At 74.0% G+C, this 43,166-nt stretch carries 41 protein-coding genes and 2 tRNA genes; 24 read left to right on the top strand and 19 right to left on the bottom strand.

What is annotated here, in order from left to right:
• Positions 1 to 139: 139 nt before the first annotated feature.
• Both ABTW95_RS31635 and ABTW95_RS31630 read right to left on the bottom strand, forming a co-directional pair.
• A complete protein-coding gene (locus ABTW95_RS31635; RefSeq protein ID WP_396445792.1) occupies positions 140 to 2,539 on the bottom strand; it encodes a glycoside hydrolase family 65 protein in 2,400 nt (799 codons plus the stop codon).
• The gene (locus ABTW95_RS31630; RefSeq protein WP_396445793.1) at positions 2,536 to 3,309 is read right to left on the bottom strand and encodes an HAD family hydrolase; all 774 of its coding nucleotides are present in this window, start codon (positions 3,307 to 3,309) and stop codon (positions 2,536 to 2,538) included. Before ABTW95_RS31630 ends, ABTW95_RS31635 begins: the two co-directional genes overlap by 4 nt.
• Positions 3,310 to 3,450: 141 nt before the next feature.
• On the opposite strand from ABTW95_RS31630, the gene gnd reads away from it, so the two are divergent.
• Together gnd and ABTW95_RS31620 are read left to right on the top strand one after the other, a co-directional pair.
• Positions 3,451 to 4,875 (top strand): NADP-dependent phosphogluconate dehydrogenase, encoded by a 1,425-nt coding sequence (gnd, locus tag ABTW95_RS31625; protein ID WP_500228237.1) that lies wholly within the window; start codon positions 3,451 to 3,453, stop codon positions 4,873 to 4,875.
• Between the two features lie 213 nt (positions 4,876 to 5,088).
• On the top strand, positions 5,089 to 5,343 hold the full coding sequence (locus ABTW95_RS31620) for a hypothetical protein (RefSeq protein WP_500228236.1): 255 nt from the start codon (positions 5,089 to 5,091) through the stop codon (positions 5,341 to 5,343).
• Between the two features lie 110 nt (positions 5,344 to 5,453).
• Here ABTW95_RS31620 and ABTW95_RS31615 read toward each other — a convergent pair whose 3' ends face one another.
• Positions 5,454 to 5,636 (bottom strand): hypothetical protein, encoded by a 183-nt coding sequence (locus ABTW95_RS31615; RefSeq protein WP_500228235.1) that lies wholly within the window; start codon positions 5,634 to 5,636, stop codon positions 5,454 to 5,456.
• A 94-nt stretch (positions 5,637 to 5,730) separates the two neighbouring features.
• Between ABTW95_RS31615 and ABTW95_RS31610 the strand changes: the two genes are divergently transcribed.
• The 5 genes from ABTW95_RS31610 (at position 5,731) to ABTW95_RS31590 (ending at position 11,317) form a co-directional block, all read left to right on the top strand.
• Positions 5,731 to 6,327, top strand: coding sequence for an HD domain-containing protein (locus ABTW95_RS31610; RefSeq protein WP_500228234.1), 597 nt, complete (start codon positions 5,731 to 5,733; stop codon positions 6,325 to 6,327).
• Positions 6,328 to 6,375: 48 nt separating this feature from the next.
• The gene (locus ABTW95_RS31605; protein ID WP_500228233.1) at positions 6,376 to 8,883 is read left to right on the top strand and encodes a DEAD/DEAH box helicase; all 2,508 of its coding nucleotides are present in this window, start codon (positions 6,376 to 6,378) and stop codon (positions 8,881 to 8,883) included.
• Positions 8,884 to 8,895: 12 nt separating this feature from the next.
• Complete coding sequence (locus tag ABTW95_RS31600; protein ID WP_500228232.1) at positions 8,896 to 9,717, top strand: carbon-nitrogen hydrolase family protein; 822 nt, start codon at positions 8,896 to 8,898, stop codon at positions 9,715 to 9,717.
• A gap of 115 nt (positions 9,718 to 9,832) precedes the next feature.
• Positions 9,833 to 10,675, top strand: coding sequence for an LLM class flavin-dependent oxidoreductase (locus ABTW95_RS31595; protein WP_500228231.1), 843 nt, complete (start codon positions 9,833 to 9,835; stop codon positions 10,673 to 10,675).
• 99 nt (positions 10,676 to 10,774) lie between these two features.
• Complete coding sequence (locus tag ABTW95_RS31590; RefSeq protein WP_500228230.1) at positions 10,775 to 11,317, top strand: hypothetical protein; 543 nt, start codon at positions 10,775 to 10,777, stop codon at positions 11,315 to 11,317.
• On the opposite strand, the gene ABTW95_RS31585 is transcribed toward ABTW95_RS31590, so the two are convergent.
• From ABTW95_RS31585 to ABTW95_RS31570, 4 genes are read right to left on the bottom strand one after another with little or no spacing between them, the layout of a single operon-like run.
• On the bottom strand, positions 11,318 to 11,875 hold the full coding sequence (locus tag ABTW95_RS31585; RefSeq protein WP_396445803.1) for a Clp protease N-terminal domain-containing protein: 558 nt from the start codon (positions 11,873 to 11,875) through the stop codon (positions 11,318 to 11,320). It lies immediately after the preceding gene.
• 2 nt (positions 11,876 to 11,877) lie between these two features.
• The gene (locus tag ABTW95_RS31580) at positions 11,878 to 12,111 is read right to left on the bottom strand and encodes a helix-turn-helix domain-containing protein (protein ID WP_067794089.1); all 234 of its coding nucleotides are present in this window, start codon (positions 12,109 to 12,111) and stop codon (positions 11,878 to 11,880) included.
• A 58-nt stretch (positions 12,112 to 12,169) separates the two neighbouring features.
• The gene (locus ABTW95_RS31575) at positions 12,170 to 13,189 is read right to left on the bottom strand and encodes a hemolysin family protein (RefSeq protein WP_500228229.1); all 1,020 of its coding nucleotides are present in this window, start codon (positions 13,187 to 13,189) and stop codon (positions 12,170 to 12,172) included.
• Positions 13,186 to 14,520, bottom strand: coding sequence for a hemolysin family protein (locus ABTW95_RS31570; protein WP_500228228.1), 1,335 nt, complete (start codon positions 14,518 to 14,520; stop codon positions 13,186 to 13,188). The genes ABTW95_RS31575 and ABTW95_RS31570 overlap by 4 nt, the downstream gene beginning before the upstream one ends.
• Before the next feature lie 170 nt (positions 14,521 to 14,690).
• Here ABTW95_RS31570 and ABTW95_RS31565 point away from each other — a divergent pair, with 170 nt between their 5' ends.
• Positions 14,691 to 15,725 (top strand): hypothetical protein, encoded by a 1,035-nt coding sequence (locus ABTW95_RS31565; protein WP_500228227.1) that lies wholly within the window; start codon positions 14,691 to 14,693, stop codon positions 15,723 to 15,725.
• Here the strand turns inward: ABTW95_RS31565 and ABTW95_RS31560 are convergent.
• The 4 genes from ABTW95_RS31560 to ABTW95_RS31545 form a co-directional block, all read right to left on the bottom strand.
• A complete protein-coding gene (locus ABTW95_RS31560; RefSeq protein WP_500228226.1) occupies positions 15,703 to 17,571 on the bottom strand; it encodes a CASTOR/POLLUX-related putative ion channel in 1,869 nt (622 codons plus the stop codon). The genes ABTW95_RS31565 and ABTW95_RS31560 overlap by 23 nt on opposite strands.
• A 235-nt stretch (positions 17,572 to 17,806) precedes the next feature.
• Entirely contained in the window at positions 17,807 to 18,136 is a 330-nt protein-coding gene (locus ABTW95_RS31555; protein WP_396445810.1) for a histone-like nucleoid-structuring protein Lsr2, read from the bottom strand.
• Between the two features lie 13 nt (positions 18,137 to 18,149).
• A complete protein-coding gene (locus ABTW95_RS31550) occupies positions 18,150 to 18,509 on the bottom strand; it encodes a histone-like nucleoid-structuring protein Lsr2 (protein ID WP_396445811.1) in 360 nt (119 codons plus the stop codon).
• An 86-nt stretch (positions 18,510 to 18,595) separates the two neighbouring features.
• Entirely contained in the window at positions 18,596 to 19,846 is a 1,251-nt protein-coding gene (locus tag ABTW95_RS31545) for a PucR family transcriptional regulator (RefSeq protein ID WP_396445812.1), read from the bottom strand.
• 758 nt (positions 19,847 to 20,604) lie between these two features.
• Here ABTW95_RS31545 and ABTW95_RS31540 point away from each other — a divergent pair.
• The 8 genes from ABTW95_RS31540 (at position 20,605) to ABTW95_RS31505 (ending at position 29,609) form a co-directional block, all read left to right on the top strand.
• A complete protein-coding gene (locus ABTW95_RS31540) occupies positions 20,605 to 21,405 on the top strand; it encodes an AfsA-related hotdog domain-containing protein (RefSeq protein WP_500228225.1) in 801 nt (266 codons plus the stop codon).
• A 5-nt stretch (positions 21,406 to 21,410) separates the two neighbouring features.
• The gene (locus ABTW95_RS31535) at positions 21,411 to 22,043 is read left to right on the top strand and encodes a methyltransferase family protein (protein ID WP_500228224.1); all 633 of its coding nucleotides are present in this window, start codon (positions 21,411 to 21,413) and stop codon (positions 22,041 to 22,043) included.
• Between the two features lie 2 nt (positions 22,044 to 22,045).
• On the top strand, positions 22,046 to 24,736 hold the full coding sequence (locus tag ABTW95_RS31530; protein WP_500228223.1) for a PEP/pyruvate-binding domain-containing protein: 2,691 nt from the start codon (positions 22,046 to 22,048) through the stop codon (positions 24,734 to 24,736).
• A 64-nt stretch (positions 24,737 to 24,800) separates the two neighbouring features.
• On the top strand, positions 24,801 to 25,838 hold the full coding sequence (locus tag ABTW95_RS31525; protein ID WP_396445816.1) for a polyprenyl synthetase family protein: 1,038 nt from the start codon (positions 24,801 to 24,803) through the stop codon (positions 25,836 to 25,838).
• 12 nt (positions 25,839 to 25,850) lie between these two features.
• Positions 25,851 to 27,053, top strand: coding sequence for a PucR family transcriptional regulator (locus tag ABTW95_RS31520; protein ID WP_500228222.1), 1,203 nt, complete (start codon positions 25,851 to 25,853; stop codon positions 27,051 to 27,053).
• Positions 27,054 to 27,062: 9 nt separating this feature from the next.
• Positions 27,063 to 28,235 (top strand): cytochrome P450, encoded by a 1,173-nt coding sequence (locus ABTW95_RS31515; protein ID WP_500228221.1) that lies wholly within the window; start codon positions 27,063 to 27,065, stop codon positions 28,233 to 28,235.
• On the top strand, positions 28,232 to 29,164 hold the full coding sequence (locus ABTW95_RS31510; protein ID WP_500228220.1) for a hypothetical protein: 933 nt from the start codon (positions 28,232 to 28,234) through the stop codon (positions 29,162 to 29,164). Before ABTW95_RS31515 ends, ABTW95_RS31510 begins: the two co-directional genes overlap by 4 nt.
• A 40-nt stretch (positions 29,165 to 29,204) precedes the next feature.
• Positions 29,205 to 29,609 carry a nuclear transport factor 2 family protein gene (locus ABTW95_RS31505; RefSeq protein ID WP_500228219.1) on the top strand — a complete coding sequence of 135 codons (405 nt, stop codon included), beginning with the start codon at positions 29,205 to 29,207 and terminating at the stop codon, positions 29,607 to 29,609.
• Positions 29,610 to 29,617: 8 nt separating this feature from the next.
• On the opposite strand, the gene ABTW95_RS31500 is transcribed toward ABTW95_RS31505, so the two are convergent.
• Positions 29,618 to 30,004: a nuclear transport factor 2 family protein gene (locus tag ABTW95_RS31500; protein ID WP_396445821.1), complete on the bottom strand. Its 387-nt coding sequence runs from the start codon at positions 30,002 to 30,004 to the stop codon at positions 29,618 to 29,620.
• Positions 30,005 to 30,138: 134 nt separating this feature from the next.
• Entirely contained in the window at positions 30,139 to 31,326 is a 1,188-nt protein-coding gene (locus ABTW95_RS31495; RefSeq protein WP_396445822.1) for a zinc-dependent alcohol dehydrogenase, read from the bottom strand.
• Between the two features lie 142 nt (positions 31,327 to 31,468).
• Here ABTW95_RS31495 and ABTW95_RS31490 point away from each other — a divergent pair, with 142 nt between their 5' ends.
• Both ABTW95_RS31490 and ctaD read left to right on the top strand, forming a co-directional pair.
• A complete protein-coding gene (locus tag ABTW95_RS31490) occupies positions 31,469 to 32,485 on the top strand; it encodes a Ppx/GppA phosphatase family protein (RefSeq protein ID WP_500228218.1) in 1,017 nt (338 codons plus the stop codon).
• 118 nt (positions 32,486 to 32,603) lie between these two features.
• Positions 32,604 to 34,289, top strand: a complete 1,686-nt coding sequence (gene ctaD, locus ABTW95_RS31485) for an aa3-type cytochrome oxidase subunit I (RefSeq protein WP_396445824.1) — start codon at positions 32,604 to 32,606, stop codon at positions 34,287 to 34,289.
• Positions 34,290 to 34,298: 9 nt separating this feature from the next.
• Here the strand turns inward: ctaD and qcrB are convergent, their stop codons facing one another.
• The 4 genes from qcrB to ABTW95_RS31465 form a co-directional block, all read right to left on the bottom strand.
• Complete coding sequence (qcrB, locus tag ABTW95_RS31480; RefSeq protein ID WP_396453863.1) at positions 34,299 to 35,945, bottom strand: cytochrome bc1 complex cytochrome b subunit; 1,647 nt, start codon at positions 35,943 to 35,945, stop codon at positions 34,299 to 34,301.
• A gap of 67 nt (positions 35,946 to 36,012) precedes the next feature.
• Positions 36,013 to 37,098: a PrsW family glutamic-type intramembrane protease gene (locus ABTW95_RS31475; protein WP_500228217.1), complete on the bottom strand. Its 1,086-nt coding sequence runs from the start codon at positions 37,096 to 37,098 to the stop codon at positions 36,013 to 36,015.
• On the bottom strand, positions 37,095 to 37,658 hold the full coding sequence (locus tag ABTW95_RS31470; RefSeq protein ID WP_500228216.1) for a hypothetical protein: 564 nt from the start codon (positions 37,656 to 37,658) through the stop codon (positions 37,095 to 37,097). Before ABTW95_RS31470 ends, ABTW95_RS31475 begins: the two co-directional genes overlap by 4 nt.
• 73 nt (positions 37,659 to 37,731) lie before the next feature.
• On the bottom strand, positions 37,732 to 38,535 hold the full coding sequence (locus ABTW95_RS31465; RefSeq protein ID WP_500228215.1) for a pentapeptide repeat-containing protein: 804 nt from the start codon (positions 38,533 to 38,535) through the stop codon (positions 37,732 to 37,734).
• An 83-nt stretch (positions 38,536 to 38,618) separates the two neighbouring features.
• Here ABTW95_RS31465 and ABTW95_RS31460 point away from each other — a divergent pair, with 83 nt between their 5' ends.
• The 4 genes from ABTW95_RS31460 (at position 38,619) to ABTW95_RS31445 (ending at position 39,955) form a co-directional block, all read left to right on the top strand.
• The gene (locus ABTW95_RS31460; RefSeq protein WP_500228214.1) at positions 38,619 to 39,425 is read left to right on the top strand and encodes a putative protein N(5)-glutamine methyltransferase; all 807 of its coding nucleotides are present in this window, start codon (positions 38,619 to 38,621) and stop codon (positions 39,423 to 39,425) included.
• Positions 39,426 to 39,478: 53 nt separating this feature from the next.
• Positions 39,479 to 39,601, top strand: coding sequence for an LPFR motif small protein (locus ABTW95_RS31455; RefSeq protein ID WP_396445829.1), 123 nt, complete (start codon positions 39,479 to 39,481; stop codon positions 39,599 to 39,601).
• 119 nt (positions 39,602 to 39,720) lie between these two features.
• Positions 39,721 to 39,793, top strand: a tRNA-Ala gene (locus tag ABTW95_RS31450).
• Between the two features lie 88 nt (positions 39,794 to 39,881).
• Positions 39,882 to 39,955 (top strand) — tRNA-Gln (locus ABTW95_RS31445).
• Between the two features lie 5 nt (positions 39,956 to 39,960).
• On the opposite strand, the gene ABTW95_RS31440 is transcribed toward ABTW95_RS31445, so the two are convergent.
• Entirely contained in the window at positions 39,961 to 41,094 is a 1,134-nt protein-coding gene (locus ABTW95_RS31440; RefSeq protein ID WP_500228213.1) for an L-talarate/galactarate dehydratase, read from the bottom strand.
• A gap of 1 nt (position 41,095) precedes the next feature.
• Positions 41,096 to 42,010 carry a 5-dehydro-4-deoxyglucarate dehydratase gene (gene kdgD, locus ABTW95_RS31435; RefSeq protein WP_396453868.1) on the bottom strand — a complete coding sequence of 305 codons (915 nt, stop codon included), beginning with the start codon at positions 42,008 to 42,010 and terminating at the stop codon, positions 41,096 to 41,098.
• Between the two features lie 75 nt (positions 42,011 to 42,085).
• Here kdgD and ABTW95_RS31430 point away from each other — a divergent pair, with 75 nt between their 5' ends.
• A complete protein-coding gene (locus ABTW95_RS31430) occupies positions 42,086 to 42,961 on the top strand; it encodes a LysR substrate-binding domain-containing protein (protein WP_396445832.1) in 876 nt (291 codons plus the stop codon).
• 94 nt (positions 42,962 to 43,055) lie between these two features.
• The coding region (locus ABTW95_RS31425; RefSeq protein WP_364554070.1) for an acyl-CoA dehydrogenase family protein at positions 43,056 to 43,166 on the top strand (111 nt) is incomplete at its 3' end.

The following is a 43,166-nucleotide window of genomic DNA, read 5'->3' as shown; positions in this document are numbered from 1 at the left end:
CGCCGTGGTGCACCCCGTCCGGACCGCGCTGGCCGCCGGGGTGACGACGATGGTGCTGACGAACGCGGCGGGCGAGGGGGCCGCCGCCTGCGCGGACGCCTGCGCCCCGGCGGACTGACCGGCCGCCGCCTCCCGGCCGCTACCTCCGGCGGGGCGGGCGGATGTGCGGCTCGAAGCGGCGCGGCGCCGGTTCCCGGCCGGCGGGCTGGGTCGGCGCCGGGCGCGGCTGGACCGGCTCGATCGGCAGCTCCACCGGCTCCTCCCCGAGCGTGAACTCCTCGCCGTGGTGCCACAGCTTGAGGCCCGGCCCGTCCAGCAGCTCGTAGCGCGCCTCCTCGGCGGTCACCCCGACCTTGATCAGGTTGCCCCGGTAGCGCATCCGGAACGCCAGCCGGCTGATGCCGCCCGGAAGCCGCGGCGCGAACCTCAGCTCGCCCCTGCGGGCCCGCATCCCGCCGAACCCGGCGACCAGCCCGCTCCACGCCCCCGCCATCGACGCGATGTGCAGTCCGTCGCGGGTGTTGTGGTTCAGGTCGTGCAGGTCCATCAGCGCGGTCTCGCCCAGGTAGTCGTGCGCCAGGTCGAGCTGGCCGACCTCGGCCGCGACGACCGCCTGCGTCTGCGCCGAAAGCGAGGAGTCCCGGACGGTGAGCCCCTCGTAGTAGGCGAAGTCGCGCTCCTTCTGCTCCTCGGTGAACGCCTCGCCGCACAGGTGCAGCGCCAGGACCAGGTCGGCCTGCTTGACGACCTGCTTCCGGTAGAGGTCGAAGTAGGGGAAGTTCAGCAGCAGGGGGTAGTGGTCGGGCTTGGTCGCCGAGAAGTCCCAGCGGGCGTGGTTGGTGAAGCTCTCGCTCTGCGGGTGGACGCCGAGCCGGTCGTCGTAGGGGATCAGCATCGCCGCCGCCGCGTCCCGCCACGACGCGGCCTCCTCGGCGTTCACCCGGAGCCGGTCGGCGACGTCCGGGTGCCGCATCGCCATCTCGGCGGCCTCCTGCAGGTTCCGGCGCGCCATGAGGTTGGTGTAGACGTTGTTGTCCACGATCGCGCTGTACTCGTCCGGGCCGGTGACGCCGTCGATGCGGAACACGCCCCCGACGTCGTGGTGGCCGAGGCTCCGCCACAGCCGCGCGGTCTGCACCAGGATCTCCAGGCCGATCTCCCGCTCGAACTGCTCGTCCTGCGTGGCGTCGACGTACCGGACGATGGCGTCCGCGATGTCGGCGTTGATGTGGAACGCCGCGGTCCCCGCCGGCCAGTAGCCCGAGCATTCCTGGCCGCGGATCGTCCGCCAGGGGAACGCGGCGCCGTGCAGGCCGAGCTGCCGGGCGCGCTCGCACGCCAGCGGCAGCGTCATGTGCCGCCAGGCCAGCGCGTCCGCCGCCGCGCCGGGGGAGGTGTAGGTCAGCACGGGCAGCACGAAGGTCTCGGTGTCCCAGAACGTGTGCCCGTCGTAGCCGGGCCCCGTCAGCCCCTTGGCGGGGATCATGCGGCGCTCCGCGCGCGCGCCCGCCTGCAGGACGTGGAACAGCCCGAACCGGACCGCCTGCTGGATCTCCGCGTCGCCCTCGACCTCGACGTCCGCGCCCTCCCAGAACTCGTCCAGGTACGCGCGCTGCTCGGCCAGCAGGCCGTCCCAGCCGGTCTGCCGCGCGCCCGCCAGCGCCCCGACCACCTGGTCGTGCAGCGCGGGCCGGGACCGCCGGCTCGACCACCCGTACGCGATGTACTTGACGATGCGGAGCCGCTGCCCCGGCTCCAGCCGCGTCGCGACCGTCAGCCGCCCGACGTCCGGGGAGCTCTCCGTCTCCACCCGCATCGACTCGGGGCCGTCGATGTCGTGGGACATCCCGGCGGCCATCCGCAGCCCGCTGTGCCGCGTCCGGTGCAGCAGCAGCACCTTGGTGCCGTTGGCGAAGTGCTCCTCGCTGACGAGGGGGCTCTCCAGGACCGCCGACGAGCGCGGGTCCTTGCCGCCGCCGGGCAGCGCCTCGTTGGCGACCAGCTCGGACTGGGCGACCACGCGCACCGCCTCGCCCACCGGCTCGACCTCGTAGCAGATCGCCGCGACGGCCCGCTGGGTCAGCGACACCAGCCGCACCGACGTCACCTTGATCGTCTTGTCGGCGGGGGAGGTCCACTCGACGTGCCGGGTCAGCGTGCCCGCCTGCATGTCCAGGACCCGCTCGTGGTGGTGGACCCGGCCGTAGCGCACGTCGAGCGGCTCGTCGTCCACCAGGAGCCGGATCACCTTGCCGTTGGTGACGTTGATGACCGTCTGCCCCGACTCGGGGTAGCCGTAGGCGGTCTCGGCGTGCGGCAGCGGGCGCAGCTCGAAGAACGAGTTGAGGTACGTGCCCGGCATCCCGTGCGGCTCCCCCTCGTCGAGGTTCGCCCGCATGCCGAGGTGCCCGTTGGACAGCGCGAACACCGATTCGCTCTGCGCCAGCCGGTCGAGCCGCAGCTCCGGCTCCCGGACGCACCAGGGCTCCACGGTGAACACCGGCCGTTCCGCGGCGCTCTCCCTCTCCCGCCGGTTCACGCGTCCTCCAGCAGTTCGGACAGGTCGTCGACCACCACGTCGGCGCCGTGCTCGGCGAGCGCCTTCCCGTGCGCCTCGCCCACCCGGTTCACGCCCACCACGTACGCGAACCCGCCGGCGCGGCCCGCCTGGACGCCGGCCAGTGCGTCCTCGAACACCACCGCCTTGTCCGCCGGGACGCCCAGCTCCCGCGCGCCCTCCAGGAACATGTCCGGGGCCGGCTTGCCGGGCAGGTGCCGCTCGGCCGCGACGACGCCGTCCACCCGCGCGTCGAACAGGTCGGTGATGCCGGTCGTCCGCAGGACCTGGACGGTGTTGGCGCTCGACGACACGACCGCCGTCCGCAGCCCCGCCCGGCGCGCCGCGCGGACGTAGTCGATGGAGCCGTCGAACGTCTCCACGCCCTTCTCCTCGATGAGCTTCAGCACCAGCGCGTTCTTCCGGTTGCCGAGCCCGCGGATCGTCTCCTTCTCCGGCGGGTCGTCCGGGTCGCCCTCGGGCAGCGAGATGCCGCGCGACTCCAGGAACGAGCGCGTCCCGTCCTCGCGCTTCCTGCCGTCGACGTACCGGCCGTAGTCGGCCACGGGATCGAACTCGGCGAAGGGCTCACCCGTCCGCTCGGAACGTTCCCGCAGGTATCCGTCGAACATCTCCTTCCACGCCGCCGCGTGGACGGACGCCGTCCGGGTCAGCACCCCGTCGAGATCGAAGAGACACGCCGCCGCCTCGTCCGGCAGTCCCAGCATCCGCACCCCCTGGAATGACACCATCGATGTGAGAGTTGACGATGATCAGTCGCCGCGCGGCCCTTTCCCGCAACGAGCGCGGACGCAGCGCCCGCGCTCGAACGAGGGGATCATGCCCCGCGTACAACCCCTTGGTCAGGGTCGCACACGAGGAGGAGTGAGCCAATGGAGAAGGCGAGAATAGGCGTCACGGGGCTGGCGGTGATGGGCCGGAACCTCGCCCGCAACCTCGCCCGGCACGGGCACCCCGTCGCCGTCCACAACCGCACCGCGGCCCGGACCAAGGCGCTGGTGGAGGAGTTCGGGGACGAGGGCGCGTTCCTGCCGGCCGAGACGCCGGAGCAGTTCGTCGCGTCCCTGGAGCGCCCGCGGCGCCTGGTCATCATGGTGAAGGCGGGCGCCCCGACCGACGCCGTCATCGACGAGTTCGCCCCGCTGCTGGAGCCCGGCGACATGATCGTGGACGGCGGCAACGCCAACTTCCTCGACACCCGCCGCCGCGAGGCCGCCCTCCGCGAGCGCGGCCTGCACTTCGTCGGCACCGGCATCTCGGGCGGCGAGGAGGGGGCCCTGCACGGCCCGAGCATCATGCCCGGCGGCTCCGCGGAGTCCTACGCGGCCCTCGGCCCGCTCCTGGAGGACATCTCCGCCAAGGTCGACGGGACGCCCTGCTGCACCCACGTCGGCCCCGACGGCGCCGGCCACTTCGTGAAGATGGTGCACAACGGCATCGAGTACGCCGACATGCAGCTGATCGCCGAGTCCTACGACCTGCTCCGGCACGCCGCCGGCCTCGCGCCCGCCGAGATCGCCGAAGTCTTCCGCACCTGGAACACCGGCCGCCTCGGGTCCTACCTCATCGAGATCACCGCCGAGGTCCTCGCGCACACCGACGCCGCCACCGGCAAGCCGTTCGTGGACGTCGTCCTCGACCAGGCCGAGCAGAAGGGCACCGGCCGCTGGACCGTCCAGACCGCCCTCGACCTGGGCGTCCCCGTCGGCGGCATCGCCGAGGCCGTCTTCGCCCGCGCGGTCTCGGGCCACGCGGCCCTGCGCGAGGCGTCCCGGAACCTGCCGGGCCCGTCCCGCGGCGCCGCCGCCGACTCGTCCTTGCCCGACGCCGTCGAGAAGGCCCTCTACGCGTCCAAGATCGTCGCCTACGCGCAGGGCTTCCACGAGATCCAGGCGGGCAGCGCCGAGTACGGCTGGAACATCGACCTCGGCGCGATGGCGGCGATCTGGCGCGGCGGCTGCATCATCCGCGCCCGCTTCCTGGACCGCATCCGCGCCGCCTACGAGGCCGACCCGCAGACGCCGACCCTGCTCACCGACGCCCACTTCGCCGAAGCCGTCGGCGACGCCCAGGACGCCTGGCGCGAGGTCGTGGCCACCGCCGCCCGCCTGGGCATCCCGGCCCCCGGCTTCTCCACGGCCCTCGCCTACTACGACTCCCTGCGCGCCGACCGCCTGCCCGCCGCGCTGACCCAGGGCCAGCGCGACTATTTCGGCGCGCACACCTACCGCCGCGTGGACCGGAAAGGCTCGTTCCACACCCTCTGGGCCGGTGACCAGACCGAAGTGACCACCTGAGACCCACCCCCGCCCAACTCCACCGGGAGGGGTTCCGCCTCCACCTTCCCCTAGGGAGGACCCAAGGGAAGGCGACTGGAGAACGGGGTGATCCGCAGGTGGTCCCTTGTGGCTAAGTGTGATCGAATGGCGACCGAGAGTCCTCGGGGTGTGTCAGGTTGAGGCGTCGCACTCCCGCGGCACAGGACCAGAAGGAGAGGTAGCATGCCCGTCATGTCGCCCAAGCCCCTCGAACAGGTCACCCTCGCCGACCTGGCCACCAAGGACGACCTCAAGGACTTCGTCACCAAGGACGAGTTCGCCTCGTTCAGGCAGGAGGTCCGCCAGGAGTTCCGCGCCGTCCGCCAGGAGTTGGGCTCGGCGGTGAACCTGATCATGGGCGAGCTGGGCAAGATGGCCGCCCGCCAGGAGGAGATGGCCGGGACCCTGGCCCGCCTGGTCGCCAGGTCCGAGGGCGTGACGCCGTAGCGGCCGCGCCGATGGGGACATGAAGCCGAAAGGGACATGAAGATGCCCCCCGGGGGCGCCCCCGGGGGGGGCATCGCCGTGTCCGGGGCCGCGCGCGGCGGCGCCGTGGCTCACGGCTCGTCCGGCTCCTCCTCCACCCCGGCGATCGGGTCGCCGCCCCGCGTCCCCGCGGCGGCGTCCGACTCATATCCCTCATCGGCGCTCTCGGTCCCCGGCACGACCCGCTCGTGAGCCTGCTCCTCCTGCCCCGAACTCGCCCCGGGTCCCCGGTCCGCCGGATCGTTCTTCGCCATCTGGCCGTCCCTTCCAGGTTCCTCTGGTCGTCCAGCCCTTTCTTGCCGGACGGGCGCCGCCTAACCCGGACGGCGGCGGCTCTAGGCTTTCCGGATGCGCATTCCGCGGGACGAGGAGATCCGGGCGCTGCACGAGCGGCAGGCGCCGGGGCGGGAGGCGTTCGAACTGGTCTGGACGCACTGCGTGATCGTGTGCCGGGTCGCCGAGCAGATCATGCGGCGGGCCGGGGCCGGGGTGGACGCGGACCTGGTGCGGGCCGGGTGCCTGCTGCACGACGTGGGGGTCTACCGGCTGTACGACGCGACCGGAAGGTTCGATCACGCGCGATATGTGCGGCATGGGGTGCTCGGGCACGAGCTCCTCGCGGCCGAGGGGTTCCCGGAGGCGCTCTGCCGGTTCTGTTCCTGCCATACCGGTATGGGGCTGACCCGGGACGACATCGTGCGGCAGGGGCTCCCCGTGCCTCCCGGCGACTACGTGGCCGAGAGCCCCGAGGAGCGGCTGGTCATGTACGCGGACAAGTTCCACAGCAAGACCAATCCGCCCACGTTCGTGTCCGCCGACACGTATGCCGTCCATGTGCGGCGCTTCGGCGAGGACAAGGCCGCGGCCTTCGCCGAGATGCGCGAGGCGTTCGGTGAACCCGACCTCAAGCCTCTGGCGGCCGAGTACGGGCACCCTCTGGTGTGATCCCCTTCGGTGGCACGGGCGGTCGGGACGAGGGGGCAGGATGGAGGGGTGAGTCTTATCGATGAGCTTCCCTCCGGAAACGACGCCGACGCCGATTCGCTGTTCGAGGGGTTCGAGCGGTGGGTGTCGCAGCGCGGGATCACGTTGTACCCCGCGCAGGAGGAGGCGCTCATCGAGGTGGTGTCGGGCGCGAACGTGATCCTCTCGACGCCCACCGGGTCGGGGAAGAGCCTGGTGGCGGCCGGGGCGCTGTTCGCGGCGCTCGGCAGGGACCAGGTCGCGTTCTACACGGCGCCGATCAAGGCGCTGGTGTCGGAGAAGTTCTTCGACATGTGCGAGATGTTCGGGCGGGACAACGTCGGGATGATGACCGGCGACGCCAGCGTCAACTCGGACGCGCCGATCATCTGCTGCACCGCCGAGGTGCTCGCCAACATCGCGCTCCGGGACGGCGCCGAGGCCGACATCGGCGTCGTGGTGATGGACGAGTTCCACTTCTACGCCGAGCCCGAGCGGGGGTGGGCGTGGCAGATACCGCTGCTGGAGCTGCCGCAGGCGCAGTTCCTGCTGATGTCGGCGACGCTCGGGGACGTCTCGTTCTTCCAGAAGGACCTCACGCGGCGGACGGGGCGCCCGACGGCGCTGGTGACGTCGGCGGAGCGGCCCGTCCCGCTGATCTACGACTACCGGGTGACGCCGCTGCACGAGACGATCGAGGAGCTGCTGGCCGAGCAGAAGGCGCCGGTCTACCTGGTGCACTTCACGCAGGCGGCGGCGATCGAGCGCGCCCAGGCGCTGATGAGCATCAACGTGTGCACCAAGGCGGAGAAGGCCCGGATCGCGGAGCTGATCGGCAACTTCCGGTTCACGACGAAGTTCGGGCGCAACCTCTCCCGGTTCGTGCGGCACGGGATCGGCGTGCACCACGCGGGGATGCTGCCCAAGTACCGGCGGCTGGTGGAGCGGCTGGCGCAGGCCGGGCTGCTCAAGGTCATCTGCGGGACGGACACCCTGGGCGTGGGCGTCAACGTCCCGATCAGGACCGTCGTGTTCACCGCGCTGAGCAAGTACGACGGGCACCGGGTGCGGCGCCTCAGGGCGCGGGAGTTCCACCAGATCGCCGGGCGGGCCGGCCGCGCGGGGTTCGACACCGTCGGGTACGTGGTGGCGCAGGCGCCCGAGCACGTGGTGGAGAACGAGAAGGCGCTGGCCAAAGCCGGGGACGACCCGAAGAAGCGGCGGAAGGTGCAGCGCAAGAAGCCGCCCGAGGGGTTCGTCGGGTGGGACGAGGAGGTCTTCAAGAAGCTGCAGGAGGCCGAGCCGGAGCTGCTGCGGTCCCGGTTCCAGGTCAGCCACGCGATGCTCCTGTCGGTGATCGCGAGGCCGGGCAACGCGTTCCAGGCGATGAAGCGGCTGCTGACAGACAACCACGAGGAGCCGGCGGCGCGGCGGCGCCACATCTCGCGGGCCATCGCGATCTACCGGTCGCTGCTCGCGGCCGGGGTCGTGGAGGTGCTGCCCGAGCCCGACGATCTGGGGCGCTACGCCAGGATCACCGTCGACCTGCAGGAGGACTTCGCGCTCAACCAGGCGCTGTCGACGTTCGCGCTCGCCGCGTTCGAGATCCTCGACCCGGCGTCGCCCTCGTACGCGCTGGACGTCCTGTCGGTGATCGAGGCGACGCTGGACGATCCGCGGCAGATCCTCGCCGCGCAGGTCAACAAGGCGCGGGGCGAGGCCGTCCAGGAGATGAAGGCCGAGGGCATCGAGTACGAGGAGCGCATGGAGCTGCTCCAGGACGTCGACCACCCGAAGCCGCTGGAGGACGAGCTCGACGCCGCGTACGAGATCTACCGGGCCGGGCACCCGTGGGTCGGCGACCATCCGCTGCGCCCCAAGTCGGTCGTGCGCGACATGTACGAGCGGGCGATGACGTTCACCGAGTACATCGGGTACTACGAGCTGGCGCGGGCCGAGGGGCTCGTCCTGCGGTACCTGTCGGGGGCGTACAAGGCGCTGCAGCAGACCGTCCCGGAGTCGATCAAGACCGACGACCTGATCGACCTGATCGAGTGGCTGGGCGAGCTGGTCCGCCAGGTCGACTCCAGCCTGCTGGACGAGTGGGAGCAGCTGGCGAACCCGGCCGACGAGGACCTGGACGAGCCCATCGAGGAGCGCGTCGCGAAGGTGACCGCGAACGCGCGGGCCTTCCGGGTGCTGGTCCGCAACGCGATGTTCCGGCGGGTGGAGCTGGCCGCGCTGGAGCGGTACGAGGAGCTGGGCGAGCTCGACCCCGACTTCGGCGCCGACGCGTGGGAGGACGCCATGGAGGCGTACTTCGCCGAGCACGACGAGCTGCTCACCGGGGCCGACGCGCGCGGGCCGAAGCTGCTGCAGATCGAGGAGGTCCCGGAGGACGCGCTGTGGCGGGTCCGGCAGGTGTTCGACGACCCGGAGGGGCACCACGACTGGGGCATCAGCGCCGAGGTCGACCTCGCGGGCTCCGACCGGGAGGGCGAGGCCGTGATCCGGGTGACCGGCGTCGACCGGATGTAGGGGAGGCAGGCGATGGTGCAGGTCGCGGTGGCGCAGTTCGCGCCCGGCGTCGACAAGGACGAGAACCTCGCGGTGATCGGCGAGCTTGCCGGGGAGGCGGCCGGGCGCGGCGCGCAGGTCGTGGTGTTCCCCGAGTTCGCCATGTTCACCGCGCCGAAGATGGACGGCCGGTTCGTCGACTCGGCCGAGCCGCTGGACGGCCCGTTCGTCGGCGGCCTCGGCGATCTGGCCCGGCGGCACGGCGTGCACCTCGTCGCCGGGATGAACGAGCGGCTGGACGACCCGGGCCGTCCTCCGGCCCCCGCCCACCGGATCTCCAACACCCTCGTCGCGGTGAGCCCCGCGGGGAAGGTCGTCGCCGAGTACCGCAAGCTCCACCTGTACGACGCGTTCGGGTACCGGGAGTCGGACATCGTCCGGCCCGGCGAGATCGGCGCCCCGGAGACGTTCGCCGTCGGCGGCGTCACGTTCGGCCTGCAGACCTGCTACGACGTCCGGTTCCCCGAGGTGACCCGGCGGATCGTGGACGCGGGCGCCGACGTCCTGGCGCTGCCCGCCGACTGGGTGCCGGGGCCGCTGAAGGAGGACCACTGGCGGACGCTGGTCCGCGCCCGCGCGATCGAGAACACGATCTACGTGGCGGCGGCCGGCCAGTGCGCCCCGGCGGGCGCCGGCAACAGCATGATCGTCGACCCGATGGGCGTGGTCGCGGCGGGGCTGGGGGAGGGGCCGGGCGTCGCGTACGGCGAGGTCTCGCCCGAGCGGATCGCCGCCGTCCGGGAGAAGAACCCGGCGCTGCGCCTGCGCCGGTTCACCGTCGCCCCGGCCGGCTGAGACGCACCGTGCGGACGGCGCCGCGCAGCCCGGACCGGGGCGGTGCGCCTTGACGAATGAGTGAGCGCTCACTCAAACTGGGGTGAAGTGAAACGCGTCACGGGAGGCGAGTGCGATGGCCGATCGGCTGTTCCGGTTCGGGGTGATGGCGGCATGGGCGCGGGACGGCGCGCACTGGGCGGCGCAGGCCCGCCGCGCCGAGGAGCTCGGCTACGCGACGCTGCTGACCCCGGACACGTCCGGCACGGCCATGCCGGCGGCGGCGCTCGCCGCCGCGGCCGGCGCGACGAGCACGCTGCGGGTCGGCACGTTCGTGCTCTCCGCGGCGACCCGGCCCGCGCACATGGTCGCCTGGGAGGCGGCCTCGATGGCCTTCGCGACCGGCGACCGCTTCGAGCTCGGCATCGGCGCGGGCCGGCCGGGCGGCGAGGACGACGCGGCGCTCTTCGGCGTCCCCTACGGCGCCCCCGCCGACCGGATCGCCCAGGTGGAACGGGTGATCGACGCGGTCGGGCGGCCGCCCGAGGGCCTGTTCGCCGGGACGGGCCGCCCGCCGCGGGTGCTCGTCGCCGGGTCCCGGCCGCGGATGCTGGAGCTGGCCGCGCGGCGCGCGGACACCGTCGCGTTCGGCGTCCCGCCGCTGACCGGGGACGCGGAGCTCGCCGGATACGTCGGCACCGTCCGGCGGGCGGCGGGGGAGCGGTTCGACGACCTGGAGCTGTGCACCCAGGTGCACGTCGTCGGCGACGAGGTGCCGGACTGGCTCCAGGGGCAGATGGGGGTCGATCCCGCCGCGATGGCGAAGTCCGGCGCGATCGCGATGCTGTCCGGCACGCCGCGCGAGATGGCCGACACGCTGGCCCGGCGGCGGGATGAGCTGGGCGTGTCGTACGTGTCGGTCTCCTCCCCCTTCATGGAGGAGTTCGCCCCCGTGGTGGAGCTCCTCGCGGGGCGGTGACCCGCGCACCGAGGTGACCGTGCTTCATCGTGTATCAAGGCGGCAACGGTAGCGGGCATTCTCCGTGTCCGGCCGGGTGCGCGGCGTGAGCATCGGAGGGTGCGCCTCTCCTCCAGCCTCCCGCCCGCCGGATTCACCCGTGCCGAGCCGAGCCCGCCCGGGCGGCGCCGTGCCGTCCTGCCCGCGCTGGCGCTCGTCCTCGGCGCCGGTCTCGTCCTCGCGATCGGCTACGCGGCGACCCCGGCGGTCCCGGCCCGGACCGCCGGACCGGACGCCGCCACCCCGTCACCGTCCGCGAAGCCGTCCGCGAAGCCGTCCGCGGCGCCGCCGCACCGGCCGGCGCCGGGGGTCACGAGGCCCGGAGCCGGGGCGCCCGCCGCGCATCAGACGACGTCGGCTCCCCATCGCGGCCGCTCCGCTCCCGAGCACCACCGCCCCGCCGCACCGCGCAGGCCGCGTCCCCGCCCGCCCGCTAAGCACACGCACAAGCGCACGCCCGGGCATCCGACCGAGCACGAGGCGCACGAGACGCACGCCCGGCCCCCGTCCTGGATCGCGAGGGAGTGCCGGCGGCGCTTCCCGGACGACCCGCTCCGCAGGCGCGCCTGCGTCGCCGTCCTCACCGATCAGTTCGGGCGCTGATCAGGCGGCCTCGGAGGTGAGCAGCCGCTCGACGTGCGCGCGCAGCTCCGCGACGTCCGCGCCCGCCTCCTTCGCCAGCCGCACCGACAGGAAGTCCTCGTCGTGCAGGATGCCGAGCAGGATGTGCCCGCTGCCGATCTCCTTCTGCTTGAGCCGGATCGCGTGCCGCAGGCTCAGCTGCAGGGCCTTCTTGGCCTTCGGCGTGAAGGGGATGTGCCCCCTGCGGTACCGGTCCAGCTTCCCCGCGGGGACGTCGAGGGCGCCCTCGCCGAAGCTCTCCTCGGTGGCCTCCCGGACGGCGTCGAGGTCGATGCCGATGCTCTTCAGCGCTTCCGGGTCGAGGACCTCGCCGCCCGTCCCGTTGACGCGGGCGATACGGGCGCGCAGGTCGTCCGCGGCCAGCCCGTGCTCGCGGAGGGCGCGGCCCATGGGGTCGTCGCCCCGCACCATGGCGAGCAGGACGTGCTCGGTGCCGATGTGGTGGTCGCGCAGGGCCCGCGCCTCTCCCTGGGCGCCGACGACGGCCTCGCGGGCGGGCCCGGTGAAACGCTCGAACATCCTCACTGCTCCTTCTTGAGAAGGCGGCGCCCGCCGCCGTGCTTCTTGTGGACGGCCTGCCGGCTCACGCCGAGGCAGACCGCGATCTCCTGCCAGGACCAGCCCTGGTCTCGGGCGCTGGCGACCTGCAGCGCCTCCAGCCGCTCGGCCAGCTCGCGCAGCGCCCGCACGGCCCGCAGGCCGACCGCCGGATCCCGGCTGCTCGCCTCCTGGGCGAGCGTCACTCCGTCGCTCATGGTGTCAATGTAGGTTGACAGACCCGGCCCTGTCAACCAACGTTGACATCTCCGGGGTTCAGCGGACGGTCAGCAGCGTGGTGAGGAGGTCGTCCAGGCTGACCAGGCCCGCGAGCCGGCCGTCCGGGCCGATGGCCAGGCCCAGATGGCTGTGGTGGGACTTCAGGATCGCGACGGCCTCGCCCACCGGCGTGGAGACCGGCATCGCCGGAACCGGATGCGCCAGCTCCCCGGCCGGCGTCGCGGCGCCCCGCGCGCGGGCCAGGTAGGCGTCGCGGACGTGCACCATGCGGGCCGCCCCCGCGCCGCCCGGGCCGCGCACCATGATCCGCGTGTGGCCGGTGCCGGCGGCCGTGTCGACGACCTCCTGCGGGGACGCCTCCGGCGGCACCGACACGATGTCGGACACCGGGACGACCAGCCCGGCCAGCGGGGCGCGCGGCGCGTCCAGCGCGGTGGTCAGCAGCGTCAGCTCGCTCTCCTCGATCAGCCCGAGCCGCCGCGACTCCTGCGCGATGCTGCGCAGCTGCTCGGGCGTGCGGGCGACCTCCCGCGAGTCGGCCGGCCGCACGCCGGCGGCGCGCAGCAGCAGGTTCGTCGTGCCGTTCAGGGCGGCCAGCACCGGGCGGGCGGCGGTCGTGAACGCGCGGAACGGCAGCCCGAGCACCGCCGCCGAGCGCTCCGGGTCGGCGATGGCCCACGACTTCGGCGCCATCTCGCCGACGACCATGTGCAGGAACGTCACCAGCGCCAGCGCCAGCACGAACGCGACCGCGTGCGCGGCGGCCCCGGGCAGTCCGGCGGAGTGGAACAGCGGGGCGAGCGCCCCCGCGAACACCGGCTCGGACACCAGGCCGAGGCCGAGCGAGCACATCGTGATGCCGAGCTGCGCGCCCGCGAGCGTCAGCGACAGCTCGTCGATCCCGGCGACGGCGGCGGCCGCGGCCCGCCCGCCGCGCGCCGCCGCGCGCTCCAGCCGCGGCCGCCGCGCCGCCACCAGCGCGAACTCGGTGGCGACGAAGAACCCGTTGCCGGCCAGCAGCGCCAGCGTGACGAGCGCGCCGAGCCCCGGGTTCACCGGTCCTCCCCGGCGGTCTCGACGGTGCGGATGCGGATCAGCTCCGGCACGTGCCGGTGGACGGTCAGGACCTCGACCACCGCCGTGCGGGGCGGCTCGTCCAGCCGGGTCGGCGGGAGGTCCACGCGGACCACGTCGCCGGGCCGCGCCACCCGGCCGAGCTCCTTCAGCAGCAGCCCCGCCACGGTCTCGTAGTCGCCGTCGGGGAGCGCGATGCCGGTCTCGTGCGCGACCTCGTCCATCCGCAGCCCGGCGTCGGTCGTCCACCACTCGCCGGCGCGGATCGCGAGGTCCTCGCCGAGCTCGTTCTCGTCGGCGATCTCCCCGACCAGCTCCTCGGCGACGTCCTCCCAGGTCACGATGCCGGCGAAGCCGCCGTACTCGTCCACCACGCACGCCATCGGCTCGGCCGCGCCCTGCAGCCGCAGCACGACCTCCGGCAGCGGCAGCGAGGACGGCAGCAGCAGCGGCGGCCGGGCGATGTCGCCGACCGCGGTGCGCGCGGCGTCCTGCGGGCCGAGCGTGATCAGCTCCTCCAGCCCGACGACGCCGACGACGTCGTCGACGCCGTCGCCGAGCACGGGGTAGCGGGTGTGCCCGCTCGCGGAGACCACGTCGCTCAGCTCGGCGGCGCGCGCCGACGCCGGCACCGTCACCACGTCCACCCGCGGCACCATCACCTCCTCGGCGTCGCGCTCGGAGAACACCAGGGCGCGCTCCAGCAGGTCCACCTGCCCCTCGGGCAGCTGCCCGCCGGACTCGCCGATGATGTGCCCGAGCTCCTCCAGCGTCGCGCCGTGGTGCAGCTCCTCCACCGGCTCGATCCCGGCCGCGCGCACCAGCCGGTTCGCGGACGCGTCGAACAGCCTGATCAGCGGCCCCGCCACCGCCAGGTAGGCGAGGGTGGACGCGGCGAGCGCGCGGGCCATCGGCTCCGCCCTGGCCAGCGCCAGGTTCTTGGGGAAGAGCTCGCCCAGCACCATCTGGATCACGGTGGCGATGGCGAACCCGGCCGCGACCGCCACGCCGCCCGCCGCCGCGTCCGGGACCCCGGCCGCGCGCAGCACGGGGTCCAGCAGGTCGGCCAGCGCCGGCTTGGCGATGAACCCCACGACCAGAGCGGTGACGGTGATGCCGAGCTGCGCGCCGGACAGCATGAAGGAGAGCCGGCCCATCACCCGCAGCGCCCGCGCCGCCGCCCGGTCGCCCTCGGCGGCCCGCTGGTCCAGCGCCGGGCGGTCCGCGGTGACGAACGCGAACTCCTGCGCCACGAAGTAGCCGGTCGCGGCCGTCAGCACCAGCACGGCAAGCAGCCCGAGCGCGCCGTTCACCCGGCCTCCCTCCGCACGCGACCGCCCGCAGGCGCCGCCGGGGGCGCCTCCGGTCAAGATCCTCCTACCCCGGCGGGGCCGGTGTCTCTCGCGATTCCGGGACGGTTATCGACCGCTCTGCGTGGAATGAACACCTGCACGGCCATGACGCCGGGAGTACGGGAGTCGCCATGAACGTCGAGAACCGTCCCCGTCCGGTGTTCGATCCCGCCATCGGCGGCGACGACCGCGCGCTGCTCGCCGCGGCGCCGGAGCGGCTGGTCGCGGCGTGCCTGCCCGCGCCCCCGCCGCCGCGGCTGCGCGCCGCCACGGTGCTGGCGCGGCTGGTGTGGATCCCGGCGTTCGCCGTCTTCTACGGCGTGCTGCCGGGCGGCTGGCTGCGGATGTGCTTCCTCGCCTCGCTGGACGACGACGAGCTGCTGGGCGGCGCGGTGCGCTGGGGCCGGCTGCCCGTCCTCGCGATGATGCTCACCCCGGCCCTGCAGATCATCCTGCTGCTGTCCGGCCAGGTCCGGGCCGTCGCCGTCCTCGCGGCGGTGAGCTTCGCCGGCTGGGTGATCGGCGCGCTGCGGCACGTGCGGGAGCCGGCCGCCGCCCGCGCCGCGCGCGAGCACCACGGCCGCTACCTGCTGCCCGCCGACTTCGACGGGCCGGCGGCGCGGCTGCTCGTCCGCGCCCAGCGCGCCATCGACGACGTCCTGCGGTCGCAGGCGCACGGCGCCGGGCTGCTGGACGACGTCAACAACGCGGTCGTCCTGCCGTGCCAGGAGTGGGCCGTCGCGGGCGCCCTCGCCGAGCACACCCGGCTGCGCCGCGAGCGCCTCGCCCAGCAGCCCGAGCGGCTGTCCCCGCGGGTCCGGGCGCTGCTGGAGCCGCAGGACCGCGCCCTGGAGCTGTCGGTCCGCTCGGTGACCGGGCGGATCGAGGCGCTGGAGGCGTACGCCCGCCGCGCCCGCGAGGCCGACGACGCCTACCACGAGGCGAAGGTGCTGCAGGGCCTGCCGGAGCAGAACGCCCGCTACCGGGACCTGCTGGCGAGCACCGTCGGGGACGAGATGGCGGGCGCGGAGATCCGCGGCCTGGCCGAGGACGCCCGCCGGGCCGAGACGGCCTTGCGCGAGCGGGTGACGAGGGCGCTGCGGGCGGGCCACGACCTCGCCGTGCCCGCCGACGCGCCGGGGGTCAGTCCTCGGCGAGCACGATGACGCGGTCGTCGGCCGACAGCGTGAGCGGCGCCGCCTTGTCCGGGTTGAGCACCACGCCGTAGCCGGGCGGCTCGTGGAACCGCGCGGTCAGCCGGTAGCCGAGCGCGATCTCGCCGCGCCGCCGCGCCGACTCGATCAGCGTCGCGAAGTTGGCCTCCGCGCCCGGCACCAGGTAGTCGCCCGCGGGTTTGAGGTAGATCTCCGAGCCTGCCGGGTCGAGCAGGTCCACGAACACGTCGTACAGGTGCCGGTTCTCGCTCAGCTGGGTCATCATCAGGCTGATCAGCTTCTCGCTGACCACGAAGTCGTCGGCCTTGGTCACCTGTGCGATCTCCCGGTTGGCGTCGTCGTTGATCTCGCTGACGATGGCGAACGGGTATCCGGGGGCGTGGGCCGCCCCCTCTGCGGAGCGCCGGCCCTCCTGGAGGGCGTTCCCCATGTCGCGCAGGTGCAGCAGCGTGACGAGGGTGCGGGCGTCGGCGTGGCCGGGGTCGTAGCAGGCGTCCGACAGCACGATGACCTTCTGGTAGGAGCCGACGCCGAGGGCCTCCAGGGCCGGCCGCTCGGTCGGCTCCGCGCGGACGAAGTCGATCTTGAGGTTGGCGACCGCGGCGAGGTCTCCGGTCGGGTCCTCGCGCGGCGCGGCCACCATGAGCTCGGACCCGGGGGCGAGGAACTCGTCCAGCAGCTCGATGATCTTCGGGGCCCGGTGGTTCCAGCCGAGCATCAGGGTGCGCTCGGGCACCGGCTCCCGCGCCGTGGCGGTGCTGATCGCCTCCTCCCGGACGGGCGGGGCCGGCCCGTCGGCGAGCCGGATGAGCAGGTCGTCCTCGGCCAGCACGATGATCTCGTCGTCGGCGCGGATCACCGTGTCCATCGGCGGGTTGAGCAGCACGGTGCCGTCGGCGCGCCGCAGGCCGGACGGGACGCCGAGCTCGTAGGCGGCCGGCGACTCGCCGAACGGCATGCCCGCGAGGGCGGGCTCGGGCCGCATGTAGAACTCGTGGCCGGCGAAGTCCAGCAGCTCGGTGCAGACCTGCGACAGGCCGGACTGGCGGTGCGACTGCACGATCAGCCGGATCGTGACGTCGTCGGCGTCGATGATGTGCGCGAGGTCGCCGCCGGCGAGCCGCGCGGCGGGCAGGTTCGCGGGGTCGTGCACGGCGGCGACGACGTGCGGCCGGCGCCGCCCCCAGGTCCGGGCGCCGAGCGACAGCAGCACCTTGATGACGCGGGTGTCGGCGTCCTCCAGCTCCGGTGTGACGATGAGGATGGACCGCGCGGTGCCGGGGCTGACGAGGTCGAGGTCGGCGACCTTCAGCGGGTCGCCGGTGCGGCACACGATCCGGGTGCGGCCGAGGTCTCCGACCCGGGCGCGGATCGCCTCCTCCATCTCCACCTTGTCGCGGTTCGCGAGGATCGCCACGCACGACCGGCGCTTGCCCTGGTTGGCCTCGACCAGCTCGGCGACGACGGTGAAGACCTGCTCCGACCAGCCGAGCAGGACGGTGTGGCCCTGCTCGACGATCCGCGACCGGCCCTTGCGCAGTTCGCCGATCTTGGCCTCCAGGCCGGTGGTGAGCACGCCGATCAGCGAGCTGACGATGAAGATCCCGCCGATGGTGGACAGCAGCATCAGCGCCAGGAACGGCCCGGTGCCGGTGTCGTCGCCCATCGTCCCGGGGTCCAGGGTGCGCAGCAGGCTGCGCCACACCATGCCGGGCCAGTGCCCGTTCTCGTCGCTGTCGCGGGGCGCGATGACGACCGCCGCGGTCGCCACCACCAGCACCAGCGCCGCGGAGGCGAGGCCGAGCCAGCCGATGAGCGCGGGCGTCCCTTTGGACATCGTCCGGTCGAACCAGTACCTGACCCGTTCCCACCGCCGCGCAGGTACCAACCGGTCCGCCCCCTCAGCCGCTGCCTCGTGTCCGCCTATTGCGATGTCTTACATCATTCCGGGCATTATCTCCTAATGGCGATTTGCCCGGTGCGCACGTATGGTACGCACGTAAGAGGCCGGGGTGTGAGAATTCCACCCCGGCCCCTCGCGTCGTGCCGGAACGCCGCCGGCCGCGGATCCGCTAGTGCGCGGCCTCGTACTGCTCGATCACATTGGCGGGGATACGGCCCCGCTCATTGACCTTGATGCCCTGCTTCTTGGCCCACTCGCGAATCTCGGCGGAGCGCTCGCGGCTGCCCGCGGTGCGCGACCCGCGCCCGGCGCGGCCGGTGGTCTTGCGCGCCTTGCGGGCATTCGCCACGAACGGCTCCAGGCTGTTGCGCAGCTTGGCGGCGTTCTTCTTGCTCAGGTCGATCTCATAAGACGTGCCATCGAGGGAAAAGCTGACGGTCTCGTCAGCCTCTCCGCCGTCGATGTCGTCCACGAGTAGGACTTCCACCTTCTGTGCCATGCGGGGACTCCCTCTAGCTTACGTCCGGCTTGGCGTCCGGATGTGCCTCGATGAATGCAGCATAGACCTCATCAGATATCTTGCCACGTTCGGAGACTTCGATGTCCTGACGCAATGCCCACTCGCGGACATCGCCGTTCGTGTAGCCCTTGATCTTCGCTGCGCGGGACTTGCGGCCCTTCCCGGCGGGCTTCACCTCCGCGGCGTTCTCGATGAAGGGCGCGAGCGCCTCCAGCACCCCGTTCAGCCGCTTGTAGTTGTCATCGCTCAGGTCGATCGTGAACGTCCGACCCAAGACTTCGAAGTCTCGCTTTACGACATCGTCCCCTTCGGAGCCGTCGATGTCGTCCACGCGAATGACCTTCTCGGCCATGTGCTCTGTGTCTTCCTTCCCCTCGCCTACGCGGCGACCCCGACCGTAGCGGATTCCGGGCCCGGACGAGGAAGGACGCGACCGGGTCAGCCGCTGTGGCGGCGGATCCAGGTCTGCAGGAGGAGCATCATCTCCAGCCGGATCTCCGGGTCCTCGATGTCGGACTCGAACATGGCGTGCAGTTGCGCCAGCCGGTAGCGGACGGTCTGCGGGTGCACGCACAGGGCCTCGGCGGCGCCGGTGGCGTTGAATCCGTGCTTCATGCACTCCAGCAGCGTCACGGCGAGCCGCAGGCCCTGCCGCGGCCCGGCCTCCTCCAGCGGGGCGAGCCGCCGGGCCGCCACGATCGCGGCGAGCGTCCCGCCCTCGCGCAGCAGCAGGTCCGGCAGGTGCTCCTCGGCCCGGACGAGGACCCCGCCGCGCCGCGCCCCCCGGCGGACCGGCGCGGCGGGCGCGAGGTCGAGCGCGCGGCGCGCCCACAGCAGCGACGTCCCGGCCTGCTCCACCGGGACCGACGGGCCGATCGCGCCGGTCCAGCCGGCGAGCGTGGCGGTCAGCTCGTCGATCCGGCCGGGGCCGTCCGGGTCGGGCATGACCAGGCAGGGGCGGCCGCGGTCCAGCCCCGTCAGCAGGGACGGCGGCAGCCCGGCCGGGCCCTCGCCGCCGCTGCCCGGCCGCGGCCGCAGCACGATCGCCGCGAGCCGCCGCGGCAGCGGCCAGCCGGCCCGGGCGGACTGCTCGCGGACGACCTCGGGCGGCGCCGGCGGGTCCGACAGCAGCAGGGCCAGCAGCCGGCCGCGGCGCTGCTCGCGCTCCCCGGCCGCCTTCTCCCTGGCCCGCGCGTAGCCGTGCGCCGCCGCGGACGCCAGCGCGTCCAGGTAGGCGAAGTTCGCCTCCGCGAGCAGGCTGATCAGCGCGTGCGGGCGGCCGAGCCGCTCGGCCTCGACCGCGAGGTGCCGCCAGGCGATCCGCGAGCCGACCCGCATCGCGTTCTGCAGGTGCTCCAGGCTGCGGCCCTCGACGGCCTCGCCGTAGCCGACGTCGAAGAAGACCTGGTGCACCTCCTTCCAGGAGGCGTCGGGGTCGGCGATCATCTGCACGAAGTGCTCCATCGCGTGCGCGACCGCGGCCTCGGCCACCCGCCAGTACGCCGCGTCGCCGGGCCGGTCGTACTCGGGGACGTGCCGCAGCACGCCCTCGACCATCACGCCGAGCAGCTCCGGGAGGCGGGGGCGCATCCAGCGCGCCTCCTCGGCCGGGACGTCGCGCCACGGCTCCTCCGAGAGGCCCTCCAGGACCGGTGAGCCGGAGGACGTGTCCTCGTACGCCGCGGTCACGGTGCCACCTCCCGATCGCGTTGCGCGGACGCCGTTCCGGGCGCCCGGGTCGTATCAACTTAGGCACGCGGCGTGATCTGCGACACTAAGCGGCCTTCACCGCGCGGATCCGCGTTTGTCAGCGCACTGACAAGCGCACCGGGGGAGTGCGGGCGGGCGCACCGGAACGGGCGCACCGGGCACCGGGCTCAGGCGCCGCGCCGCGGCGGCGGAACGGCCGCGGTCGGCGGGCGCGATCCGGCGGGCGGTCCGGCGGGAACGGTCCAGCGGGTACGCGGAGCCGCCGGACCGGTCGCGGGCGCCTGGCCGCATTCTGCCAATTATTTGTGGGCAACCTCACAGGATTTGAGGTATCCGTCCTGATTTGAACTAGATTTTGAAAATATATCTTGTGCGACCGGTGCGGTAAAACGCTCGTGATGGTACGCCGAAACGCGCTCCTATCTCCCGGCATTGCGGACCGGTGACGTGCGCGGTCGGCCCTCCCGGCCGCCGGGGCGCCCCGTGCAAGCGGACGCTGACATGCGGTTTCCAGGGCCGGACGGCCTCGTGCGCGGCGGGCCCGGGGGGCGCCGCGTTGCCGGACTGGGCAGCCCGGCACCGCCCGGACTGCCCAGGGGTGCAGTTCAGCGATGCGCATTTCTGTAGCAAGATGACGGCCGTCCGCTCGGCTAATCCGCCCTTCCGAGAAGGGCCTCCGGGTCGTTTTCGGTAGGTGGGGCCGAGGAGCCCGGGGCCGGTAATTGGAGGGAGCGCGCATGACCGCGTCCGTTATCGAGCGATTCCGCGAGCTGGTGGTCGACGAGTCGGATCCCTTCTACTTCGACCACCCGCTCGACCATGTGCCGGGCATGCTGCTGTTCAGCGGCCTGCTGGAGCTCGCCGTCCGCGCCGACGGCCTGCGGGCGGGCGGGCGGCGCCCGGGGCGGGTGGTGGCCGGCCTCGACTTCACCCGGTTCTGCGAGCTCGACCGGGGCACGACGCTGTCCTGCCGCCCCGTCCCCGGCCCGAACCGCGCCTGGGCGGTCTCCGCGCGGCAGGCCGGCCGGGAGGTGTGCGGCGGCTCCATCGCTTTCACCGACACCGACCCGGCGGCGCCGGGCGGCGCGCCCGCGGCCGCGGTTCCCGCGCGGCGGGCTCCGGCCCGGCTCGTGCACCGCAACCGCCCGGAGAACATCCTGGTCGGCGAGCCGGTGCGGCGCGGCCGGGCGGTGGTCGAGGCCGCGGTGCTGCAGCCGGAGGGCGAGCGCTCCCCGTTCCGCGGGCCCGTGGAGATCGTGGAGGCGGGCCGGCAGTTCGCGACGATGCTGGAGCACGAGGAGCACGGCCGCCCCCTGGACGCGACGCTGCTGTGGGTGATGCTGCGGATCGACATCCCGTACCAGGTGCGCCGCGACCTGCCGCTCCTGCTGCGCTGGCCCGTCGCCCGCCTGTCCGGGCGCCGGTCCCACTGCGCGGCGAAGCTGGCGGACGCCTCCACCGGAGCCGACCTCGGGTCGCTCACCTACGAGGCGTACGCGGTGGACCCGGAGCAGTACGCCCGCACCCGGGCGCGGTGATCCGCATGAGGTTCGCGATGGTCGCGCCGCGCCTGCTGCTCGTGCCGGGCGTGGGAGTGCCGGCCTTCGGGATCGCCCTGCACGCCGGCCGGGACGGCACGGCGGCGCCGGCCGCGGCGGGGATGCTCGCGGCCTATCTGGGCTGGCTGCTGCTGGAGGTCCCGGTGGCCTTCCGGCGCTCGGCCGCCCCGCCCGCCGACGCCCGGACGCTGCTCCCGTACGCGGCCGCCCGCCTGCTGCTGGTCGCCGGCGCGTCCCTGCGCCCCCCGCCCTGGGACCGCTGGACGCCGTGGCTGCTCGCCCCCGCGGCCGTGTTCGCGGCGGGCGTGGCGCTGCGGCAGGCCGCGATCCGCGCGCTCGGCCGGTTCTACTCGCACCACGTCGTGCGGCAGGAGGGCCACCGGGTGGTCGCGGACGGGCCGTACGGGGCCGTCCGGCATCCGGCGTACGCGGGGATGCTGCTCGCCAACCTCGGCTTCACGGCGTTCTTCCCCGGCCCGGTGACCGGGGCGGCGATGGTCCTGCTGACCTGCGCCGTGGTCCGGCGCATCCGGGTGGAGGAGCGGGCGCTCGACGACGTTCCTGGCTATGCGCAGTACGCCGCCGGGAGGCCGCGCGTGCTGCCGGGAGTGTGGTGACGATGAGCGAGATCGGGCACAAGTTCGCGCGGCTGGAGGCGCTGCGCGCGGCGGGCTTCCCCGTCCCGGGGTTCTTCTGCCTGCCCGCGGGCGAGTTCGACCGGGCGCTCCGCGCGCTGCGGCTCCCCCCGCCCGGCGCGGCGCCGGTGGAGGAGTGGTGCGCCTCGGCGGCGTCGGCGCTGGCCAAGGCCGTCCCGGACGGGGACCTCGCCGCCGGGCTGCTGGAGGCGTTCGACGCGCGCATCGGCGCGGGCGGCACGGCGGCCGTGCGCGCCTGCGTCGTGCCGGGCCCGGACGGCGCGGGAGAGGACTCCGCCGACGACCCGTTCGCCGGGCTGAGCGACAGCTTCCTGTACGTCCGGCGGGACGGGCTGCTGGAGGCGGTGGCGCGCTGCTGGGCGTCGGCGTTCAAGGCGGAGGCCGTCCGCTACCGGATGCACCGGGGCGTCGATCCGGCGGCCGCCAGGGTCGCGGTGGCCGTCCAGCGGATGGTCCCGGGGACCCGCTCGTTCGTCGCGTTCACCCGCGACCCCCGGGACGGGACGCGCCACCACATCATCGCCGCCGCGTACGGGATCGGCGAGGGCGTCGTCCAGGAGAAGGCCGACATCGACCACTACTTCGTGGACCCGGTGACGGGCACCGTCCGCACCGAGGTCGCGGTGAAGCGGCGCATGGTCGGACCTCCCGCCGACGGCGGGACCGACCCGAGAGTGGCCGAGGTGCCCGAGGAGCTGAGGACGGCCCCCGTGCTGACCGACGAGGAGGCGCAGCAGATCGCCGGGCTCGCCGCCCGCGTGGAGGACCACTTCGGCCGCCCGCAGGACATCGAGGGGACGTTCACCCCCGACGGCGCCCTCCACCTCGTCCAGGCGCGGCCGCTCGCGGCGAGCGCACGGGACGACGGCCCCCGCGTCCACTGGGGCAACCACAACATCACCGAGAGCTTCCCGGGCGTGTCGGGCGCGCTCACCTACTCCCAGGCCCGCATGTTCTACGAGCTGGCCTTCGGCGACCTGTACCGGCGGATGGGCGTGCCCGCGCGGCGGCTCCGCGCGAACGCGCACCGGCTGGCGCGCATGGTCGGGCACCTCGACGGCCGCGTCTACTACCGGCTGGACGACTGGCAGGAGCTGCACGGCCAGCTGCCCGTGTTCGACCTCATCCGCGGCGGGTGGGAGGAGAACATGGGCATCACCGGCGAGGCCCGCGCGGCGCGGCGCCGGTCCCGGCTCCGGGCCGCCGCCTCCCTGCCCGCCGTCGTCTGCCGCGCGGCCGGGCACCGGCGGGCGACCAAGCGGTTCCTGCGCTGGTGGGACGGCGTGATGGCGGAGGTCCACGACCCCGCGGCCCGGCCGCTCGCCGAGCGCCCGGCGGACGAGCTGATCGCCCTGTACCGGCGGGTGTGGGCGGAGGCGTCGACGCGCTGGGGCGTCACGCTCGCGAACAGCGTCTACGGCCTGCTCGTCATGCGCGCCGGTACCGCGCTGCTGCGCCGCTGGGCGGACGCCGGGCCCGAACTGCTCGTCGGCCTGCTGTGCGGGGGCCGGGAGAACCGGTCGCTCGCCGCCGCGCGCGCGGCCATCGGCCTCGCCGAGCGCGCCGCGGAGGACCCGGACCTGAAGGCCGCGGTGCTCGCCGCCGACCCGGCGGACGAGCGGAGCCTGCGCGCCGTGTGGGAGGGCGTCGAGGCCGGCCGGCACGGCTCCCGCGTGGCCGCCGAGGCGCGCGCCTACCTGCGCCGCTACGGCGACCGCGCCGTGCACGACCTCAAGCTCGACGCGCCCACGCCCCGGCAGCGGCCCTGGATGCTCGCCGGGACGCTCGCGACGTTCGTCCGGCAGGGCGCCACCGCCGCCGGCAACCGCGCCGACGAGGCGCGGGCGGCGGACGAGGCCCGGCGGCGGCTGCGCGCGGCGTGCCGCGGCCCGGCCCGCCGCGCCGTGCTGAACGCGATGCTGGCCGTGACGCGCTGGCTGGTCCGCACGCGGGAGGACACCCGGTTCTGCCGCACCCAGCTGTTCGGGCTGTCCCGGACGGTCCTGTGGCGCCTCGGCGAGGACCTCGCCGCGGCGGGCGCGCTCGACGACCCGATGGACGTCCTCGACCTCACCGTCGAGGAGGTGATCGGCGCGTTCGACGGCACCCTGCCCGGCTCCGGCCCCTGCGGCCTGCGCGCCCTCGCGGCGGTGCGGCGCGCCGAACGCGACCGCCACCGGGACGCGCCGCCCCCGCCCGCGCTGCTGTCGCTCCCCGCCGGCCGCCCGGTCGCCGCGGCCCTCGCCTGCGCCCGCCCGGCCGGCGACCGCCGGCTCCCGGACGGCGGCCCCGCCGGCCCGGCCGGCGACCTGCTGCGCGGGCTCGGGTCGAGCGGCGGGACGGTCCGGGGCCGCGCCAAGGTCGTCCTCGACCCCGGCATCCCGCCCGCCGACTGCGCCGGCCGGATCCTGGTCGCCCGGGAGACCGACCCCGGCTGGCTCTCCCTCATGATCGCCGCGGCCGGCCTGGTCGTCGAGCGCGGCACCCTGCTGTCGCACACCGCCGTCACGGGACGGCTGCTCGGCGTGCCGGCCGCGGTCGCGGTCGGCGGCGCCGTCGCCCGCATCCCGGACGGAGCATGGATCGAGCTGGACGGGCGCGCCGGCACGGTCCGGGTCCTGACTGGACAGGGGGGCGACGACCGCGCCCGATGACGCGCCGCGCCGGCGGCCACCGGCGCGGCCCGCACACACCCCGCAGCACCAGAGGAGTCAGCACGTGGACGAAGGAGTGTTCGGCAGGGCCGCCCAGGAGAGGGCGATCGCCGAGGTCGAGGTGGAGATCGCGCGGCTGTGCGAGCTGCTCGCCGAGGGGCTCGCCATGGGCCTGGACGAGGGCCGGGAGATGGTCGGCGGCGCCATGTCGGAGTTCCTGCTGGAGTTCTTCGACCTCGTCCGCGCCAAGGGGTCGCGCCCCGGCATGCGCGGAATGATCACGCTGCCGATGATGGTGCACGGCGCGGAGACCGGCGAGCCGGGGCCCGCGGCGCCGATCGCCGTGGTCCACCTGCTCTGGTGGGCGTCCGCGCGGTACCTCGACGACCTGACCGACGCGCCCGGGGCGCCCGGCGCCGACGCCGGCCCGAAGGTGCTCACCGCGCTCGCCGTCGGCAGCCACCTGCCCGCCCGGCTGCTGGCCGGCCTGCCGGTGCCCGCCGCGACCCGCGCCGCGCTCGGCGAGGAGCTGTCGCGCGGCTGGCTGGACGCCGTGGACGGCCAGCTCCGCGACCTCACCTGCCGCGCGGCGGCGGCCACGCCGCAGTCGGTGCTGCACAGCTACGCGGGCAAGACCGGCGCGCCGTACGCGATGGCGGCCGCCGCGGCGGCGTGCCTGGCGGGAGCGGACCGCGACCGGGTCGCCCGGTGGCGGGCGTTCGGGCGGTCGCTCGGCGTGCTGCGCCAGCTCGTCAACGACCAGCGCGACCTCGCGTCCGGCCGGCACGAGGACCTCGCCAACGGCACCGCGACCTACCTGCTCGTCCAGCTGCTGTCCGCGCTGCCCGCCGGGCGGCGCCGGGAGGCGCTCGCGCTGCACGCCGCCGCCCGGCACTCGGCGGCCGCGCGCGCCGAGCTGACCGCGTGGATGCTCGACGACGAGGTGATCGACGCCTACGCCGCCTCCGTCGCGCCGCTGATCGAGCGCGCGCACGGCCTCATCGACGAACTCGGCGGTGAGCCGGGCTGCGTCCGGGAACTGCACGGGCTGGTCGACGAGACCGTCGGCCACATGCCCAGGTTCCGTCTGGCCGTGGCCTAGGGAGAGGACGCGATGACCGCTCCCGGCGGACTCTCCGACATCCTCATCTCCAACGGCCCACGGGTCGCCGCCGCGATCGGCGAGGCCCTGCACGGCCATCCCGCCTACCTGCCGATCCGGCGCGCCGCCGGCCCCATGTTCGGGAACCGCGGCGAGAACTGCACCCGGCTGATCGCCCTCGTCCTCACCGGCGAGCCGCTGCCCGACGAGGACCTGGGGCGCTTCCGCGACCTCGGCGTCCTCGCGGCGCGGCAGGCGATCCCGCTGCCGGTGCTCACCGAGGTGTGGGACCTCGCGCTCGCCGCCGCCGCCCGCACCTGCTGGGCGATCGCGCCCGCCGGCTGCTTCGCCGAGCTGGCCGAGCTGACCGCGCACGCGGCGCGGCTCGCCATCGGCGCGCGGGAGGCGTGCATCCAGGGCTACGCGGAGGCGCCCCGCGAGGGGGGCAGGTCGCGGCCGCTGCGCCGGCTGCTCGCCGAGACCCTGATCGACGGCGCCCCGGCCGGCGTCATCGCCGAGGCGGCCGGCGTCCGCCTCGCGCCCGCCTACCTCGTCCTGCTCTGCGAGGCGCCCGCGGCGGCGTCCTGCTGGGAGCGGGCGAGCGAGCGCCTGGACGCCTGGGACGGCGTCCTCTACTCCGGCGACCTGTCCGGCCTCATCGTGCTGTTCCCGGCCGCCGACCCGCTGTGCGCCGAGGCGCTGGCCGCCGAGTTCACCGCCTCCCTCCCCGGCCCGGTGCACGCCGCGGCGGCGTACCGGCGCGGCCTCGCCGACATCCCCGACGCGCTGGAGGAGGCGTCCCGCGTGCTGACCGTCGCCAAGGCCATCCCCGACGCCGAGGACCGCCCCTACCGGGCGGACGAGCTGCTGGTCGAGCTGGCGATCCTGGAGCAGCCCGCGATCCGCGGCCGGCTCGCCGCCGTGCTGAAGCCGCTCGACGCCGGCACCGACCTGCGGCGGACGCTGGAGGTGCTGCTCGCCTGCAACCTCGACCGCGAGCGCGCCGCCCGCGAGCTGTGGATCCACCGCCGCACCCTGCACTACCGGCTGGACCGCATCCGCGACCTGTCCGGCGTCGACCCCAGCTCGGCGCGCGGCATCCAGCTGTTCCGCGCCGCCCTCACCTCGGCGCGGCTGGCGAGCGGCCGCGCCCCGTGCGCGGACCGCGGCCGCCGCGCCGAGGAGACGTCGCTGCCCCCGCCGCTGAGCGCCTGAAGGAGACCGATGGACTTCCCCCTGCCGCACCGCCCGGGCGTCCCGCTGGACGCGGGCCACCTGCGGCTCCTCCGCGAGCGGCCGCTCGTCCCGGCCGCGGTGGCGGGCCGCGGCGCGCTGCTCGTCACCCGGCACGCCGACGTCCGCACCGTGCTGGCCGACGGCCGGTTCAGCCGGGAGGCGTGGCACGGCGGCACCCTCTTCGCCCGGACCCCGGCGTCCCTCGCCCTCGTCACCAGCGACCCGCCGGTGCACACCCGGCGCCGCAGGGCCGTCCAGGCGCGGTTCACCGCCCGCCGCGCGGAGGCGGACCGCCCCCGCATGGCGGCGCTCGCCGGCCGCCTCCTGGACGGGATGGCGGCGGACGGCCCGCCCGCCGACCTGCTCGCCCGGTTCGCGACGCCGTTCCCGTACGCGGTCATCTGCGACATGCTCGGCGTCCCCGCCGGCGACCTGGGCCTGCTGCTGCCGTGGGTGAGCGCGATGATGTCGGCGGGGCACTACCCCGACACCGAGGTGAAGGCCGCGCACGAGGGCATGCACGGCTACTTCGCCGAACTGGTCGCGGCCCGCCGGACGCTGCCCGGCGACGATCTCCTCACCGAGCTCGTGCACGGCTCGGACCTGTCCGACGAGGAGATCGTCGTCTTCGGGTCCGGGCTCCTGATGGCGGGCGGCGAGACCACGTCCACCTTCCTCGGATCGTGCGTCCTCGACCTGGTCACGCGTCCGGGGCTCGCGGCCCGGCTGCGCGACGCGCCCGCGCTGGTCCCGTCCGCGGTCGAGGAGTATCTGCGCTGGGTGTGGTTCGCCGGCACCGGCGGGCAGCCGCACGTGCTGCTCGCCGACGCCGAGCTCGCCGGGACGCCCCTCGGGCGGGGGGACGTCGTCGTGCCGCTCACCGACGCCGCCAACCGCGACCCGGCGGCCTTCCCCGCCGCCGACGAGTTCGACCCGGCCCGATCCCCGAACCCGCATCTCGGCTTCGGCCACGGGCGCCACATGTGCCTGGGCGCCCACCACGCCCGCGCCCAGCTCCAGATAGCGCTGACCGCCCTCCTGCGGCGCTTCGACGACCTCGCCCTCGGCGTGGACCCCGCTCGCCTCGCCTGGCGGGAGGGCATGTTCATGCGCGGCGTCTGGCAGCTCCCGCTCACCTGGTCCGAGGGGCGCCCGCGATGAGCGTGGGCCGGACGTCCGGGACGAGCGCGGGCGACGTGCGCGGCGGGCTGAGGGAATGGGCGGCCCGGATCGGGCGGTTCGTCCGCGGGAGCCATCCGCCGCTGCCGTCCGCGGTGTTCGCGGCGGCGTGGGCGTACGGGGTGACCGGGCTGTTCGCCGCGGTCGACCCCGCGGGCTCCGGGTGGCGGCCCGGCGGCGGGACGGCGGTCGCGGCGGCGACGCTGTTCCTCGACCTGCTGCTCATGCGGGCGCTCGACGACATCCGCGACCTGGACTACGACCGGCGGTTCAACCCCGGGCGCCCGCTGGCGTCCGGCGCGGTCCACGTCCGCGACCTGGCCGTGCTGTACGGCGCGGGGGCCGCGGCGATCGCGGCGCTGAACGCGCCGTGGCCGTGGCGGGCCGGGATCCTGCTCGTCCAGCTTCTCTACGCGGCGGCGGCCGTCGGCGTCCACCGGCGCTGGGGGCGGCCTCCGGCCGACCGGCTGTTCACCGGCCTGCTGGTGAGCCTGCCCGCGCCCGTCCTGCTGCACCTCTACCTCTACGCCGGCTACCTGGACGCCTGCGGGCACGGCCCGGACGGGTACGGGCTCGCCGCCGTCGCCGTCGCGGTGTCGGCCGCGGGGCACGTGGAGCTGGCCGGGAAGATCACCCGCGCGCCGCGGCCCGGCGAGCGGACCTACGTGACGACGCTCGGCCTCGCCGGAACGGCGGCGGCCGCCCTCGCGGTGCCGGTGCTCTCGGCGGGGCTGCTCGCCGTCTTCGCCCCGCCCGGCCGGTGGGCGGCAGCGGCGTTCGCCCCGCTCGCCGTCCCCGCGCTCGCCGCGTGGAGTTTCGCGCGGGGGCTGCCCCGGTGGCCGCGCCCCGCGGCCGCCGCCTACCCGCTGGCGGCCTACGCGAGCTGGCTCGTGCTCGGACTCGCCCGATGACAGGAGGCCCGATGACAGGAGGCCCGATGACAGGAGGATCGTGGACGTCACCGCATGGATCGACCGGCTGGAGGCGGGCTGGCGCGACCGCGACGCCGACGCGATCGCGGCGCTGTTCGCCGCGGACGCCCGCTACCGGCAGGGGCCGTTCGGCGCCCCGCTCGTCGGGCGCGCCGCGATCCGCGCGCATTGGGCGGCGACGCTCGGGCGCCAGCGCGACCCGCTGATCTGGTTCGGCGAGCCGCTCGCCGCCGGGCGGCGGGCGGCGCTGGAATGGTGGTGCGTCCTGCACGACCCGTCGGACGGGACGCCCCGCACCGCCGCGGGCTGCGTCACCCTCTGGTTCGGCGGCGACGGCCTGTGCCGCGCCCTCCACGAGTACTGGCACGGCGAGCCGGGCCGGGCGGCGCAGCCGCACGAGGGCTGGCCGCACCGGGCGCGGTGAGGCGGGCGTCAGGCCAGGCCCATCTCCCGCCGGACGTTCTCGAACTCCACCGCCATGGCGTCCGCCAGCGCGCGGGCGCCCGACAGCGGCCGCACCATCACGCAGAACTCGTCGATGAGCCCGGCGTCGTCGTGGTGCAGGAAGTCGCAGCCGTGCACCTCGCGGTCGCCGACCCGCGCCTTGAAGACCAGGGCGTGGTCGCGGCCGCCGCCGATCTCCCGGACGTAGCGGAAGCCGGTGAACACCCGGGTCACCGCGCGCAGGATCGCGGTGACCGCGGCCCGTCCCTGATACGGCGCGAACGCGACCGGGCTGAGGAACACGACGTCCTCGGCCAGGAGCGCGGGGAGGGCGTCGATGTCGCCCTTCTCAATGGCCGCGCGGAACGGGTGCATCGGGCCCACCTCCAGGCTCGGGTCATCGGCTCGCCCCGTGAGGACGTGGCGAAAGCCTAGAGGGAGCGGGCCCCTCCCGCGATCAAGACCGGGCCGCGATCGGGGCGCCGCCGCGATCGGGGAGCCGGGCCGCGTCATGCGCCGGGCTGCAGCAGCACCTTGATCGCGCCGTCCTGCTTCTTCTGGAACATCTCGTACGCCCGCGGCGCCTTCTCCAGCGGCCAGCGGTGCGTGGCGAGGTCCATCACGCCGAGCGGGTCGGAGTCGTCGGAGACCAGCGGCAGCAGCTCGTCGATCCACCGCTTGACGTGCGCCTGCCCCATGCGCAGCCCGATGCCCTTGTCGAACATCTTGAGCATGGGCAGCGGGTCCGTCATGCCGCCGTAGACGCCGATGACCGAGATCGTCCCGCCGCGGCGCACGATCTCGATCGCGGTGTTGAGCGCGGCGAGCCGGTCGACGCCGACGCGCTGCATCACCGGCGCGGCGGAGTTGCCCGGCATCAGCGTGGTGAGGGTCTGCGCCAGCTTGGCGCCCGGCGAGCCGTGCGCCTCCATGCCGACCGCGTCGATCACCGAGTCGGTGCCGCGGCCCCCGGTGAGCTGGCGGACCGCGTCCGGCACGTCGTCGGCGTCGTCGGCGTCGATCACCTCGACGCCGTGCCGGCGCGCCATCTCCAGCCGCTCCGGCACCAGGTCGACCGCGATCACGCGGTGCCCGAGGTGGCGGGCGATCCGGGCGGACATCTGGCCGATCGCGCCGAGGCCCAGCACGGTGACCGTCCCGCCCTCCGGGATGCCGGCCCACTCGACGGCCTGCCGCGCGGTCGGCAGCACGTCCGACAGGTAGACGAACCGCTCGTCCGGCGGCCCCTCCGGCACCTTGACCGGCCCGAAGTGCGCCTGCGGGACGCGCAGGTACTCGGCCTGCCCGCCGGGGACCTGCCCGTAGAGCCGGGTGTAGCCGAACAGCGCCGCGCCCGAGCCGTACTCGCGGACCTGCGTCGTCTCGCACTGCGCGTAGAGCCGCATACCGCACATGTGGCAGCGGCCGCAGGAGATGTTGAACGGGATGACCACGCGGTCGCCGGGCTTGACGTGCGCGACGTCGGGGCCGGTCTCCTCGACGATGCCCATGGGCTCGTGGCCGAGGATGTCGCCCTCGCTGAGGAACGGGCCGAGCACCTCGTACAGGTGCAGGTCCGACCCGCAGATCCCGGTCGAGGTCACCCTGATGATCGCGTCGTCCGGCTCCTTGATCGTCGGGTCGGGCACGGTGTCGACGCGGACGTCCCGCCTGCCGTGCCAGGTGACAGCCTTCATCGTTGCTCCCTCTCGGACGCGGTGGCCCCGTCCCAGCCCGCCCTACCCCGACGAGCGGGGCGAAACGTCCGTCCCGTCCGGCGCGGCGGCACGCCGGCGGGCGATCCGGACTGAGGTCGTAAATGAGGGGTAAAGCGTGCACATGGACGACGGCCCCCAGCGCCTCGGCGTGCTCGACATCGGCTCCAACTCGGCGCACCTGCGCGTCGCCGACCTCGCCCCGGACCTCCCGCCCCGGCCCGTCCGGTCGGTGAAGAGCGCCGTCCGGCTGGCCGAGGCCACCGACCGGCACGGGGTCATCGGCCGGCCCGCCGTGGGCCGGCTGATCGCCGCGGTGCGCGAGTCGGTGGCCGCCGCCGCGGCGCTCGACGTCACCGAGCTCGTCCCGTACGCGACGTCCGCGCTGCGCGACGCCGCCAACCGGGACGACGTCACCGCGGAGGTCCGCGCCGCCACGGGAGTGGAGCTGGGCTTCCTCACCGGCGAGCGGGAGGCGCGGCTGACGTTCCTCGCCGCGCGCCGCTGGTTCGGGTGGTCGGCGGGGCCGATGCTGCTCGCCGACATCGGCGGCGGCTCGACGGAGCTGGCCTACGGCGCCGGGCGGGAACCGGAGATCGCGCTGTCGCTGCCGCTCGGCGCGGGCCGCCTCACCCGGCACCACCTGCCCGGCCCGCCCGTCCGCAAGCGGACGTACCGGGCGCTGGGCGAGCACGTCCGGTCCGTGCTCGGCGAGGCGGTGATCGGGATCGCCGCGCGGCCCGCGCCGGTCCGCGCCGTCGCGACGTCCAAGACCTTCACCCAGCTCGCCCGGCTGTGCGGCGCGCCCAAGGCGAAGGCGGGCCTCTACCGGGAGCGCCACCTCGACCGGAGCGACCTGCGCGGCTGGATCCCGAAGCTGGCGAGGCTGCCCTACGAGGAGCGGGCGCGGCTGCGCGGGGTGAAGGCGTCGCGCGCCCGCCAGATCCTCGCCGGCGCGATCGTGGCCGACGGCGTCATGGACGTCCTCGGCGTCGACCGGCTCGACGTCTGCCCGTGGGCGCTCCGCGAGGGCGTCTTCCTGCACCGGCTGAGCGAGCTGGCGGGCGGCCGGGGCCCCGAGCTGTTCCCCGAGCGGCGCCCCATGACGCTGCGGGGAGCCTCGCTGCGCGCCGTCACCTGACCGCGGGCCGGCGCGGGACCCGGAGCCGCCCTTTCCCCGGGCCTTCCCGGCGTTTGAAAGAGGCCAGCGCGGCAAGTGGCCCGTTGGGCTCGGACGAGCGAGGGAGGGAGGGCCGCCGATGACCGCGGTACAGGGGAGGCGCGACACCAGCGTCGCCGACGCGCTGGCACGGCACCGCAAGGGCACCAGGATCGGCCATGTGCTGGCGACGACCGACCACAAGATGGTCGGCTACCTGTATCTCTCGACGTCGTTCATGTTCTTCCTCGCCGCCGGGATCATGGCCATGCTGATGCGGGCCGAGCTCATGGAGCCGGGCAAGCAGGTCGTGAGCAACCAGGTCTACAACGAGCTCTTCACCATGCACGGCACGATCATGATGCTGCTGTTCGCGACCCCGACGTTCCTCGGGTTCGCCAACGTGATCGTCCCGCTGCAGATCGGCGCGCCGGACGTCGCGTTCCCCCGGATGAACGCGATGACCTACTACCTGTTCCTGTTCGGCGGGCTCATGGTCCTCGCGGCGTTCATCATGCCGGAGGGGGCGCCCGGCTACGGGTGGTTCTCCTACGCGCCGCTGACCGAGCCGTCGTACTCGCCCGGCCTGGGACCCGACCTGTGGATCATGGGGCTGATCCTGTCGGGGTTCGGGACGATCCTGACCGCGGTGAACATCACCACCACGATCATCGCGATGCGCGCCCCCGGCATGGTGATGTTCCGGATGCCGATCTTCACCTGGAACGCGCTGCTGACCAGCCTGATGGTGCTCGCGGCGTTCCCGGTGCTGACCGCCGCGCTGTTCGCGCTGGAGGCCGACCGCAAGCTCGGCTCGCACATCTACGACCCCGCGAACCACGGCGCGCTGCTCTGGCAGCACCTGTTCTGGTTCTTCGGCCATCCCGAGGTCTACATCGTCGCGCTGCCGTTCTTCGGCATCGTCACCGAGATCATCCCGGTGTTCGCGCGCAAGCCGCTCTTCGGCTACCTCGGCATGGTGGCGGCCACCATCTCGATCACCGGGCTGTCGATGACGGTGTGGGCGCACCACATGTTCGCCACCGGCGGCGTGCTGCTGCCGTTCTTCTCCATCACCTCGTTCATGATCGCGGTCCCGACCGGCATCAAGTTCTTCAACTGGATCGGCACGATGTGGAAGGGGCAGCTGACGTTCGAGACCCCGATGCTGTTCGCGATCGGGTTCCTCGTCACGTTCCTGTTCGGCGGGCTGACCGGGGTGATCCTCGCCTCGCCCCCCATGGACTTCCACCTCACCGACTCGTTCTTCGTGGTCGCGCACCTGCACTACGTGCTGTTCGGCACGATCATCTTCGCCACGTTCGGCGGCTTCTACTTCTGGTGGCCGAAGATGACGGGGCGGATGCTGCACGAGGGCTGGGGCAAGGTCCACTTCTGGACGATGTTCCTCGGGTTCCACCTGACGTTCCTCGTCCAGCACTGGCTGGGCGCGGAGGGCATGCCGCGCCGCTACGCCGACTACCCGGAGAAGTTCGCCACGCTGAACTTCATCTCGTCGATCGGCGCGTTCATCCTCGGCGCCTCCACGTTCGCGTTCCTGTGGAACGTCCTGCGCAGCTGGCGGCGCGGCGAGAAGGTCGAGGTGGACGACCCGTGGGGGACCGGCGGCTCGCTGGAGTGGGCGACGTCCTGCCCGCCGCCCAGGCACAACTTCACGGCCATGCCGCGGATCCGCTCCGTCCGCCCCGCGTTCGACCTGCACTACCCGCCGGTGGAGCCGCCGCAGGAGAAGGAGCCGGCGCTCCCGCCGCCCCGGGACTCCTGACCCGGGTGGTCAGCCGCCCTCGCCGTCGTCCGACGGGCCCCGGAGGTCGCCCTGGCCGCCGCCGTACGACTCGGACTGGTAGTCGAGGTAGAAGCGGTTGGCGCGGGTCCGCACCTGCGCGCGGGCGCGGTCGGGGGTGGGGAGCGGGATGAGGTGGTTCGGGTAGGGGGCGACGAGCTCGCGCGGGCGCCGGGTCCGCAGGACGGCCTCCTGATCCGCGGACGGCTGCTCGTGCCGCTCGGTGAAGGCGCCGTCCGGGGTCAGCGAGATCAGGCCGCTCTCCACGCCCTCCTCGCGGATCTGGAGGTCGCGGCGCTGCAGGCTCAGGCAGACGCGGCGGGCGATGACGAACGCCGCGACCGGCCCGACGAAGAACCCGACGCGGAAGAACCAGGTCGTCCAGAACAGCGGGATCTTGAACGTGTCGGCGATGACGTCGTTGCCGCCCGCCGCGAGCAGGTTGGCGTACCAGACGGCGGCCGCCGCGCCGATCCCGGTCCTGGTCGGGGCGTTCCTCGGCCGGTCCAGCAGGTGGTGTATCCGCTCGTCGCCCGTGGCCCAGCGTTCCGCGAACGGATATACCCCGATCAGGGTGAAGAAGACCCCCGGCAGGATGACGGCCGGCAGCAGCACGTTCCACGCGACGGTGTGCCCGGCGACCGTCGTCGACAGGCGTCCCATGATGCGCAGAGACCCCTCCAGGAACCCGACGTACCAGTCGGGCTGGGAACCGAACGACACCTGGTCCGGCTCGTACGGGCCGTAGAGCCACACCGGGTTGATCTGGAGGAACGCCGCCATCCCCGCGAGGACGCCGAACGTGAACAGGAAGTAGGCGCCGCTCTGCGTGGCGAAGTGCGGGAACGTCTTCTCGCCGCTCACCGACATCTCCCGCCGGCCCCTGCCCGGCCACTGGGTGTGGGTCTGGTGCCAGAGGATCATCAGGTGCACGGTGATGAGCGCGATCAGGATCGCCGGGATCAGCAGGATGTGCACGGTGAACAGCCGGGGGAGGAAGTCCTCGGCCGAGGGGAACTCGCCGCCGAAGACCCACATGCTGGCGTACGTCCCGGCGACGGGGACGGAGAGCAGGATCCCCTGGAAGATCCGCAGGCCGGTGCCGGACAGCAGGTCGTCTGGGAGCGAGTAGCCGGCGAACCCCTCGGCGACCGCCAGCGCGAACATCGTCACGCCGATCACCCAGTTGACCTCGCGCGGCTTGCGGAACCCGCCGGTGAAGAAGATCCGCATCAGGTGCATGATGATCGCCGCGAGGAAGATGTTCGCCGCCCAGTGGTGGATCTGCCGCATCAGCAGCCCGCCCCGGACGTCGAACGTGAGGTGCAGGGTGGAGGAGTACGCCTCGCTCATCTTCACGCCCCTGAGCGGCGCGTAGGAGCCGTCGTAGACGTGCACCGCGCCGCTCGGCTTGAAGAACAGCGTGAGGAACACGCCCGTGATGACCAGGACGATGAACGAGTTCAGCGCGATCTCGCCGAGCAGGAACGACCAGTGCTTCGGGAACGCCTTCTTGATGTTCCGGTCCAGGAACGAGGTGGTGCCGAGCCGGTCGGTCGTCCCCCAGAAGAGCTTCTCGGCCCGGGTCCCGGCCCTCTCCGCGACCTCGGCTTCGGCCCCGCCCTTGCGTCCCGCCATCGCGCATCTCCCGTACCGGAGCAGTATTTCCGCTGGGCGGGTACCCGTGCCGGATCACGGCAAACGGTCAGGCCGCGCGGGCCTCTCCGGCCGCGCCGAGGCGGTGCCGGGCGAGCTTGATGTCGGCGCGCAGCCGGTCGGCGGCCAGCGGGTCCCGCTCCAGCCCGCCGAGCCCGTCCTCGATCAGTTCGAGCTGGTCGGCGCGCATCCGGGCGAGCAGCCGGCGCGGCTCCCCGGCGGGCACGCCCCACCGCTCCTTGCGCCGCCACTTGCGGAACGCGAGCACGTGCCCCTCGCCCGGGACGAGGACGCCCCGCGCCGTCTCGGCGTGCACGGTCCGGCGGAAGTGCGACAGGTACCGCCGCCGCGCGAGCCGGTAGGCGGCGACCGCCGCGAGCAGGATCGGCGCGCCCTTCACCGGCAGCAGCACGACCCCGGACAGGACGGGCGCGTCCCACCACGAGTGCAGCGCCATCGCCAGCAGCAGCGCGCCCGCCGCGACGGCGGCGCTCGCCCGGGACGCGCGCCCGAGCAGGCAGCCGAGCCCCGCGCCGCCGACCGCCGTCATCGCCCAGTGGCTCCACCACGCCCCGCCGACCACCCGGCTGCCGAAGGAGAAGAGCGCCGCGCTCGCGTCCTGCGTCGCGCCGGTCAGCACGATCGTGTTGAGGACGTACAGGAAGTTCTCCGCGAACTGGAAGCCCAGCCCGGCGAGCGCGCCGTACCCCCAGCCGTCCAGCGGCCCCCGCACGGCGGCGGGCGCCATCAGCGCGATGAGCGCGACGCCGAGCAGCTTCAGGATCTCCTCGTCGACCGGCGCGGCGATCGACGCGCCCCACACCGCGGTGAAGGCGGGGCCCGCCGTCTTGCCGAGGACCGCCTGGAACGCCGAGTTCGCGGGCAGCGCCAGCCCGAACGCGGCGAGGCCGCCCCACGCCACCGCGACCAGCGCGTACCCGGCCGGATGCGACCGGACCGGGTGCAGCCGTCGCAGCACCCACACCCCCGCCGCCAGCGACGGCGCCAGGAGCGCGAACCCGACGGTCGCGCCGGCCGGGAACGCCGCGGCCTGCGCGCCGATCCCGCGGAAGGCGATCCAGCCGCCGAGCAGGCACGCGGCCGCCCACAGCCAGAACGCCGGCCGGCGGATCACGACGCCGAGATCCGCACGGACCGCACGATGGCGTCGACGTCCGCGGCCAGCCTGCGGTAGGCGCCGGGCGGGCCGGACGCCGTCACCGTCGCGCCGAGGGTGCCCGCGGCGAACACGGTCGCCATGCCGACGCGCTCCCGCCCGGCGAGCCGCCCGGTCAGCCCGGTCAGGCCGTGCGCGGTGGTGATGGGGACGGGCTGCGCGCGCAGCCGCGAGCGCCCGCCGGCGGCGACGATGCGGCCGAGGCCGTCCCACAGCTCCCGCGCGTCGAGCGGGGCCAGCGGCACCACGACGCGCACGTAGAGGCCGACGCCGGAGTTGGACAGCTCGATGTTGCTGGTCAGCGAGGACTGCGCCTCGTCCAGGGCCCAGCCCGCCGACGGCACCGTGAACGCCACCGGGCGGACGCCGTCGCGCTCCGCGCCCACGGAGAGGACCGTCCCGGCCGCGAGCGGCCGCGCGCCGCTGCCGAGGGCCCGGTCGAGCAGCGGCAGCCCCGCGGCGAGGACCAGCAGGACGAGCGCCACGAGACCCGTGCCCCACCATCTCACCCGCGCCACGTGACCCCCCGATCATGTGCGCTGCGGAAATGCCCCTTGACAGCGGCGCTAAACAGGATCGGGGCGCGCCGGGTCACCAGTGAGCGGGCCGTCCGACCGCGTCCGGCAACCGCGTGCCCGCGTCGCCCCGCGCCGAGTCCAGCTGCCCCTGCGTGAGGAACAGGCAGCCGGTGAGGTCGGCGCCGCGCAGGTCCGCGCCGCGCAGGTCCGCCCCGATCAGGTCCGCCGAGCGCAGGTCCGCGCCGCGCAGATCGGCCGCGATCAGGTACGCGCCGCGCAGGCAGGCGCCGCGCAGGTCCGCGCCCGCCAGCCGCGCCCCGATCAGGTCGGCGCCCCGCCGGTTCGGCTTCGGGCCCGGCACGCCGGCCCTGGCCAGCTCGCTCGCCCGCAGGAGCAGCGCGTTGACCGCCTCGCGCACCGCCGGGACGTCCACCTCGGCGAGCTCGCCGGGACCGCCCAGCGTGAGGCGCTCGACGTCGTCGTACGCATGCCGCAGTTCGTCGCGGACGGGTCCGGCGGCCGGCATCGCCAGGGCCTCGTCCAGATACCGGAGCAGCTCGTGGAGCCGGCGCATGACGGGGAAGACGCGGAACATCGGGCCCGCGACCTCCGGCCCTTCGCGCCAGTCCCGGCCGGCGAAGGTCCGCTGCGACACCTTCTGGCCGGCGCCGAAGCAGTCGAAGACGGCGCAGCCCTGGAAGCCGCGCTCCCGGAGGTCGGCGTGGACGCCGCAGCGGAAGTCGGCCAGGAGGTTGCGGCATGGCTCGCCCGCGTCCTTGTCGATCGCGAAATCGGCCGACTTCGCGAACGGCAGCGCGACGCAGCACAGGCCGAAGCAGTTCCCGCAGTCGGCCTTCAGGTCCGCCCTCTCCGGCACTCCGCCCCCTCCGTCGGCGACGCTCCATTGTCGCGCCGCGCGGCGGCTGCTCGTGACGCGGTGGGATACAGTCCGGAGGGCCTATGACCACCTCCCTCACCGAGTCCGCCATCGTCTCCAGGCTGCGCGCCGCGGGCTGCGTGTTCGCCGAGGACGAGGCGCGGCTGATCCTCGCCGCCGCCCGCACGCCGGACGACGCGTCCGCCATGGTGGAGCGGCGCGCCGCCGGGCTGCCCCTCGAACACGTCCTCGGCTGGGCGGAGTTCTGCGGCCTGCGCATCGCCGTCGAGCCCGGGGTGTTCGTGCCGCGCCGCCGCACCGAGTTCCTCGTCCGGCGGGCCGCCGCACTGGCCCCGCCGCGCCCGGTCGTGGTCGACCTGTGCTGCGGCTCGGGCGCGCTGGGCGCCGCGCTGGTCTCCGGACTGGTCTCCGGGCAGGTCTCCGGAGCGGGCGGGGCCGAACTGCACGCCGCCGACATCGAGCCCGCCGCGGTCCGCTGCGCCCGCCGCAACATCGCCCCGTTCGGCGGCCGCGCCTACGAGGGCGACCTGTTCGCACCGCTGCCGGACGCGCTGCGGGGGCGCGTCGACGTGCTGCTCGCCAACGTCCCCTACGTTCCGACCGGCGATGTCGCGACGCTGCCCGCCGAGGCGCGCGACCACGAGCCGCGGGTCGCGCTCGACGGCGGCCCCGACGGCCTGGACGTGCTCCGCCGCGTCACCGCGGAGGCGGCGGGCTGGCTGGCCCCCGGGGGCCGCCTGCTGTTCGAGACGAGCGAGCGGCAGGTTGCGGACGCGGTCGCCGCCGTCGAGCGCGGCGGGCTGGCGGCCGCGGTCGCGACGTCGGACGAGTTCTCCGCCACGGTCATTGCCGGAGCAAAACCTGTGTAAATCCTGACGCTCGGGTACAGGTCGCCTAGGACGACCTGAAGGAGTGAACTCGAATGCGCCGCATCAGTGCAGCGCTCAGCGCCATCGCCGGCACGATCGTCAGCATCGTGACCCTGCCTTTCCGGGTGCTGCAGCGCCTGCTGACCCCCGGGCGCCGCGGCCGCACCCGCCGGTAACGGCCGCGACGCGCAACCGGCCGCCCCGGTCCGCCCCCCGTTCGGACCGGGGCGGCCGCACGCGAAAATGCTTTGCGCGCCGATGGCGATTCCCCCATCCTGGGAATACCGAACTGAATGGGTCTGTAGCTCAATGGGAAGAGCGCCCGCCTTGCAAGCGGGAGGTTGCCGGTTCGAATCCGGCCCGATCCACGAACTGGACCGGCGGGAGTAACGACCCCCGGCTGGTTCCGCACCGTGCCCGAGGCGGGCGGACGCCACCGCCGCCGGCGGGCGCCCATGCTGGATCATCCAATGGCAGGATGCGTGACTCTGGATCACGTCATGCAGGTTCGACCCCTGCTCCAGCAGCCATTCCGTCAGGGCCGCGCGCCGATGCGGGCGCGCTGCGTCGTCCAGGCGCGGGCCCGGCCGGTGAGGGTGATCCCGAGGCCGGGCCGGGCCGGGACGTCCATCCGGCCGTCCCTGATCGTCAGCCGTTCCTCGAAAAGCGGATCGAGCCAGTCGAAATGCTCGACCCACGGCTCGCCCGGATAAGCGGCGGCCAGATGCAGGTGTATTTGCATCGCGAAATGCGGGGCGAGTCCCAGATGGCGGTGGTCGGCGAGCGTCGCGAGCTTGAGGAAATTGGTGATGCCGCCGATTCGCGGGGCGTCCGGCTGGATGACGTCGGCCGCGCGCCGGTCGATGAGCTCGCAGTGCTCGGCGACGCTGGTGAGCATCTCGCCGGTCGCGATCGGCGTGTCGAGCGCCGCGGCGAGCGCGGCGTGGCCCTCGGCGTCGTAGGCGTCCAGCGGCTCCTCGATCCAGGTGAGGCCGAAGTCCTCCAGCGCGCGGCCCATGCGCAGCGCGGCCGGCCGGTCCCACTGCTGGTTCGCGTCCACCATCAGCGGGAACGCGTCGCCGAGGCGCTCCCGGACGGCGGTGACGCGGCGCATGTCCTCGGCGTGGTCGGGATGGCCGACCTTGATCTTGACGCCGCCGATCCCGGCGGCGGCGGACGCCTCGGCGTTCTCCAGGACCTCCTCCAGCGGCGCGTGCAGGAAGCCGCCCGAGGTGTCGTAGCAGCGGACCGAGTCGCGGTGCGCGCCGAGGAGCTTGGCGAGCGGCAGGCCCGCCCGCCTGGCCTTCAGGTCCCACAGCGCGATGTCGATCGCCGCGATCGACTGGGTGGCGAGCCCGCTGCGGCCGGCCGACGCCCCGGCCCACGCGAGCTTCGTCCAGAGCCTGGCGATGTCGTTCGGGTCCTCGCCGATGAGGACGGGCGCGATCTCGGCGGCGTGCGCGAACTGGCCGGGCCCGCCGGCGCGCTTGGAGTAGCCGAACCCGATGCCCTCGTGGCCGCCCTCGGTGCCGATCTCGGCGAACAGGAACACGACCTCGGTCATCGGCCGCTGCCGCCCGGTCAGCACCTTGGCGTCGCTGACCGGGGCGGCCAGCGGCAGCGTCACCGACGACAGGTCGATCCAGGCGACCCGGTCGGTGGCCGTCATCTCAGCGCACCCGCTTCACGAGTTCGGCCAGCTCGGCGGTCTCGGCCTCGGTGAGGTCGGTCAGCGGCGGGCGGACGGGCCCGGCGGGGCGGCCGGTGATCCGCATGCCCGCCTTGATGATGCTCACCGCGTAGCCCTTGCGGCGGCCGCGGATCTCGCAGTACGGCAGGACGAAGTCCGCGAGCCGCCGCGCCACCTCGTCCCGGTCCCGGTCGCGGACGGCGGCGTAGAACGCCAGCGCGAACTCCGGGATGAAGTTGAAGACCGCCGAGGAGTAGGTCGTGACGCCCATCTCCAGGTAGGGGAGCGCGAACGTCTCGGCGGTGGGGAGGCCGCCGATGTAGACGAGCCGGTCGCCGAGCCGGGACCTGATCCGCGTCATCAGCTCCAGGTCGCCGACGCCGTCCTTGAACCCGACGAGGTTGGGGCAGCTCTCGGCGAGCTCGGCGACCGCCGCGTCCCCGTAGACGGCGTTCGCGCGGCTGTAGACGGTCACGCCCAGCCGGGTCGCCGCGCAGACCGCGCGGACGTGCGCGACCAGGCCGTCCTGCGACGCCTCGGTGAGGTAGGGCGGGAACAGCAGCACCCCGTCGGCGCCCGCGTCCTCGGCCTCGCGGGCCATCCGCGCGGCCGCCGCCGTCCCGTACCCGGCGGGGGCGATCACCGGGAGCCCGTCCGGGGCCTCCGCGACCGCCGCGCGCACGACCCGGCCGACCTCGTCCGGGGTGAGCGAGAAGAACTCGCCCGTGCCGCCCGCCGCGAACAGCCCGGCGACGCCGTATCCGCCGAGCCGGGCGATGTTCTCCCGGTAGGCGCCCTCGTCGAAGGACAGGTCGTCGCGGAAGTGGGTGACGGGGAACGAGAGGAGCCCGGACCCGAGCCGCGTCGCGATCTCTTCGGGCGCAGTCTGCTTCATGCACCCGAGGCTAGGATGACCGATTGATCCAGGTCCAACACGAAAAAGGCATCTACTGATGCCTTAAGGGAATCGATGTTCACGCTGGCCCAGCTCACGAACTTCGTGGCCGTCGCCGAGGAGCTGCACTTCGGCCGGGCGGCCGAGCGGCTGCGGATGACGCAGCCGCCGCTCAGCCGGCAGATCCAGCTGCTGGAGAACGAGCTCAAGGTCCGGCTGTTCGACCGGACGAACCGGTCCGTCCGCCTCACCCCGGCCGGCCGGGCGTTCCTCGTCGAGGCGCGCCGGCTGCTCCAGCAGGCCGACCACGCCGCGATGTCCGTCCGGCAGGTGTCGGCGGGGGAGGCCGGGAGCATCACGGTCGGGTTCACCGCGGCGAGCGCCTACGCCATGCTCGGCCGCCTGCTGGAGGTGGCGCGGGCGGCGCTGCCCGGCGTCGGGATCGTCCTGCGGGAGATGGTCACCCGCGACCAGTTGCGCGCCCTGGCCGAGGGCGGCCTCGACCTCGGGCTGGTCCGGCCGCCGGTCACCGACCCCGACCTGGAGGAGCGCCCCGCGGACCGGGAGGCGCTGCTCGCCGCGGTCCCCGACGGCCACCCCCTGGCCGAGGGGGACGGGCCGCTCGCGCCGGCCGACTTCGACGGGCAGCCGTTCATCATGTACTCGCCCGTCGAGGCCCGCTACTTCCACGAGCTGGTGATCAGCCTGTTCCGGCAGGCGGGCGTCTCGCCCGTGTACGCGCAGTACCTCAGCCAGGTGCACAGCATCCTGGCGCTGGTCGGCAGCGGCTGGGGCGTCGCGCTGGTGCCCGCCGCGGCGTCCCGGCTGCGCTACGCGGGGGTGGCGTTCCGCCCCCTGGACGTCCCGGGCCCGGACCCGGTCGAGCTGAGCCTGACCTGGCGCAGGAGCAACGACAACCCGGCGCTGGCGAAGCTGCTCCGGCACCTTTGACGCGCCTTGACCGGGACGCGGGACATGAATTATTTTGTCGTTCAAATATTGGTCGTCAAAGTATTGATCCGCATTCCCGGCCCGTGGAGGAACGATGAGCGACTATCCCGCGTACGCGCCGTCGGAGGAGCATGAGCTGCTGCGGCGTACGGTGCGTGAGCTGGCCGAGGCCAAGATCGCTCCTTTCGCGGCGGAGGTGGATGAG

The sequence above is a fragment of the Spirillospora sp. NPDC127506 genome, from assembly GCF_040302145.1.
Classification (GTDB): Bacteria; Actinomycetota; Actinomycetes; order Streptosporangiales; family Streptosporangiaceae; genus Spirillospora.
This window is presented reverse-complemented; position numbering and strand designations above follow the sequence as displayed.

What these genes read in the sequence shown, in the direction of transcription:
- ABTW95_RS31500 (WP_396445821.1), bottom strand. Translation starts at nt 30,004, where the DNA reads ATGCACCCGTTCCGCGCGGCCATTGAGAAGGGCGACATCGACGCCCTC.
- ABTW95_RS31585 (WP_396445803.1), bottom strand. Translation starts at nt 11,875, where the DNA reads ATGTTCGAGCGTTTCACCGGGCCCGCCCGCGAGGCCGTCGTCGGCGCC.
- ABTW95_RS31530 (WP_500228223.1), top strand. Translation starts at nt 22,046, where the DNA reads ATGAGCGAGATCGGGCACAAGTTCGCGCGGCTGGAGGCGCTGCGCGCG.
- gnd (WP_500228237.1), top strand. Translation starts at nt 3,451, where the DNA reads ATGGAGAAGGCGAGAATAGGCGTCACGGGGCTGGCGGTGATGGGCCGG.
- ABTW95_RS31610 (WP_500228234.1), top strand. Translation starts at nt 5,731, where the DNA reads ATGCGCATTCCGCGGGACGAGGAGATCCGGGCGCTGCACGAGCGGCAG.
- ABTW95_RS31600 (WP_500228232.1), top strand. Translation starts at nt 8,896, where the DNA reads ATGGTGCAGGTCGCGGTGGCGCAGTTCGCGCCCGGCGTCGACAAGGAC.
- ABTW95_RS31495 (WP_396445822.1), bottom strand. Translation starts at nt 31,326, where the DNA reads ATGAAGGCTGTCACCTGGCACGGCAGGCGGGACGTCCGCGTCGACACC.
- ABTW95_RS31630 (WP_396445793.1), bottom strand. Translation starts at nt 3,309, where the DNA reads ATGGTGTCATTCCAGGGGGTGCGGATGCTGGGACTGCCGGACGAGGCG.
- ABTW95_RS31440 (WP_500228213.1), bottom strand. Translation starts at nt 41,094, where the DNA reads ATGACGGCCACCGACCGGGTCGCCTGGATCGACCTGTCGTCGGTGACG.
- ctaD (WP_396445824.1), top strand. Translation starts at nt 32,604, where the DNA reads ATGACCGCGGTACAGGGGAGGCGCGACACCAGCGTCGCCGACGCGCTG.
- ABTW95_RS31520 (WP_500228222.1), top strand. Translation starts at nt 25,851, where the DNA reads ATGACCGCTCCCGGCGGACTCTCCGACATCCTCATCTCCAACGGCCCA.
- ABTW95_RS31535 (WP_500228224.1), top strand. Translation starts at nt 21,411, where the DNA reads ATGAGGTTCGCGATGGTCGCGCCGCGCCTGCTGCTCGTGCCGGGCGTG.
- ABTW95_RS31540 (WP_500228225.1), top strand. Translation starts at nt 20,605, where the DNA reads ATGACCGCGTCCGTTATCGAGCGATTCCGCGAGCTGGTGGTCGACGAG.
- qcrB (WP_396453863.1), bottom strand. Translation starts at nt 35,945, where the DNA reads ATGGCGGGACGCAAGGGCGGGGCCGAAGCCGAGGTCGCGGAGAGGGCC.
- ABTW95_RS31455 (WP_396445829.1), top strand. Translation starts at nt 39,479, where the DNA reads ATGCGCCGCATCAGTGCAGCGCTCAGCGCCATCGCCGGCACGATCGTC.
- ABTW95_RS31615 (WP_500228235.1), bottom strand. Translation starts at nt 5,636, where the DNA reads ATGGCGAAGAACGATCCGGCGGACCGGGGACCCGGGGCGAGTTCGGGG.
- ABTW95_RS31620 (WP_500228236.1), top strand. Translation starts at nt 5,089, where the DNA reads ATGTCGCCCAAGCCCCTCGAACAGGTCACCCTCGCCGACCTGGCCACC.
- ABTW95_RS31515 (WP_500228221.1), top strand. Translation starts at nt 27,063, where the DNA reads ATGGACTTCCCCCTGCCGCACCGCCCGGGCGTCCCGCTGGACGCGGGC.
- ABTW95_RS31430 (WP_396445832.1), top strand. Translation starts at nt 42,086, where the DNA reads ATGTTCACGCTGGCCCAGCTCACGAACTTCGTGGCCGTCGCCGAGGAG.
- ABTW95_RS31555 (WP_396445810.1), bottom strand. Translation starts at nt 18,136, where the DNA reads ATGGCACAGAAGGTGGAAGTCCTACTCGTGGACGACATCGACGGCGGA.
- ABTW95_RS31580 (WP_067794089.1), bottom strand. Translation starts at nt 12,111, where the DNA reads ATGAGCGACGGAGTGACGCTCGCCCAGGAGGCGAGCAGCCGGGATCCG.
- ABTW95_RS31490 (WP_500228218.1), top strand. Translation starts at nt 31,469, where the DNA reads ATGGACGACGGCCCCCAGCGCCTCGGCGTGCTCGACATCGGCTCCAAC.
- ABTW95_RS31595 (WP_500228231.1), top strand. Translation starts at nt 9,833, where the DNA reads ATGGCCGATCGGCTGTTCCGGTTCGGGGTGATGGCGGCATGGGCGCGG.
- ABTW95_RS31565 (WP_500228227.1), top strand. Translation starts at nt 14,691, where the DNA reads ATGAACGTCGAGAACCGTCCCCGTCCGGTGTTCGATCCCGCCATCGGC.
- kdgD (WP_396453868.1), bottom strand. Translation starts at nt 42,010, where the DNA reads ATGAAGCAGACTGCGCCCGAAGAGATCGCGACGCGGCTCGGGTCCGGG.
- ABTW95_RS31460 (WP_500228214.1), top strand. Translation starts at nt 38,619, where the DNA reads ATGACCACCTCCCTCACCGAGTCCGCCATCGTCTCCAGGCTGCGCGCC.
- ABTW95_RS31560 (WP_500228226.1), bottom strand. Translation starts at nt 17,571, where the DNA reads ATGTCCAAAGGGACGCCCGCGCTCATCGGCTGGCTCGGCCTCGCCTCC.
- ABTW95_RS31510 (WP_500228220.1), top strand. Translation starts at nt 28,232, where the DNA reads ATGAGCGTGGGCCGGACGTCCGGGACGAGCGCGGGCGACGTGCGCGGC.
- ABTW95_RS31550 (WP_396445811.1), bottom strand. Translation starts at nt 18,509, where the DNA reads ATGGCCGAGAAGGTCATTCGCGTGGACGACATCGACGGCTCCGAAGGG.